A 55,521-nucleotide genomic window follows, 5' to 3' on the forward strand; every position below is an offset into this window, starting at 1 on the left:
CGTCCTGGAGCGTTCCGCGATCGAGGTGGCCGGCCGCCGTCTTCCCGAGGGCGAGGAGGAGCTGGCGCTGCTCTCCGACTCGGTGATCCTCGCCTGTCTGCACCGGGGCACGCGGCTCGAACTCGCGATGAGCGAAGACGCGCTGACCGGTTTCCTCGCGTGGCTCGAGGCAGCCCCGCCCGGTCAGCGGGTGAATGTGGCGTAGCCACATTCACCCGCTGACCGGGGGAATCTCAACGTCGCTCAGGACGTCTCCCCGCAGGGCTACTTCAGCCCGTTGCTGATGGCGGTCGCCAGTTCACCGTTGCTGGTGTCGCCGCTGAACTCCCAGAAGAACGCGCCGCCCAGGCCCTGGTTCTTGGCCCAGGTCATCTTGCCGGCGATGGTCGACGGGGTGTCGTAGGACCACCAGTTGTTGCCGCAGTGCGCGTACGCCGTGCCGGCGATGGTGCCGGTGGTCGGGCAGGAGTTCTTGAGTACCTTGTAGTCCTCGATGCCGGCCTCGTAGGTGCCGGGCGCCGCGCCGGTCGCCGAGCCGCCGGGGGCGGACTGGGTGACGCCGGTCCAGCCGCGGCCGTAGAAGCCGATGCCGAGCAGCAGCTTGGCGGAGGGAACGCCCTTCGACTTCAGCTTGGCGATCGCGTCGGCGGAGTTGAAGCCGGCCGCCGGGATGCCGGGGTACGAGGTGAGCGGCGAGTGCGGGGCGGTCGGGCCGTCCGCGTCGAAGGCGCCGAAGTAGTCGTACGTCATCACGTTGTACCAGTCGAGGTACTGGGCGGCGCCGCCGTAGTCGGCCGCGTCGATCTTGCCGCCGTTCGAGCCGTCGGCGGTGATGGCCGCGGTGACCAGGTAGTTCGAGCCGAACTCGGTGCGCAGCGCGGACATCAGGGTCCTGAACGCCGCCGGGCCGGAGGTGTCGCAGGTCAGGCCGCAGGCGTTCGGGTACTCCCAGTCGATGTCGATGCCGTCGAAGACGTCGGCCCAGCGCGGGTCCTCCACGACGGCCTTGCAGGACCTGGCGAACGCGGCCGCGTTCTGCGCCGCCTGGCCGAATCCGCCGGAGTAGGTCCAGCCGCCGAAGGAGTACAGCACCTTGATGTGCGGGTACTTGGCCTTCAGCTGGCGCAGCTGGTTGAAGTTGCCGCGCAGCGGCTGGTCCCAGGTGTCGGCGGTGCCGCTGACGGACTGGTCGGCGGTGTAGGCCTTGTCGTAGGCGGCGTAGGTGTCGTCGACGGTGCACTGACCGTTCTTGACGTTGCCGAACGCGTAGTTGATGTGGGTGATCTTCGAGGCGGAGCCGGAGGTCACCAGGTTCTTGACGTGGTAGTTGCGGCCGTAGACGCCCCACTCGGTGAAGTAGCCGAGGTTGATCTTCGTGCCGGGCTGCGGGTCGGTGCCGCCGCCGGTGGTGCGCACCGCGCGGGCGCCGGAGACCGGGCCGGTCTGGTCGGCGGTGTCCCGGGCCTGGACGGTGTACGAGTAGTCGGTGCCCGCGGTCAGGCCGGTGTCCGTCCAGCTGGTGCCGGTGACGGTGGCGACCTTGCTGCCGCCGCGCAGGACGTCGTAGTTCTTGATGCCCTTGTCGTCGGTGCCGGCGCTCCAGGACAGCTTCACCGAGGTGTTGGTGATGTCGGAGGCCGAGGGGGTGCCGGGCGCGGAGGGCGGGTTGTCGCCGGGGACCGAGCCGCCGTCGCAGCTGCCGCCGTTGAGCTTGCAGTTGGCGGGGGCGCCGGAGCCGGAGCCGTTGAAGCCGAAGGAGACGGAGGCGCCGGGGGCGAGGGTGCCGTTCCAGGCCTTGTTCTTGGCGGTCCAGTGGGTGCCGGACGAGGTGAAGTCGGCGTCCCAGCCGGAGGTGACCGAGGTACCGGAGGGGAAGTCCCACTCCACGGTCCAGGAGTTGATGGTGGTGGTACCGGTGTTCTTGACGGTCCACTTGCCCTCGAAGCCGGAGCCCCAGTCCTGGGTCTTGGCGTAGGTGGCGGTGGCTTCGGTGGCCGCCTGGGCGGGGGCGGCGAGACCGACCAGGCCGGCGAACGGGAGCAGCAGGGTCGCGAATCCGGCCGCGGCTCTGTGTCTGAAGCGCATGCTGCGCCTCCTTATGGGGGTTGTCGGGGGCCTGACTGAGCCATCAGGCCCTCAGTGCCGCGAGAATAGAAAGGTCTGGACCATAGGTCAATAGGTCTGGACCACTGTCCACGGCCGGCCCCGCACGAGGCCGCTAGATCCCCAACTCCTGCGCCAGAACCGCCGCTTGGACGCGACTGCGCAGCTCCAGCTTGCCCAGCAACCGGCTGACATGTGTCTTCACCGTCGCCTCGGCCATGGCGAGGCGGGCCGCGATCTCGGCGTTGGACATCCCCTCGCCGAGGCAGGACAGCACCTCCCGCTCGCGGCGCGTGAGGCTGTCCAGCACCGAGGGGTCCGCCGTGGGCTCCCGCACCGGCCCGGCGGCGAACTCGGCGATGAGCCGCCGGGTGACCGCCGGGGCGATCAGGCCCTCACCGCGGGCCACGGTGCGCACCGCCTCCAGCAGGTCCCGCGCGTCCGTGTTCTTCAGCAGGAACCCGCAGGCGCCCGCGCGCAGCGCGCCGAACACGTACTCGTCGAGGTCGAAGGTGGTCAGGACGAGGACGTCGGCCAGCCCCTCCGCCACCACCTGCCGGGTCGCCGAGACGCCGTCCAGTCGCGGCATCTGCACGTCCATCAGCACCACGTCCGGGCGCAGCTCACGGGCCATCGCCACCGCCTGCTCGCCGTCGCGGGCCTCGCCGGCCACCTCGATGTCGGGCGCGCTGCCCAGGATGAGCACCAGTCCGGCGCGCACGGCGGACTGGTCCTCGGCGACGAGCACACGGATCACGGGGTCACTCCTTCGACTGCTGTCCACGGCGGCCTCAAGCCGGCTCCTCGTCCTCGCCGGCCGGCAGGGTGGCCCGTACGGCCCAGACCTTGCCCTCGGGGGAGTCCTCGGGACCCGCCTCGAAGGTCCCGTCCAGCAGGGCGGCCCGCTCCCGCATCCCGACCAGTCCGGCGCCGGAGCCCGGTGCCCGCGGCCCGTCGCGGTCGCCGTACGGGCTCGTCACGACGATGTCCAGCGAACCGTCCCGCCGCCGCAGCGCGACCGAGACCCGGCCGGGGCCCGCGTGCTTGAGGGCGTTGGTGAGGGACTCCTGGACGATCCGGTACGCCGCGAGTTCCACCGGCGCGGGCAGCCCCTCGCCGTGCCTGGCGTCGAGCCCGGCGTCGAGGCCGTTGGCGCGGGCGGTGTCGACCAGGGCGCCCAGACCGTCGAGCGTGGGAGCGACGGGGATGCCCCCCTGACCCGAAGCGAAGAGCTCGGGGGAGGACCCCGGGCCGCCGCTCTCGTCGCGCAGGATGCCGATCAGGCGGCGCATCTCCGCGAGCCCCTCGACGCTGTTCTCGCGGATGACGTGCAGGGCCTGGCGGGTGGTGCCCGGGTCGTCGAGCGAGAGCGCGGCCGTGGAGTGGATGGCGATCGCGGAGAGGTGGTTGGCGACGAGGTCGTGCAACTCCCGGGCCATCCGGGCCCGTTCCGCCGTGACGGCCTGCGTGCGGTCCATCTCGGCCAGCAGCGCGGTCTGCTCGGCGCGCAGCCGGGCGGCCTCGGCGGCCTCGCGGTGGTTGCGCACGATCAGTCCGGTGGAGGCGGGCGCGAAGGCGACGACGCCGGTCGCGACACCGATCAGCAGCGCCTCGGGCACCCGCCACACGGCGAACGGCACGACCGTCCCGGCCACCGTCAGCAGACCGGTGACCCGCGGGATCCGCCGGGCCGAGGCGGGGGTGCCGTACAGGACGGCCGCGTACATCACGTCGGTGTACATCAGGACGGTGACCAGGCTGCCCTGGGTGACGGTGTCCATGATCAGCGCGGCGGTGGCGGTCAGCAGGGCGGTGCGCGGGGCGGCCCGGCGCAGCACCTCGCAGCCCGCCATCACGACCAGCGGCACCAGCAGCGGCCCGGCACCGGGCAGCAGCACCATCGCCTCCCCGGCCGGGCGCAGGCCCAGTCCGATGCCCCACAGCAACAGCCCGCCGAGCAGGCCGGCCAGTGCGACGTACACGTCGAAGCGGTGCGGGCGGGGGAGTCGTGCGGCCATGGCACCATCCAACACGGCGGGCAGGCGCCGCGCCTGGTCCCGCGGGACGGTCCGCGGGTACATCGAAGGATGCAGTGGCGGTTCGTCGGCGGTGACGACGAAATCGGCGGATCCCGGCGGGAGCCTTGAGGGGTGACCGAGAGGAGTGAGCCGTGATCGTCACGCTGATCGTCGTCTGCGAGGTCGGCTTCTGGGTGCTGCTGGCCGCCGGACTGTTCTTCCGCTACGTGCTCGGGATGCGCCGTACCGGGCTGGGCCTGCTGCTGCTCGAACCGCTGCTGGAGGTCGTCCTGCTGGTGGCCACCGCGATCGACCTCAAGAACGGTGCCGACCCGAGCTGGAAGCACGGCCTGGCCGCCCTGTACATCGGCTACACCGTCGGACACGGCCACCGCACGGTCACATGGCTCGACGGCCACGCCGCCCACCGCCTCGGCGGCGCCGAACCGCCCGCGAAACCCCCGCGTCACGGCATGGCCCGGGCCCGGCACGAGGGGCGCGTCTGGCTCGGCACGGTCGTCGCCGCCTCCGTGGCCAGCGTGCTCCTGCTGATCGCGCGGTGGTACGTGGACGACCCGAGCCGTTCCGGCGCCCTGGAGAGCTGGATCTTCACTGCCTGGCGCACGGCGGGCATCCACGGCCTGATCGCCCTGTCGTACGCCCTCTGGCCGAAGAAGGCGCCCCGCCCCGAGGGGTCAGCGCTCCCCGCCGGGGACCCACAGGACGTCACCGACGTCCTTGTTGGCCGACCTGGCGAGAATGAAAAGCAGGTCCGATAGCCGGTTGAGGTAGGTCGCGGTGAGGGCGTTCATCGTCTCGCCGTGGGCTTCCAGCGCCGCCCAGGTGGAGCGCTCGGCCCGCCGTACGACGGTGCAGGCCTGGTGCAGCAGGGCGGCGCCCGGCGTGCCGCCCGGCAGGATGAAGGAGCGGAGCTTCTCCAGCTCTTCGAGGAACTGGTCGCAGTCCGCCTCCAGCCTGTCGATGTACGACTGCTCGACCCGCAGGGGCGGGAACTCGGGCTTGTCCACGACCGGCGTGCACAGGTCCGCACCCACGTCGAAGAGGTCGTTCTGGACGCGGGTGAGGACCTTGACGATCCGCGCGTCCAGGCCGCCCAGCGCGACCGCGGTGCCGATCACCGCGTTGGCCTCGTTGGCGTCGGCGTAGGCCGAGATCCGCAGATCGGTCTTGGCGACCCGGCTCATGTCACCGAGGGCGGTGGTGCCCTGGTCGCCGGTGCGGGTGTAGATGCGCGTCAGGTTGACCATGTGGCCAGCCTAGTGCCGCGTGATTCAGGGTTCGCCCGTGTGGAGCGGCCTCCGGTGCGTCCTCTCGGCGGGCCGGCCGGAAGCTCTCGTACGGGGATGTACTGGGGCTTGCGGCCGGTGCGGCGAGAGGGCGTGCCGGGCGTCGCGACGGGGCGAACTGTGGCCGACGCGGCACCAGTGAGGCCCCTGCGAGGTGTCGCGCGCTGCCGGTGCTCCTCGACCGGCCCGGCGCGCCGTTGGGGCAGCGGGTGCTCAACTACGCCGTACGGGGCGCCCTATGAGCCGTGCCGGTGTGATGTCCGTCATGTGAGACGTGACGCGCATTACTTACCGGTCACACGGACCCTCACGAACGCTAGGGTCCGCCGGAGAGGCATACGTAAACAGCGGGTAAGCATCACTAGGGGAGTCGTCAGTGGCACGGAAGCTCGCCGTCATCGGCGCCGGTCTCATGGGTTCCGGCATCGCCCAGGTCTCCGCCCAGGCGGGCTGGGACGTCGTCCTGCGGGACGTCACCGACGAGGCACTGAGGCGTGGCACCGACGGCATCAAGGCCTCGTACGACAGGTTCGTGAGCAAGGGCAAGCTGGAGGCGCGCGACGCCGAGGACGCCCTCGCCCGGATCAGCCCGACCACCGACATGGACGCCGCGGCCGACGCCGACATCGTCGTCGAGGCCGTCTTCGAGAAGCTGGACGTCAAGCACGAGATCTTCCGCGCCCTCGACAAGATCGTGCGCCCGGACGCCGTGCTCGCCTCCAACACCTCCGCCATCCCGATCACCAAGATCGCGGCCGCCACGGAGCACCCGGAGCGGGTCGTCGGCACGCACTTCTTCTCGCCGGTCCCGATGATGCAGCTGTGCGAACTGGTCCGCGGCTACAAGACCAGCGACGAGACGCTCGCCACCGCCCGGGAGTTCGCCGAGTCGGTCGGCAAGACCTGCATCGTCGTCAACCGCGACGTGGCCGGCTTCGTCACCACCCGGCTCATCTCGGCACTCGTCGTCGAGGCCGCCAAGCTGTACGAGTCGGGCGTCGCGTCCGCCGAGGACATCGACCTCGCGTGCAAGCTGGGCTTCGGTCACGCCATGGGTCCGCTGGCCACCGCCGACCTCACCGGTGTCGACATCCTGCTGCACGCCACGAGCAACATCTACACCGAGAGCCAGGACGAGAAGTTCGCTCCGCCGGAGCTGATGCGCCGGATGGTTGACGCCGGTGACATCGGACGCAAGAGCGGGCAGGGCTTCTACAAGCACTGAAACGGTGCACACCCCTGAGACATCACACCTCGGGGTGAATTCGGTATCGGTTCGCTTACAAGCAGCAACCGAGTCGCCACAGAAGCAGTCAGACGTTGCACAGCCACCGTCTTGGAGTACGTCACCGCACTCACGGGAGCGCATATGCACATCAGGGGCGACCACGCCGAGGTGGTCGTCGGGGGCCGCCTCGACGTCCGCACCGCGGCGGACGCCCGTACGGTCCTGCACTCGGCCGTCGACGACGGCGACGGCGACCTCGTCCTCGACCTGTCCGAACTGGACTCGTGGGACGCCACCGGACTCGGGGTCATCATGGGTGCCCACCGGCGGGCCGGCCGCTGCGGCCGGCGGCTGGTGCTGCGCGGCGTACCGCCGCAGATGCAGCGCCTGCTGGTGGCCACCAGGCTGCACCGGATCCTGGCGATCGAGGGCGGCATCGGGGTGGAGTCCCTGCCCCGCGTGTGACCTCCCGACCAGGAGCGTCACCAGGTCCGGAGGAGACCGGGCAGCTCGCGGCGAAACGCCCGACGCGCGCAATCCTCACAAGACCGTGACGTCTCGGACCCGGTGGCACCCCGCCCTGTCGTAGATACTGACCGAAGGTTTAGGGTTCGGTCGCCCGCGTCTGATCCACCCTCGTGCGGGCCCGGACCAGAAGCGACAGCGCGGTGTGCGGCAAGGCCGGGAGGGCTCGACGCACCCGATGCTTTTGGGGGCTTGAACCTATGGACCCGAACAACCGGGGACCCGAGGAGTACGGCCAGGACGGTGACGGCAACGCGCCGCGCCAGCGCCCTCCCCGGGACTCCCTCACATCCGACTTCGGCCAGCACGCGCCCGCACTCGCCCGCACGGTGCAGCTGGTCTCCGGCGACTTCCTGCTCACCGTCAACCCCGTCGACGGCAGCGAGATAGAACTCCGCCCGCCCGGGAGCACCTCCCCGGTCGAGCGAGGCCGGAAGCCCGGCGCGGAGCGCCCCGAAAGACCCGAGAAGCGCACCGCCGCCGAGCGCGCCGAGGTGGCGCGCGCCGCGGCCCCGCCGGTCCCGCCCGGCCCGAGCCGGCCCACCCTGCCGCTCCTGCACCGCCAGGACGAACGCGAGCAGCTGGTACGGCTGCTCGCCCGCGGCCGCTCCGTGCGCCTCACCGGGCCCGGCGGCTCCGGCCGCACCACCCTCCTCGACATCGTCGCCGAGGACTGCGCCGACCTCGCCCCCGACGGGGTCGTGCGCCTCAGCGGCTTCCACCGCACCGCGGCCGATCTGCTGCACGACCTCTTCTACGCCGTCCACCGCGCCCCCCTGTACCGGCCGGAACCGGACGAACTTCTCGCCTGCGTCGGGGAGATCGGCGCGGTCGTCGTCCTCGACGACATCGAGTTCGGCGGCGCGGCCCTCGACGAACTGCTGGACGCCACCCCGGAGTGCGCCTACCTCGTCGCCACCACCCCCGACGTGCCCGCGCCGTCCGCCGAGGCCGCCGTCGAGGAGGTCGTCCTCGGCGGCCTCGACCGCGCCGGCGGTCTGGAACTGCTGGAGCACGCCGTCGGCAGGCCGCTCGGCGAGGACGAGGCCAACTGGGCCGGCGACCTCTGGTTCGAGTCCGAAGGCCTGCCGCTGCGGTTCGTCCAGGCCGGCGCCCTGCTGCGGCAGCGTGACCGGCTGCGCGCCGGCGCCGAGGCGCTCGACGAGTTCGGCGTCTTCCAGGACATCCCCGTCGACGAGCCCTTCGACGCCGTCCCCGGGCCGCCCGTCGGTGAGGACATCCCGCTGCCCTCGCTCGCCGAGGGCGCCGCGCCCGCCGCGCTGCTCGCCTCCCGGCTCAGCGCCTCCGCCCGCGCCGCCCTGCGGTTCTCCGTGGCGCTCGGCGGCGAGGTGCCCCACCAGGCCCATCTGCCCGCCCTGGTCGGCGACACCCACGCGGACGCCGCGCTCGGGGAGTTGCTGGGCTGCGCGCTGGTCTCCCCGGTCGGCGCCCGCTACCGGCTCGCCGCCGGGGTCCAGACCCAGCTGGAGGCCGCCGGATACGCCGACGACCCCGAGGGCGCCGCCCTGACGGCCGCCCAGCACTACGCCTGGTGGGCCGGGCACCCCTCGGTCACCCCGGAGCGGGTGTGCGCCGAGGCGGACGCCGTCCTCACCGCCCTCGCGGCCCTCGTCCCGGTGACCGCGCCGGTGGCCGAGGACGAGGAGAGCGCCACCGTGCGGCTGGCCCGCACCGCCGCGCCCGCCTTCGCCGCGGGCCTGCACTGGAGCGCCTGGGAACGGGCGCTGCGCTCCGGCGTCGAGGCCGCACGGCTCGCCGGGGACGTGACCGAACAGGCCTATTTCCACCACGAACTGGGCGTCTTGGCGCTCTGCGAGGGACGGCTCGACCGGGCGCGCGCCGAACTGGAGGCGTCCATCGGGCTGCGGGGCGCCCTCGCCGACAAGCGCGGAACCGTGGCCGGCCGCCGCGCCCTCGCCCTGGTGACCGACCGGGAGGGCACCCCCGAAGGTGCCCCGGACCCGCTCGCGCTCGGCGCCTTTGCCGCGGAGGAGGTGCCCGAGACCCACCACGAGGAGTCGCCGACGCCGTCCGCCGGAGTCCCCGCCGTCCTCGCGGAGTTCCCGCCGCTGCAACGGCCCGAGCCCACCCCGGACCTCGTCACCCACCGCTCCACACCCGGAGCGGCCTCGGGGCGCGGCAGGGGCGGCGGTCTGCGCGGCCTGGCGCGGCGCAACCTCGTCGCGGCCGGCGCGGGCGCGCTGCTCGTGGCCGTGCTCGGCACGGTCGTGACGCTCGGCGCCACCTCCAGCAACGACGCGGAGAGCCCGTCCGAACAGGTCGGCGTCAACCCGTCCGTCAGCCAGGACCCCGGCGACGACAGCCTGGGCGCGGACGACGCGGGCCAGGACGACGGAGACACCGGCACGGCGACCAGCCGTCCGACGGATCCGGGTCCCGACGGCACGTTCGGCACGACGGACGATCCGACACCCCAGGACCCGGGCACGGGTTCGGGAGCGGGCGAGCCGTCCGACGAGCCGAGCGGCACGGACAACCCCGGCGGGGGTCATGCCCCGGGGACGCCGTCGTCGTCTCCGACGAAGCGGCCGTCCACCTCGCCGTCGACGTCCCCCGGTACGCCGTCCGGTGAGCCGACGCCCTCCGACTCGCCCACGCCGAGCACCAGCCCGTCGCCCTCGTCCAGCCCGTCGCCGTCCGGGTCCACCAGCGCCAGCGGCTCCGCCTCGGCCACCGCCACCGAGTCCACCGCCACGGAGTCCGGCGCACCGGTCGGCGCCGAACCGCTGATCTGAGCCGCGCGGCCACATCGAGGGCCGGGTCCGCGGACACGGCGAGGGCCGGGTCCGCGGACACGGCGAGGGCCGGGTCCGTGCTTCGGACCCGGCCCTCGCCGCCGTACGCCGCCTCAGAACAGCCGCAGCTTGTCGTCCTCGATGCCGCGCATGGCGTCGTAGTCCAGCACCTGGCAGCCGATACCGCGGTCCGTCGCCAGGACGCGCGCCTGCGGCTTGATCTCCTGGGCCGCGAAGACGCCCCGGACCGGCGCCAGATGGGGATCGCGGTTCAGCAGCTCCAGATAGCGCGTGAGCTGCTCCACGCCGTCGATCTCGCCGCGCCGCTTGATCTCCACGGCGACCGTCCGTCCCTCGGCGTCCCGGCACAGGATGTCGACCGGGCCGATGGCCGTCATGTACTCGCGGCGGATCAGCGTCCAGCCCTCGCCGAGGGTCTCGATGCGGTCGGCGAGCAGTTCCTGGAGGTGTGCTTCCACGCCGTCCTTGATCAGGCCGGGGTCGACGCCCAGTTCGTGCGAGGAGTCGTGCAGAACCTCCTCCATCGTGATGATCAGCTTCTCGCCCGCCTTGTTCACGACGGTCCAGACTCCGGCCTCCTCACCGGTGCCCTCCTTCAGCGTGCAGGGCGGCGACATCCAGTTCAGGGGCTTGTAGGCCCGGTCGTCCGCGTGGATCGAGACGCTGCCGTCCGCCTTCACCAGGATCAGACGGGGGGCGGTGGGGAGGTGAGCGGTGAGCCGGCCGGCGTAGTCGACGGAGCACCGGGCAATGACGAGACGCATGGTCGGCAACGCTACTCGACCGGCCGCCGTGGACGCGATTCGCCCACCGGTCACCGCGGTCGGGGCGGGCCTCCGGGGCCACCCCTGTTGTCCTGGATGACCGTGTTCGGCGGTGGCCGATTGTGTGCCCACTGGGATCCGCCTGTGTGTGCATTCTTCTGGTGCGGTCACCGTCCGTTGCCTACCGTATTAAACGGGAGGTCGCGATGTGTGTACACAGCGTGTTCGCTTTCGCGTGCTCCCTCATCTGTCCGGCAACCCCTGCTGGTTGGGGGTGCGAGAGGAGAACCCATGTCGCTCGACGTCTCACCGGCCCTACTCGAACAGGCCGAGCGAGGCGAGGTCGACGAAGCTGAATTCGTCGACTGCGTCCGGACCTCCCTGCCCTACGCATGGGAGATGATCAGCTCCCTGGCGGTCCAGCTGAAGGTGGACGGCGGAGAGTTCGCCGACAACCAGACGCCCCCGCCGGACGAGCAGGCACGCGGTCAGCTGCTGCGTGCGCTCGCGAGTGACGCCATCCGCGGTGCGCTGCAGCGGCACTTCGGAGTGCGCCTGGCCTTCCAGAACTGCCACCGGGTGGCGGTGTTCCCGCTGGATCCCTCGGCGGACGAGAGGCTGGCCCGCTTCACCTCGATCCGTGGCCAGCTGCTGAATCAGTCCCCGGAGCTGCGGGACTGCTGAGGCGGTGAACCGCTTGCTTGCCGCTCCGTACGCGGGAGGTGCGATCTGTACCGGAGCGGCAAGCCTCCCGCGCCACGGGGGTGTTCACGTCAGCTGAGGCAGCACCTCGGCGCCCAGCCGACGTACGTTCTCCTCCGTGGCCGCCAGGTCCCCCGAGCCCTCGACGAGGAGGGCGAAGCGGGAGACGCCGGTGCGCTCGCTGGTCGCCGCCAGCCGGTCGGCGCACAGCCGGGGGGTGCCCACCGGGTGCAGGCCGCAGAGGAGTTCGGTGTACGCCAGCGGATCGCGCATCCGGCGCTCCCTGCCGTCGACCGTGACGTGGGCGTCGAGACCCTGTTTGAGCCATCCCGGCATCGCCTTCATCAGTGTCTCCGTCGCGTCGGTGCGCCGGTCGGCGATCTGGCAGACGCCGGCCGACACATGGGCGGCGGCGCGGATCTCGTCCGCCGGGCGGCCCACCGCGCGCGCGTGCTGCCGCCACAGGGCGACCATCTCGGCCTTTTCCTCGTCGCCGACATGCATGCCCAGCAGCATCGGCAGCCCGCGCTCGGCGGCCATCCGCACACTCGCCGGGGAGGTGCACGCCACGAGCACCTCCGGGCCGCCGCCGGTCTCCGTCAGGCACTCCGACGGCCGTGGCACGACAGGGACTTCACGGAAGTCGAAGCGACCGCCGGACCCGGCCACCGCCGGATCGCGCAGCCAGCGCAGGAGCAGATCGAGTGATTGCGGATACTCCTTCTCGTACGCCTCCAGTCCGGCGCCGAAGACCTCCAGGTCCACCCAGGGGCCTCCGCGCCCGACGCCCAGCGTGAGGCGGCCGCCGCTCGTCACGTGCAGCAGCGCGGCCTGTTCGCCGAGGGCCACCGGGTGGGTGGTGGGCAGCACGCTGACCGCCGTACCGACGCGGATACGGTGGGTGCGGCCCAGCACCAGGGCGGCCAGCGTGATCGCCGACGGGCAGGTGCCGTACGGCACGAAGTGGTGCTCGGCCAGCCACACCGAGTCGAGTCCCGCTTCCTCGGTGATCTCCGCCGAGCGGACCGCGCGGTGCAGCGCCTCCCCCTGGCCCTGACCCGGGAACTGGGCCGCCAACACGAATGTTCCTACGCGCATCGCTCTTCCTGCTTCCTTGGCTCCGACACGGAGCTCCCCCACCCGGCATAACCGTCTGACACGTGCCGAGGACACGGCCTGGCGAAGAGATTTCCGGATTGTCGGCAGAATGCTCGGTCGCGGAGGGGGACTTGTCAGGTTCGTCGCTTTCCGCGTACCCGTCTCCGGGCCGCGTAGGCTGGAGACGACCCGGTTCCTGTATAGCTCCGTGAGGTGTCCCGTGTCCCCGCGTCGCAACCGTCCGAACGGTCCCAAGGCCGCCGGCTCGTCCGCCCGGAGCGCCGAGGAGGACGGTCCGGGCCGCTACGGAGGCTGGCAGACCTCGCAGGACTGGCAGGGCGAGGGCTGGAGCGTGCGCCATGTGGCCGGGGCCAGTTCGGAGGGCAAGACGTACCGCTGTCCGGGCTGCGACCAGCTGATTCCCTCCGCCGTGCCGCACGTGGTGGCATGGCCGGAGCACGCGGGGGTCGACGACCGCCGGCACTGGCACAAGGCGTGCTGGAACGCGCGGGACCGCCGCACCACGCGGGTGCGGCGGTCCCGTAACGCGCCGAAGTTCTAGGGGACTCGGTCCTGTGTTCCAGGAGTAGCCCGCTGCCGTGTGACGTACGGCACGCGCCTCACACGTCGCGCTTCTCCAGCAGGGCGTAGGCGCCGACGTACGCGGCGACGGTGACGCCGAGCATGATCCACAGCGGGTCCCAGCCGGACGGGCCGGACTCGGACAGCGAGTTGGCGTAGAAGATGCTCATCTGGTTCGGGATCGAGTACTCGAACAGGGCATTGCGCACGTCCTCCAGCGAGGAGGCGAACATGAACATCGCGATGACCAGCGGGGCGAGCACCGCCGCGATCATGATGGTGATGGCGCCCGCCGAGTGCCGGACGATCGAGCCGACCACGAGCGAGAGCAGCCCGAGCAGCGCGATGTAGAGCGAGACGCCGACCGTCCCCTTCAGCCACTCCCCGCCGGAGGGCTCCCGGGCGCTGCCCACCATGCCGACCTGGACGAAGGCGACGAAGCCGGAGGCGACCAGCGTGACCACGAAGGCGAGCGAGAAGAAGACGATCGCCTTCGCCGCGAGCACCCGGCCGCGCGGCGGGCAGGCGGTCATCGTCGTCCGGATCATCCCGGTGCCGTACTCGGAGGCCGTGGTCAGCACGCCCAGCGTGATCACGCACATGCTGCCGAGCAGCAGCCCGAAGAAGCCGAGGGAGAGCGCGGACTGGTCGCCGAGATCCGACTCCGAGGAGGTGTTCGCCGCGACCAGCGCCCCGGCGAGCAGCCCGATGCCCACCACGAGCAGGACGAACACGCCCAGCGTCCACATCGTGGAACGCACCGACTTGATCTTCGTCCACTCCGAGGCGAGCGCGTGCCCGAGATGCGTGCGGACCACGGGGATCGGCGAGGTGTAGCCGGCGTACGGCGCGCCGGGCGCGGCCGGCGGCATGGGGGGCTGGGGCGTGCTCATCGGGCGTCCTCGGGCTTGGTCTCGACGGAGGGAGCGGCGGGGGAGGAGGCGGGCGGCTGCGGGACCGGCTGTGCGGCGGGGGCGGCCGGGGGCTGCGCCTGGGCCGCGAGCGGGGCGGCGGGCGGCTGCGGGAGCGGCTGTGCGGCCCCGTGCGGCGCCTGCTGGGCGTACGGGTTCGGCGGGCTCGCCACGGGCCCGCCCGGCCCGGAGGGAGCGCCGTAGGGCCCCTGGGGCGCCGCGCCGGGGCCCTGAGGCATCGCGAACGGCTGCCCCCCCTGCTGGGGCGGCGGCGGGGCGTACCAACCCGGCTGGCCCTGCCCCGGGACCGGCATGGGCACGGCCTGCTGCGCGCCCGGCGGCATCTGCTGCTGGAGGCCCGCCCTCTGGTCCACGGTCGAGCGGTAGTCGACGGCGCCCTGGGTCATCCGCATGTACGCCTCCTCCAGGGAGGCCTGGTGCGGCGACAGCTCCCACAGCCGTACGTCCGTCTCGTGCGCGAGGTCGCTGATGCGCGGCAGCGGCAGACCGGTCACCCGCAGCGCGCCGTCCTGCTCGGGCAGCACATGGGCGCCCGCCTCGGCCAGCGCCGAGGCCAGCTTCTCGCGCAGCTGCGGCTCGGTGTCGGGCGTGCGCACCCGTGCGAAGCCCGCGGAGTTGGCCGCGATGAAGTCCCGCACGCTCATGTCGGCGAGCAACTGGCCGCGCCCGATGACGATCAGATGGTCGGCCGTCAGCGCCATCTCGCTCATCAGGTGCGAGGAGACGAAGACGGTACGGCCCTCCGCCGCGAGCGCCTTCATCAGGTTCCGCACCCAGAGGATGCCCTCGGGGTCGAGGCCGTTGACCGGCTCGTCGAAGAGCAGCACCTGCGGGTCGCCCAGCAGCGCGGCGGCGATGCCGAGCCGCTGGCCCATGCCGAGGGAGAAGCCCTTGGAGCGCCGCTTGGCGACGTCCTGGAGGCCCACCACGCCGAGCACCTCGTCGACGCGCCGGGCCGGGATGCCGGACAGCTGGGCCAGGGACAGCAGGTGGTTGCGGGCCGAGCGGCCGCCGTGCACCGCCTTGGCGTCCAGCAGGGCACCGACGTGGCGGGGCGCGTTCGGCAGCTTGCGGTAGGGGAAGCCGCCGATGGTCACCCGCCCCGCGGTCGGATTGTCCAGCCCCAGGATCATCCGCATCGTCGTGGACTTGCCCGAGCCGTTCGGCCCGAGGAAGCCGGTGACGGCACCGGGCCGCACCTGGAAGGAGAGGTTGTACACCGCGGTCTTGTCGCCGTAGCGCTTGGTCAGGCCGTCTGCCTCGATCATGCTCCGCACCCATCGAATGGTTCAGGACAGCGGGGCACACGCCCCCGTAAGGCTTAGGAGGATAGCGAGGAGCTGACGGTTCCCTCCAAGAGGAGGTAAAAGGTGGGGCGAACCTCCGGGGCCGCTAGGCGTCCCGCCGCTTCAGCAGCACGTAACCGCCGATCAGTGCCGCCACCACCCACAGCGCCATGATCCCCAGCCCGCCCCAGGGGCCGTAGGGGCTGTCGTCCCCCACCGGGGCCACCACCTGCATGATCTTGCTGCCGGCCTGGTCGGGCAGGTACCGGCCGAGCTTCTTCGTCGCGGAGACGTTGCCGAGGATGTTGGAGATCAGGAAGAAGAACGGCATGAGGATGCCCAGCGACAGCATCGGGGAGCGCAGCATCGCCGCGACCCCCATCGAGAACACCGCGATGAGCGTCATGTACAGCCCGGCGCCGATCACCGCGCGGAGCACACCGGGGTCCCCGAGGTCCGCCCCCAGGTCGCCCAGCATGGCCTGCCCGAGGAAGAACGCGGCGAAGCCGGTCGCCATGCCGACCACCAGGGCCAGCAGCGTGGCCACGGCGATCTTGCTGAACAGGAAGGTGGCGCGCTGCGGTACGGCGGCCAGCGAGGTGCGGATCATGCCGGAGCTGTACTCGTTCGAGACGACGAGCACCCCGAACACGATCAGCGCCAGCTGACCGAGGCTCATGCCCGCGAAGCTGATGAAGGTCGGGTCGAAGGAGAGCCGGCCCGCCTCGTCCATGTTCTCGAACTCGCTCTTCGACAGCGCCGAGATCAGCATGCCGAGCGCGATGGTCACGACCACGGCGAGCGACAGTGTCCACACCGTGGACGCGACGGAGCGGATCTTCGTCCACTCGGACCGGATGACCTGGGTCGCCGCCATGTCAGTCCTTCCTCCAGCCGTCGCCCCACCGCTCCGGCCGGCCGGCCGGAGCGTCCGAGTGCGCGTGGTACTCCACCGACTGGGCCGTCAGCCGCATGAACGCCTCCTCCAGCGAAGCCTGCTGGGTGCTCAGCTCGTGCAGCACGATCTGGTGCTGTGCCGCCAGCTCCCCGATCCGCTCCGACGCGCCCCCGTCCACCTCGAAGGCCCCGCTGCCGGTCTCCACCACCGTGAGCCCGGCCCCGTGCAGCACATCGCGCAGCCGCTCCCGCTGCGGGGTGCGGATCCGGACGTAGCTGCGGGAGTTACGCGCGATGAAGTCCGCCATGGACGTGTCCGCCAGCAACCGGCCCTGGCCGATGACGACGAGGTGGTCGGCGGTCAGCGCCATCTCGCTCATGAGATGGGACGAGACGAAGACCGTACGGCCCTGGGCGGCCAGCGTCTTCATCAGGGTGCGGATCCAGTGGATGCCCTCGGGGTCGAGCCCGTTGACCGGCTCGTCGAACATCAGGATCCGAGGATCGCCGAGCAGCGCGCCCGCGATGCCGAGCCGCTGGCCCATGCCGAGGGAGAAGCCCTTGGCCTTCTTCTTCGCGACCGCGGTCAGGCCGACGGTGTCGAGGACCTCGTGCACCCGCCGCGACGGAATGCCGTTGGCCTGGGCGAGACACAGCAGGTGGTTCCAGGCGGAGCGGCCGCCGTGCACGGCCTTGGCGTCGAGCAGGGCGCCGATGTACTTCATCGGATCCCTGAGCTGGTCGTAGTGCTTGCCGTCGATGCGGACATCGCCCGCGGTGGGGTGGTCCAGACCCAGGATCATGCGCATGGTGGTCGACTTGCCGGCGCCGTTGGGACCGAGGAAGCCCGTGACGATGCCCGGTCTGACGCTGAACGTCAGCTGGTTCACCGCCACTTTCTCGCCGTACCGCTTGGTCAGGCCCGCCAGCTCGATCATGCGGCCACGCTAAAACGGCACAAAGCCCTCTGCCACCTCAGTGGCAGAGGGCTCCGCAGGTGTTCAGCAGCTGTACGCCGGGTGGTTACCGGGACTGCTGCGCGGGCACCCCGCGGGAGATCGGCTCGTCCTCGGCCGGCGTACCGGCCGCGGCCACCGCGGCGCCGGTGAGCGTGGCGAGCATCTCGCGCACGTTCGTCAGCTGGGCGTTGATCGAGTCGCGGCGGTTGGTCAGGGCGGCCAGCTCGCGCTCGGATTCCGAACGGATGCGGTCGGCCTTGGCATTGGCGTCGGCCACGATGTCCTCGGCCTGACGCTGAGCGGTCTCCACCGTCTGGCGGGCGCGGCGCTCCGCGTCGGTGCGCAGCTTCTCGGCCTCCAGGCGCAGCTGCTCGGCGCGGTGCTCGATCTCGGCCAGGCGCTTCTCGGCCTTGGCCTGACGGGACGCCAGGTCGCGCTCGGACTGCTCGCGGCGCTTGGCGAGGTTCGTCTCGAAGTCGGCGGCGGCCTGCGCGGCCTTGGCGCGGGTCTCCTCGAAGAGGGCGTCCGCCTCCTCGCGCTTGGACTGCGCGTCCTTCTGCGCCTCGGAGCGCAGCTGGGAGGCGTCGCTCTTGGCCTTCTCGACGATCCGGACGCCCTCGTCCTCAGCCTTGGCCTTGCGCTCGGACGCGAACGACTCGGCGTCGTTGCGTACCTGCTGGGCGGCCGACTCGGCGAGCTCGCGGTGCTGCTCGGCCGCGCGGCGGGCCTCCTCGCGCAGGTCCTTGGCCTCCTCCTCGGCGAGGCGGAGGATCTTCTCGACACGGGCACCGAGACCGGCGTAGGACGGCTCGGCGTCGGTGACCTGGGCCTGGGCGTTCTGCGTCTCGAGGTGGAGCTCCTCGATGCGCTTCTCGAGAGCGGTGATGCGGGCCAGAGCGCTGTCACGGTCGGAGACGAGCTTCGAGATGCGTTCGTCCACCTGAGCGCGGTCGTACCCACGCCGCACAAGCTCGAAGCCGTAGGGGGAAGTGTCGCTCATGGGGTTCCTGTCGAATGAGACCGGTGAGGTGATAGGTGGAATCCTAGGGGCCGAAGCGGTGTGTCATCGAGCGGATGCGTGTTTGATCTGGAGAATGACACCCCTTTTGAGTGGCTAACCCCAGGAGTGCTTGCCAAAGGCCATGGCGAGGACTTGGTCAAAGCACCCGGAACGCACCGGAAACGTACCCCGAGGCTAGCCGTCCGACGACTTCCCACCCGATCGTGGGGCACCGATCGTCGCGCTGGCCTTGACCGTGCCGTCCTTGCCGGCTGACGGGGTCTCAAAGGACTCCAGCGCCTCCAGCACGTCCTGCACCCGCGAGATCTCGGCGTTGATGTCCTCGCGCCGGCGCACCAGGACCTCCAGTTCGCGCTTGCCCTCCTCGACCGTGCGCCTGGCCTCCTGGACGGCCTCCGCCTTGAGCTGCTCGGCCTCCTTGACCAGCGCCGACTTCTTCTGCTCGGCCTCCTTGAGCAGGCCCTCCGCCTTCTTGACGGCGGCGATGCGCACCTTGCCGGCCTCGGAGTTGGCCTCCGACACCAGTTCCTTGGCCTTCGCCTGCGCCTTGGCGAGCTGCTCCTCGGCGGCCTTGATGAGCGCGTCGCAGCGGTCGCCGGTCGACTTCATGGTCTCCGCCGCCTCCCGGCGGGCCCGCTCGTGCAGCTCCTCGATCTCCGCGGTGATCCGCGCCCGCAGCTCCTCCGCCCGCTCCCTGATCGCGGTCGCGTCCCGGCGCGCGCCGACGAGCAGTTCGTCCGCGTCCGTACGGGCCTTCTCCACCCGTCCGTTGCCCTCGACCGTCGCCTCGGACACCAGCCGGTCGGCCTCCTTGCGGGCCGCGCCCACCATCGTGTCGGCCTGCGCCTCGGCGTCCGCGGTCGTCTTCAGCGCCTGCTGCTGCGCCTCGGTGAGCAGCTTGTCGGCCTCGGACGTGGTCTCCGTGATGAGCGTGTCGTCCTGCTCGGCCGCCTCCGACCGCCGCTTGTTGGCGTCCTTGCGGGCCTCGTCCAGGGTCCGCTCGGCCTCCTCGCGCGCGGCCGTGGTGACCCGGTCGGCCTCCTGGGCGGCCTCCGCCTTGACCCGCTGCGCCTCGGTGCGGATCCGCTCCGCGTGCTGCTGCGCCGACCCGACCGTCTCCGCGGCCTCGGCACGCAGCCGCTCCGCCTCGCCGCTCGCGTCCCCGAGCAGCCGCTCGGCGTTGGCGAGCGCTTCGGCGCGCACCCGCTCGGCCTCGGCGACGGTCTCCGACTGGAGCCGCTCCGCCTCGCTGCGCGCCTCGGTGATGAGGGTGTCCACCTGCGTCGCCGCGTCCGACCGGATCCGGTTGGCGTCCTCGCGGGCGTCCGCACGCGTACGTGCCGCCGCCTGGTCGGCCTCGGCGATGGCGTCCGACGCCTCGGTGCGTACCCGCTGGGCGTGCTCGGCCGCCTCGGTGCGCAGCCGCTCGGACTCGGCGATCGCCTCCGACATGGTGCGCTCGGCCAGCGCCTTGGCGGCCTCCGTCTCCTCGTTCGCCTCCCGCCGGAGCCGGCCCGCGTCCTCGGAGGCGCGCTCCCGCTCGGCGTACGCGTCGGCGCGGACCCGGTCCGCCTCCTCCTGCGCCTCCCGGCGGGTGCGCTCCGCGGCGTGCTCGGCGGCGTTGCGCAGTCCGGAGATCTCCTCCTGCGCCTGCTCGTGCAGCCCGGCGACCGAGTCGCGCACCTGCTGGGCGTGGAGCTCGGCCGCCGACACCATCTCGGTGGCGCGCCGGTCGGCCTCCTCCACCAGGCGCACGGCCTCGGCCTGCGCCTCCTCCACGCGCTTGCGCGCCGAGGCCAGCAGCTCCTCGCTCTGCTCGCGGGCCCGCTCGCGCTCCTGGTCGGCCTCCTGACGGGCCGCGCCGAGCAGTTCCTCGGCCTCGCGGCGGCGCCGGGCGGCCTCCTCCTGCGCGGCGGCCAGCGTCTCGGAGGCCTCCTGCGCGAGCCGCTCGGCCGCGGCCTGTGCCTCGGCCCGCACCCGGTCGGCGGTGTCCTGCGCCTCCGACTTCAGCCGCTCGGCCTCCGACGCGGCCTCCGAGCGCAGGCGAACGGCGATGGACTCGCCCTCCGCCCGCGAGGCGGACGCGTCGGACGCGGCCTCGTCGCGCAGCCGTTCGGCCTCCGCCTCGGCCTGTGCCTGGAGGGTGCGGATCCGCTCCGCGGACTCGGCGCGCAGCCGCTCGGTCTCCTCGGCGGCCTCCCGGCGGATCCGCTCGGCCTCCTCACGGGCGTCGGTCAGCGCCTGCTCGGCGGTCGTGAGCCGGGTCTCCGCCTCGGTGTGCAGCCGCGTCAGCTCGTCGGCGGCCTCCGCGTGGCGGGACTCCACCGCCCGCTCGGTCTCCTCGCGCAGTGCCCGGGCGGCCCGCTCGGCCTCGTCGCGGATGCCCTCGGACTGCTCCAGGACCTCCGCGCGGTGCCGCTCGGCCTCCTTGCGGGTGCGCTCCAGCGTCTCCTCGGCCTGCCGGCGCAGCGTGGTCGCGCGCTCGATCGCCTCGGTGCGGACCTTCTCGCTGTCCGTGGTCGCGCTCTGCCGCTGCTCGTCGGCGTCGGCCTTCGCCTTGGCCAGCAGCTCCTCGGCGGTCCTGGCCGCCTCCTCGATCTGCGCCACGGCCTGCTTGCGGGCCTCGGCGCGGATCTTCTCGCCCTCGTCGACCGCCTCGGCGCGCAGCTGCTCGGCCTCGCCGCGCAGCCGCCGTGCCTCCTCCTGGAGCTCGACGGTCTTGGCGCGGTACTCCTTGGTGTCGTCCTTCGCCGCGCCCTTGAGCTGCTCGGCGATGTCGTGCGCCTCGGCGCGCAGCCGGTCCGCCTCGGTCTCCGCCTCACGGCGGATCCGCTCGGCCTCCTCGGTGGCCGCCTTGGTGGTCCTCTTGGCGTCCTCCGACGCCTTGTTGAGTACGTCCTCGGCGGTCCTGGCCGCCTTCGACAGCTGGCTCGCGGTCTCCTCGGCGGTCGCCGAACGGGCCTTCTCGCCGGCCTCCGCCACGATCTTCTCGGCCTCGGCGCGGGCGTCCGCGACGACCTGCTCGGCCTCCGCCTTGGTGGCCTCGGCCTCCTTCGTGGCCTCGCTGACGAGCCGGGCGACCTGCTCCTTGGCGGTGCGCGTACGGGTCTCGTTCGCCGCCTCGGCGCCGGAGAGGGCCTTGGCCGCGGCCTCCTTGGCCTCGGTGACCAGCTTCTCGGCCTCGGACTGGGCCTTGCGCAGCGCCTCCTCGGCCTCGGCCATCCGCTGCTCGGCGGCGCGGCTCAGCTCACCGGCCTGGCGGCGGGCGGCGTCCGACTCCGAGACGGTCGACGTCCGCAGCTGCTCGGCGTGGTCCGTGGCCTCCTGGGCCTGCGTGGAGGCGGCGTTCAGCAGCCGCTCGGCGTCCGTACGGGCCCGGCGCAGCAGCTGCTCGGCCTCGGCGCGGGCGGCCTCCGCCTCGCTCTGCAGACGCTGGCGGGCCTCGGCGGTCACCCGCTCGGCCTCCGCCCGCGCGGCGGCCATGGCCTGCTCGGCCTCGGTGCGGGACTCCTCCAGGAGGCGGCGGGCCTGCTGCTCGGTGCGGGCCCGCAGCTGCTCGGCCCAGGCCACGTTCTCGTTGACGTGCGACTCGACGGTCTGCCGGCGCTCGGCGAGCTCCTGGTCGAGCTGCTGCCGACGGGACACAGCCTCCGCGTGCAGCTCGGCCTGGAGCCGGGCCGCCTGCTCGGCGTGCTCCTGAAGGATCCGCTGGGTCTGCGCCCGCGCCTGGCTCAGCTCACGGTCGGCGTCCGACCGGATCTGGTCCGCCTGCATCTGGGCGTTGCGCAGCAACTGTTCGGCCTGATAGCCGATGTCGGCGCTGTCATAGGCAGGCCGGGTCATGAGCGTGCGCCGCGCCTCGTGCAGCTTGGCGCGCAGCACCTCGACCTGGTAGCCGAGGTCCTCGGCGTGCTGGATGGCCTTTTCCCGCTCGGTCCTCAGCCGTTTCATCTCGGCTTCGAACCGAGTGAGGTGGTCGACGTCAGCCGCCGGCTCTCGCTCCTGGCTCTCGTAGCCCCGCACTGCGCGGTCCCATCCGTCCCCTGGTCGCAAGTCTCTCCAAACGAGCTCCGTCCATCCGCCGAACGGGGCCCCCGGGGAATGGTGTCAGATCAACGACGGAGCATGGGCTGCTGCCCCGACGCTCGTCCCCCGAAACCCGGACCCCGGAATGCGGTCGCCCGTGTGGAAGCGGCGACCGCCCCCCAACCCTACCGGCCCATATGTACGAGCATCAGTGCTCAGGTGACTCAACAGGCGCCGAAGTGACCAGTTCTGTCAGTACTCCGTGGCAATCCTTGGGGTGCAGGAAGGTGATCCGTGACCCCATGGAGCCGCGCCGGGGCTCCTCGTACAGAACGCGTACGCCCTTGTCCTTGATCGTGGCCGCGTCCCCGTCGACATCCGCCGTACCGAAGGCGATGTGGTGCACACCCTCACCGTTCTTGGCGAGCCACTTCGCCACGGTGGAGTCCTCCCGGGTCGGCTCCAGGAGCTGCAGGTACGAGGAGCCGCCGTCGGACGTATCGTTGATCTTGAGCATGGCCTCGCGCACGCCCTGCTCCTCGTTGACCTCGGAGTGGAACACCTCGAAGCCGTACGTGGCCCGGTAGAACTCGACAGTCGCGTCGAGGTCGTGACAGGCGATCCCGATGTGGTCGATTCGCGTCAGCATGGATTCAGTGCAGCGCTCCTCGGGTGGTTACGCAACGTGCGCGCGATCACACCGACAGCCCGATGACGTGGTGGAGTACCGCTCAGTACATTCGAAGTAAACCCTCGTTCACTCCTCGGCCAGTGCAGGCCGGAAGGGGATCGCAGCTCATGTCTTCTGCAAAGAACGGCTCGACTTCCGTCATCGTCGCGGGTGCCCGCACCCCGATGGGACGGCTGCTCGGTTCGCTGAAGTCCTTCTCCGGAGCCGATCTCGGCGGCTTCGCTATCAAGGCAGCCCTCGACCGTGCGGGGATCGGCGGCGACCAGGTGCAGTACGTGATCATGGGCCAGGTGCTCCAGGCCGGGGCCGGGCAGATCCCGGCGCGCCAGGCCGCGGTCAAGGCCGGCATCCCGATGAGCGTCCCGGCGCTGACCATCAACAAGGTGTGCCTCTCCGGCCTCGACGCCATCGCCCTGGCCGACCAGCTGATCCGCGCCGGCGAGTTCGACGTGGTCGTGGCGGGCGGCCAGGAGTCCATGACGAACGCCCCGCACCTGCTGCCGAAGTCCCGCGAGGGCTACAAGTACGGTGCGGTGGAGATGCTCGACGCGATGGCCCACGACGGCCTGACCGACTCCTTCGAGAACATCGCCATGGGCGAGTCCACGGAGAAGCACAACACCCGGCTCGGCATCGCCCGCGCGGACCAGGACGAGATCGCCGCCCTGTCCCACCAGCGCGCCGCCGCCGCGCAGAAGAACGGCGTCTTCGAGGCCGAGATCACCCCGGTCGAGATCCCGCAGCGCAAGGGCGAGCCGGTCGTCTTCAGCAAGGACGAGGGCATCCGCGGCGACACCACCGCCGAGTCGCTGGGCAGGCTGCGCCCGGCGTTCGCCAAGGACGGCACGATCACCGCCGGCTCGTCCTCGCAGATCTCCGACGGCGCGGCCGCGGTCGTGGTGATGAGCAAGGCCAAGGCCGAGGAGCTCGGTCTGGAGTGGATCGCGGAGATCGGCGCGCACGGCAACGTCGCCGGCCCGGACAACTCCCTCCAGTCCCAGCCGTCCAACGCCATCGGGCACGCCCTGAAGAAGGAGGGCCTGGAGGTCTCGGACCTCGACCTGATCGAGATCAACGAGGCCTTCGCCGCCGTCGCCGTGCAGTCAATGAAGGACCTCGGGGTGTCCAGCGAAAGGGTGAACGTCAACGGCGGGGCCATTGCCCTGGGTCACCCGATCGGGATGTCCGGGGCCCGTCTGGTGCTCCACCTGGCGCTGGAGCTGAAGCGGCGGGGCGGCGGTGTCGGCGCGGCGGCGCTGTGCGGTGGCGGTGGCCAGGGTGACGCGCTGATCGTGCGGGTACCGAAGCACTGAGCGGTCGTCAGTCTGTCGAGTCGGTGATCTGAACGGAGCTGTGATGCAGGACGTCTCCACGCTGGTGGCCCAGGCGAGGGAGGGCCGGCCACGCGCCGTGGCCCGGTTGATCTCGCTGGTCGAGGGGGCGTCCCCGCAGCTCAGGGAGGTCATGGCGACGCTGGCCCCGCTGACCGGCGGGGCGTACGTGGTCGGCCTCACCGGCTCCCCGGGCGTCGGGAAGTCCACCACGACCTCGGCGCTCGTGACGGCGTACCGCAAGCAGGGCAAGCGGGTCGGCGTCCTGGCGGTCGACCCGTCGTCCCCCTTCTCCGGCGGGGCCCTGCTGGGTGACCGGGTCCGGATGTCGGACCACGCCTCCGACCCCGGCGTCTACATCCGCTCCATGGCCACCCGGGGCCACCTCGGCGGTCTGGCCTGGGCCGCGCCGCAGGCAATCCGCGTGCTGGACGCGGCGGGCTGCGACGTGATCCTGGTCGAGACGGTCGGCGTCGGACAGTCGGAGGTGGAGATCGCCTCCCAGGCCGACACCTCGGTCGTCCTGCTCGCCCCGGGCATGGGCGACGGCATCCAGGCGGCCAAGGCCGGAATCCTGGAGATCGGCGACGTCTACGTCGTCAACAAGGCGGACCGCGACGGCGCCGACGCCACCGCCCGCGAGCTGAACCACATGCTCGGCCTCGGCGAGTCCCGCGCCCCCGGCGACTGGCGCCCGCCGATCGTCAAGACGGTCGCCGCGCGCGCCGAGGGCGTCGACGAGGTGGTGGAGGCGCTGGAGAAGCACCGCGCCTGGATGGAGGAGCACGGCGTCCTGACCGAGCGCCGGCTGTCCCGGGCCTCCCGCGAGGTCGAGACGATCGCGGTCACCGCCCTGCGGGAACGCATCGCGGACCTCCACGGCGACCGTCGCCTCAGCGCGCTGGCGGAACGGATAGTGGCCGGCGAGCTGGACCCTTACCGTGCGGCGGACGAACTGGTGGCGGGGGTGACGGACGGGGCGTGAGGCCCGGCCCGTAGGGTCCGAAGCCGAAGGCGGGGTCTCCGGAGGCGGCAGCCCCCGGAGACCCCGCCCCGGAACCCGGTCAGTCCTCGCCGCGGTCGTCACCCCGGTCGTCGTCGTCCTTGCCGTTGTCGCCGTCGCTGTCGCTGTCGTCGTCGTGGGCCCGCTGCTGCTTGCCGTGGTCGTCGTCGCGGTCGTCGCCCTGGTCGTCGTCGCGGTCCGCCGTGACCTGGCCCGACTTCAGGTCCACCTTCCAGTGGCCCTCCTGACCGTCCGCGCCGCCGGTCTCGACGTCCCACGCGTTCACCCGGTCGTCGTCGTCGAGGTCCAGCGAGGTGACGAACCCCTTCGCGGCGGCGGCGTGCGCCGCGTCCACCGCGGTGACCTGGGCGCCCCGCAGAGCCTCCCGGTCGTCCCGGTCGTCGTCGCTGCCGTCGTCGTTGTCGTCGTCCTGGTCGGTCGACGTGCCGAGCACCTTCCCCGAGGCCGGGTCCACGTGCACGGTGTACGAGGTCGTGCCCTGGCCGAGCACCTCGACCTCCCAGCCCCGCCGGTCGTCGCCGTCGTCGTCGCCGTCGTCGGTGTCGAGGTCCGCGGACACCGCGGTCCCCGGCTGCGCCTTCAGTGCCGCCTCGACGGCCTCCGCGGCCGTCACCTTCACGCCGCGGGCACCGCTGCGGTCGTCGCTGCGGTCGTCGTCCCGGTCGTCCCGGTCGTCCCGGTCGTCGTCCCCGTCGTCGTCCCGGCGATCCGTGCCCTGCGTGTCGGTGGACGTGGACGCGGCAGGCGTCCCCGGCGAGTCGCCGCCGCTGCCCGCGAACGCCAGCGTCGTGCCCCCGCCGATCACGGCGGTCGCGACCACTGCGGCGATGACGATGTTGCGCTTCATGGTTTTCTCCCCGAATTGGGCTTCTCGTTCCGACGTCCACCACGCTGCCGTCCGACGCCTGAAGCCACGCTGAAGCCGCCTGAAGATCCCTTCAGGTTGGATTTGGGACCCTGAGGGAATGCGGCTGCTGATCGTGGAGGACGAGAAACGCCTCGCGCTGTCCCTGGCCAAGGGCCTGACGGCGGAGGGCTACGCCGTGGACGTCGTCCACGACGGCCTGGAGGGCCTGTACCGGGCGTCCGAGTCGCCGTACGACCTGCTCGTCCTCGACATCATGCTGCCCGGCATGAACGGCTACCGCGTCTGCTCCACCCTGCGCGCCGCCGGCAACGACGTGCCGATCCTGATGCTCACCGCGAAGGACGGCGAGTACGACGAGGCGGAGGGCCTGGACACGGGCGCCGACGACTATCTGACCAAGCCGTTCTCCTACGTCGTGCTGGTCGCCCGCGTCCGTGCCCTGCTGCGCCGCCGCGGTCAGCACGGAGCCTCGCCCGTGCTCACCGTCGGGCCGCTGCGCGTCGACACCGCCGCCCGCCGGATCACCCGTGACGGGGACGAGATCGCCCTGACCGCGAAGGAGTTCTCCGTGCTGGAGCAGCTCGCGGTGCGGGCCGGCGAGGTGGTGTCCAAGGCGGAGATCCTGGAGCACGTCTGGGACTTCGCGTACGAGGGCGATCCGAACATCGTCGAGGTCTACGTCAGCGCGCTGCGCCGCAAGCTGGGTGCGGGACTGATCCGCACGGTCCGGGGTGCCGGCTACCGGCTGGAGGCGCCCCGGTGAGCCGGTTGTTCGGATCCGTGCGGGCCCGGGCCACCCTCGGCGCCACGCTCGTCGTCGCGGTGGCCCTGGTCGCCGCGGGGGCGGCCGTCCTGCTGTCCCTCTACTCCAACCTGACCGAGCAGGCCGGCACCGAGGCGGAGCGCTCCGCGCGGGCGGTCGCGGCCGACCTGGCCGGCGGCAAGCGCGCCGACCAGCTGTCCCTGGACGACGACGACCGTCCCGTCCAGGTCGTCGCCGACGACGGCACGCTGGTCGCGGCCAGCGAGAAGCTGGAGCGCATCAGCGGTACGGGCACGAGCGCCGTCCGGCCGCGGCAGCAGCCGCCGGCCACCGCGGACCCGGGCACCGGCTCCGGCGACGACGACTCCGAGGACTCGGGCGAGTCGGGCGACGACGACTCGGGTGACGACGACTCGGGCCACGGCTCGGGTGACGACTCGGGTGACGACGACTCCGCCGGGGCCACGCTCCAGCCGGGCGAGATCGCCGAGGAGGCGTCCCTGACGGACGGCTCGGCGACCATCGACGGCGACCAGGCGGACTACCGGTTCGCGAAGGTGCAGGTCGAGGTCCCCGGTCAGGGCACCTACACCGTGTACGCGGGCGGTCCGCTGGCCGCCGAGCAGAACGCCGTGAGCACCGCGCAGACCGTCATGCTGATCGGCTTCCCGCTGCTGCTCGGCGTCGTCGCCGGCGTGACCTGGCTGGTCACCGGGCGCGCGCTGCGCCCGGTGGAGGGCATCCGCAGCGAGATGGCGGAGATCACCGCCTCCGAGGACCTCTCCCGGCGGGTCCCCGAACCGGCCACCCACGACGAGGTGGCCCGGCTGGCCCGCACCACCAACGAGACGCTGGCCGCGCTGGAGACCTCGGTGGACCGCCAGCGGCGTTTCGTCGCCGACGCCTCGCACGAGCTGCGCAGCCCGATCGCGTCCCTGCGCACCCAGCTGGAGGTGGCGGCGGCGCATCCGGAGCTGCTGGACCTGGAGGGGGCGGTCGAGGACACCGTACGACTGCAAAGACTCGCCGCCGATCTGCTGCTGCTGGCCCGCCTGGACGCGGGGGAGCGGCCCACCGGCACCCGGGTCGACCTCGCGGAGCTGGCGCGGGAGCAGGCCGCGGGCCGCGCGGGCGTGTCCGTCGACGCGCAGTCGCTCGAAGTGGCCGGATCGCGAGGGCAACTGGGGCGGGTGCTGGCCAATCTGCTCGACAACGCCCAGCGGCACGCGCGCGCGGCGGTCACGGTGGCCGTCCGGCGGGACGGGGACCGTGCGGTCGTCCAGGTCGCGGACGACGGGGACGGCGTGGCGCCGGCGGACCGGGAGCGGATCTTCGAGCGGTTCGTCCGGCTGGACGACGCCCGCAGCCGGGACGAGGGCGGCGCCGGTCTGGGGCTCGCCATCGCCCGTGACGTCGCCGCCCGGCACGGCGGCACCCTCACGGTCCAGGACGCGCCGACAGGCGGAGCCCAGTTCGAACTCCGCCTGCCGCTCGTGCCGGAGGGCCTCTGAACCCGGTGGGTCAGGGCCGGCCGCGCTGCCCCCGCAGGTGGTCCGCGATGGGCTTCAGGGCCTTGTCGAGTTCGGTGAGGGAATCGGAGGGCAGCAGGTCGATGAAGTGCCGCCGCACGGACGAGACGTGGTGGGGCGCGACCTTCTGCATCGTCTCCATGCCGTGCTCGGTCAGCACCGCGTAGAGCCCCCGCCGATCCGACTCGCAGTTCTCGCGCCGCACCAGGTCGGCGTTCTCCATGCGGGTGATCTGGTGCGAGAGGCGGCTCTTGGACTGCATGGTGGCGGAGGCGAGATCGCTCATCCGCATCCGCAAATCGTCCGACTCGGAGAGATTCACGAGGATCTCGTAGTCGTTCATCGTCAGGCCGAACGGCTGCAGGTCCTTTTCGAGCTGGTACGTCAACAGCCTGTTGACCTCCAGGTGGGTGCGCCAGGCACACTGCTCCGCATCGGTCAGCCAGCGCGTGGCCGTCTCGGTCTCCATGAATGAAGTCTACCTAAGAGGTTGAAATGTGAACTACTGAGGGTGGTGTGACAGTGCGCACGCGTTCGACGTCACACTCCGCAGACTACCGCTCACAGCCCGAAGCGACGCTGGAGGTCCCCCAGCTGTCCGGGAAGGCGCGGTGCGCCGGCTTGCCCCCCGTGCCCTCCGGTCACCCCGCCACCACCGGGCACGCCGGCCTGGTGCGGGACCGTCCCCGTGGCCTGCTCGGCCATCAGGGTCTCGGTCGACTGGAGCAGGACCGTACCGGCTCCCACGAACTCGAACTGATGCTCCTCCCCGGAGGCCCCGCCGAGGCCTGTCATCGCACGTAGACCGCCCATTACGCCCGTCATGTAGCCATGGTCGTAGTGGTGGCACGGCGAGGGGCAGTCGGCCCAGCCGACAAGCGCTTGCGGGTCCACCCGGATCGGCGGCTCCATGAACACCACCGGACCGTTAGATGCGGCCACGAACTTTCCGGTTCCGATGAGGGTGAGAAAGCCCGGCACGATCGACTGCTTCAGCGCGAGAGTTGGCTGAAAAGCGAGCAGGTTGCCCGAGCGAATGGTCAGGTTGCCGTCCTCCAGATCGAAGGAATTCACGTCGAAGGCCCGGTCGGCGAGGAGCATCTTGCCCGAGCCCTCCGCCACGACCCAGTCCGCGGCGTGCAGTGGCGAATGGAACGACGTACGGACAAGACGGTCCAATCGCCCGTGCCCGACGCCGTTGAAGTCGATCGAGCCGTAGTAGGCGATCATCTTCCCCTTCTGCAGGAACCACTGGCTCCCCTTCAGCTCCACGCAGAAGGTGTACGCGTTCACGTTGTCGTCGGCGGGCAGCGTCGCCGGGTCGTGCACGACGGGCCCCGCGCCCGGAGTTCCGTAGGTCACAGCTTCTCCTCCGAGGCCTGGACGTACACCGCGCCGTTGCCGCTCAGCTCCAGCTGGAACGCCTCGCCGGAGCCGCGCCCCACCATGTCCCGCCAGCCCAGCGCGGTCGAGAGCTTGTTGCGCACGTCGCCGTGGTGGGCGACGTAGGCCTGGGGGTCGACATGGACCGGACGCTGCGGGCTGATCGGGATCTCGAAGATCCCGCCGTGGGCCATCACGGCCACCGCCCCGTGCCCCTTGAGCGTGGTCGTGAACAGACCCTGCCCGGTGACCTGCCCGCGCACCATCCCCATGACCCCGCCCTGGGAGCCCAGGAACATCGTCCCCTGCTGGAGGCTGCCCTCGAAGGCGAGCAGCCGGTCCGCCTCGACGCAGAGGGTGTCCCCGGCGAGAGTGATCACCTGGACGTGATGCCCGCCGTGCCCGAACAGCACGGTGCCGCTGCCCTCGACGGTCATGAGCGGGGTGTCCTCGTTGGCCACCCGGCGCCCGATCATCGCCATGACGCCGCCCTGGCCGCCGCTCATGTTGGGCGTGAAGGACACCTCGCCCTTGTAGGCGAGCATGGCGCCGCGCTGGCTGAACAGCCGACCGCCCGGCACGACGGTCGCCTCGACCATCTTCGAATTGACCTCGCGGAAGCCCATGTCACACATCCCCCGCGATCGTGTTCCGCTCACTGGGCTGGACGTACACCAGTCCGTCCCCCTCGAACCGCATCTGGAACGCCTCGCCCCCGCCCTCGCCCATCAATGTGCGGAAGGTCACGCCGGACTGGAAGGACTGCCGTAGATCGCCCTGGTGGGCGACGTACGCCCCCGGGTCCACGGTCAGGGGGTACTGCGCGCTCACCCGCAGCACCACCGCCGGCCCGTCCGACATGATCGCCGCCTGTCCGTGCCCCTCGACGGTGGTCGTGAACAGCCCGTTGCCCTGCGAGGCGCCACGCAGCCCCGTGAAGGACGTGCCGGTCCGCAGCCCGCCGTCGGTCGCGAGCAGATTGCTCGACTCCACGTACAGCTTGTCGCCCTGGAGACTCACCAGGTTGATCTCCGAGGCCCGGTCCGCGAACCAGCACGTCCCCTGCCCCTTCACCTCCATCAGGGTCATCTGCTCTCCGGTGATGCGCCGGGTCACCATCCCCCGTATGCCCTCACCGCCGCCGCTCAGCTTCTTGAAGGCCATCTGCCCGTCGTACGCGACCATCGACCCGTTCTTCGCCTTCACGGCGTCCCCGGTCATGTCGACGGCGAGCACTTTGCTGCCTTGAAGTCGGAACATCGCCACGGATGTGAAGGTATCGGCCGATTGGCTCCTCCGACAGGGGCAGTTTCCCGAGAGGAACCCGGAGCGGGCCCCTAGGGGGCCGGAGCGGGACCCCGAGCCCTTCTCGCGCCCGGTCGTTTGCCACAATGGCGGAGCGTTTGTGCCTCCGTTCACAAAGTGGCACGCCTCGTCAGCGAATCTCCCACCGAAGGTGACCCGTGGATCTCAAGACAGCCACCGCCCTCCGCCGCCTCCGCCTGGTCTCGGCCCCGGAGGCCGTGTCCTTCCTGATCCTGCTCGTCTGCTCGGTGCTCAAGCGGACCACGGAGTTCAACGCGGTCCCCGTGATGGGCGCGATCCACGGCGTCCTGTTCGTCCTGTACGTGATCTTCTGGGCGGACGCCTGGAACCGCGCGCGGTGGAGCTTCGGCACGGGCGCCCTGTACTTCGTCCTCTCCGTGCTCCCCACCGGTGGCTTCTTCGCCGAGCGCAGGCTGCGCCGCGAGGCCGAGGACGCGGTGATCGCGGAGCGTGCCCGTAAGGAAGGAGTGGTGAGCGCATGATCGTCGCCTTCTCCGTGACGCCCCTGGGTGTCGGCGAGGACGTGGGGGAGTACGTCGCCGACGCCGTCCGGGTGGTCCGCGAGTCCGGCCTGCCGAACCGCACGGACGCGATGTTCACGTCCGTCGAGGGCGAGTGGGACGAGGTCATGGACGTCGTCCGGCGTGCGGTGGCCGCCGTCGAGGCGCGGGCGCCGCGGGTGTCCCTGGTCCTCAAGGCGGACATCCGCCCCGGTGTGACGGACGCCCTGACGTCCAAGGTCGAGACGGTGGAACGCCACCTGGCGCCGTGACCGCGGCCGCCGAGGACCCCGGCCCGGTGGCCGGGGTCCTCGCGCGCGTACCGAAACGCGAGACGGGGCTGACCACGATATGACCGGCGGGTAAGGTCTGGTGACGTGCCGAAGCCGCTCAGCCTTCCCTTCGACCCCATCGCCCGCGCCGACGAACTCTGGAAGCAGCGCTGGGGCAACGTGCCGTCGATGGCCGCGATCACCTCGATCATGCGAGCGCACCAGATCCTGCTGGCCGAGGTCGACGCGGTGGTCAAGCCGTACGGCCTGACGTTCGCGCGCTACGAGGCGCTGGTGCTGCTCACCTTCTCCAAGGCCGGCGAACTGCCGATGTCCAAGATCGGCGAGCGGCTGATGGTGCACCCCACGTCCGTCACGAACACCGTCGACCGACTGGTGAGGTCCGGCCTCGTGGCCAAGCGCCCCAACCCCAACGACGGCCGCGGCACCCTCGCCGTCATCACCGAGAAGGGCCGCGAGGTGGTCGAGTCGGCCACCCGCGACCTGATGGCGATGGACTTCGGCCTGAGCGCGTACGACGCCGAGGAATGCGCCGAGATCTTCGCCATGCTCCGCCCCTTGCGCGTCTCGGCGAGCGACTTCGAGGAGCAGTGACCCGAAGGAAGATCGCCCGGAACGGGCGGTTACGCTCGATCGCATGAAAAAGAGCGTGCTGACCCGCTACCGCGTCATGGCCTATGTCACGGGTGTGCTCCTGGTCCTGCTGTGCCTGTGCATGATCGCCAAGTACGGCCTGAAGATGGACGGCGCCGCGGACGCGACGCAGGTCGTCTCCATCGCGCACGGCTGGCTGTACGTGGTCTACCTCGTCTTCGCCTTCGACCTGGGCTCCAAGGCGAAGTGGTCGGTGGCCAAGCAGGTGTGGGTGCTGCTGGCGGGAACGATCCCGACGGCCGCGTTCTTCGTCGAGCGGAAGATCTCGCGGGAGCTCGACGCCAAGGTCGCGCAGGGTGTGCCCGCCTCGGTCAAGGTCTAGGCGCCACCACGCTCGGCCGCCGCGCGTCCGCGTGTGCGGCGGCCGTCGTTCACCCGATTGCCCGGGTCGGCCGATAAATCGGCCGTCAGCCGTCGACATTTACTAGGACGTCCTAGTAAATTTGAAGGTATGGACGCTGACGCCATCGAAGAGGGCCGCCGACGCTGGCAGGCACGGTACGACGCGGCGCGGAAGCGCGACGCGGACTTCAGCACGCTTTCCGGCGATCCCGTGGAGCCGGTGTACGGGCCCCGGCCCGGGGACGCGTACGAGGGCTTCGAGCGGATCGGCTGGCCCGGGGAGTACCCCTTCACGCGCGGCCTGTATCCGACCGGATACCGGGGGCGTACCTGGACGATCCGGCAGTTCGCCGGCTTCGGCAACGCCGAGCAGACCAACGAGCGCTACAAGATGATCCTCGCCGCGGGCGGCGGCGGACTCTCGGTGGCGTTCGACATGCCGACCCTGATGGGCCGCGACTCCGACGACCCGCGCTCGCTCGGCGAGGTCGGCCACTGCGGTGTGGCCGTCGACTCGGCCGCCGACATGGACGTCCTCTTCCGCGACATCCCGCTCGGCGACGTCACGACGTCGATGACGATCAGCGGCCCGGCCGTCCCGGTCTTCTGCATGTACCTGGTCGCCGCGGAGCGCCAGGGCGTCGACCCGGCCGTCCTGAACGGCACGCTCCAGACGGACATCTTCAAGGAGTACATCGCCCAGAAGGAGTGGCTCTTCCAGCCCGAGCCGCATCTCCGTCTGATCGGCGACCTGATGGAGTACTGCGCGACGCGCATCCCCGCGTACAAGCCCCTGTCCGTCTCCGGCTACCACATCCGCGAGGCCGGGGCGACGGCCGCGCAGGAGCTTGCGTACACGCTCGCGGACGGCTTCGGATACGTCGAGCTGGGACTCAGCCGCGGCCTGGACGTGGACGTCTTCGCCCCCGGTCTCTCCTTCTTCTTCGACGCGCACCTCGACTTCTTCGAGGAGATCGCCAAGTTCCGCGCCGCGCGCCGCATCTGGGCCCGCTGGATGCGGGACGTGTACGGCGCCACCTCCGACAAGGCCCAGTGGCTGCGCTTCCACACCCAGACCGCCGGTGTCTCGCTGACCGCCCAGCAGCCGTACAACAACGTCGTCCGCACGGCGGTGGAGGCCCTCGCCGCGGTCCTCGGCGGCACCAACTCGCTGCACACCAACGCGCTCGACGAGACCCTGGCGCTGCCGAGCGAGCAGGCTGCCGAGATCGCGCTCCGCACGCAGCAGGTGCTGATGGAGGAGACCGGCGTCGCCAACGTCGCCGACCCGCTGGGCGGTTCGTGGTTCGTCGAGCAGCTGACCGACCGGATCGAGGCCGACGCGGAGAAGATCTTCGACCAGATCAAGGAGCGCGGACTGCGGGCGCACCCCGACGGGAAGCACCCCATCGGCCCGATCACCTCCGGCATCCTGCGCGGTATCGAGGACGGCTGGTTCACCGGCGAGATCGCCGAGTCCGCGTTCCGCTACCAGCAGTCCCTGGAGAAGGGCGACAAGCGGGTCGTCGGCGTCAACGCCCACACCGGCTCCGTCACCGGCGACCTGGAGATCCTGCGGGTCAGCCACGAGGTGGAGCGCGAGCAGGTGCGCGCCCTGTCCGACCGCCGCACGGGTCGTGACGAGGCGGCCGTCCGCGCGGCGCTCGGCGCGATGCTGGAGGCCGCGCGCGACGGCTCCAACATGATCGAGCCGATGCTCACGGCGGTGCGGGCGGAAGCCACCCTCGGGGAGATCTGCGACGCCCTGCGCGACGAGTGGGGTGTGTACACGGAGCCCGCGGGCTTCTAGAACCGGCAGGAGCGAGGGCGGCACCGGTGCCACGGGGGGTCACGTGGCGTCCGTGTCGCCTTCCTCTTTCCCGTCTTCCCCTCCCTGTACGGGGCCTTCGCGCCGCCCCGTCTCGGCGGCCGCCGCGCCCGCCAGCCCCAGCAGCAGCACCCGCGTCAGACCCCGGACCCACTCCTCGTCCACCGGCTCCGCGCTCACCAGCGAGCGGTGCACGACCGAGCCCGCCACCATGTCGAAGATGAGGTCGACCGTGCGGGCGGACTCCGCGGGGTCGGTCTCCGGCGGAAGCTCCCCGCGGCGCTGGGCGCGTGCCCGGCCCTCCACGACCAGCCGCTTCTGGCGTTCCACGATCGACCCGCGGATGCGCTCGCGCAGCGCCTCGTCCCGTGTGGACTCGGCCACCACCGCCATCAGGCCGCTCCTGGCCTCGGGGCGGGCCAGGATGGCGGCGAACTGCGCGACCACGCCCTCGACGTCGCCCGCCAGGGTGCCGCGGTCGGGCAGGCGCAGTTCGTCGAAGAGTTCCGCCACCGCGTCGACGACCAGTTCGTTCTTGCCGACCCAGCGGCGGTAGAGCGTCGTCTTCGCCACCCCCGCCCGGGCCGCCACGTCTCCCAAGGTGAGCTTGGACCAGCCGAGTTCCACCAGGGCCGCCCGGGTCGCGGCCAGGATGGCGGTGTCGGCGGCGGCGCTGCGCGGGCGACCCGTGCGGCCGGCGGGGGTGCGGCTCTGCATCCTTCGACCCTATCCGGGACAGGATCTGGCGAGATTCGCGTGGCAGTGAGGGAGATCACCAAGGCAAGGTGTCCCGGGGTCCCGTCCTGCCGTTACGCTACGACTCGTAGCGAAAGCACGTGACGGACCAGTTCTTCCGTGCGGTACGGAAGTATTTGTCACGTATGCGAGCGACGACCACAGGCGTGGGGTGGGGACCCGGCGCCGAACGCACGCACGGCTTCGAGGGCGCTTTTCACAGACGCCCGGGGAACGGGGGAGGATAGACGCATGCAGCCACGGAACATGTCCATGAGCGGCGTCGTCGACCTCGCCGCGGTCAAGGCGGCCCAGGAGGCCAAGGCGAAGGCCGAGCAGGCGCGCGCCGCAGCGGCGCGTGAGGGCGGCGGCGGTGCCGTCTCCCCGGCCGATCTCGTCATCGACGTCGACGAGGCCGGATTCGAGCACGACGTCCTGCAGCGCTCCATCGAGGTCCCGGTCGTCATCGACTTCTGGGCCGAGTGGTGCGAGCCCTGCAAGCAGCTCAGCCCGGTGCTGGAGCGGCTCGCCGTCGAGTACAACGGTCGCTTCGTCCTCGCCAAGATCGATGTCGACGCCAACCAGATGCTGATGCAGCAGTTCGGGATCCAGGGGATCCCGGCGGTCTTCGCGGTCGTCGCGGGCCAGGCGCTGCCGCTCTTCCAGGGTGCCGCCGCCGAGGCGCAGATCCGGGAGACCCTCGACCAGTTGGTCGCCGTCGCCGAGCAGCGCTTCGGACTGACCGGCCTGACCGTCGACCCGGAGGCCCGGCCGGGCGGCCAGGCGCCGGCGGAGGCACCCGTCGGACCCTACGACGCCGTACTGAACGCGGCCGCGCTGGCGTTGGACGCGGGCGACCTGGCCGGGGCGGTCCAGGCGTACAAGAACGTGCTCGCCGACGACCCCGGCCACCCCGAGGCCAAACTGGGTCTTGCGCAGGCGGAGTTGCTCCAGCGGGTGCAGGGCCTGGACGTCCAGGCGGTGCGCAAGGAGGCGGCCGACCGGCCGGCCGACGCGCAGGCGCAGATCGTGGCCGCCGACCTGGATCTGGTGGGCGGTCATGTCGAGGACGCCTTCGGGCGTCTCATCGACGCCGTGCGCCGCACGGCGGGCGACGACCGGGACGCCGTACGGCGGCGGTTGCTGGAGCTGTTCGAGGTGGTCGGAGCGGACGATCCGCGGGTGACGGCGGCTCGCCGGGCGCTCGCGCGCGCGCTGTTCTGACCGACGTCGGGGCACGCTGCGCGGCCGGTCGCTGAACGTCTGGACGCGTGAGCCCTGAGTGAGGACGTGTCCGACGGGGGCGTCGAGGCGGCCGCGCTTTACCAAATCTTGGTAATCGCGGCCGCTGTTACTGCGAGTAAGTCATGGGCGTTGGTCTGTCGGATTCTGTCCAGCGATCAATAGTTTTGTCCTGCCCCTGGATGGCACCCAGAGTCGCTGACCGAGTCCGGCTGGTCGTTGTTCGGTTATCCGGCCGTTACTAGCGAGTAACGAACCCCCTTGTGCGGGCGGCGAGAATGCACCACGATCGGCGACGCTCGGTCCATTCCCGTACCCCGACATCCAATCGGGCCGCGGGACTTCCTGGGTCCCCACCGAGCAGAGCCGACGCCCCTGGCGCCGGCTCTTGGGCAGGGGGGTCTTCGCCCACCCGGTGAAGCCTGTCCAGCAAGGTTGTGCGTGATGCGTGTCAGGCGCGACCAGTGGTTGTCGCTCGGGGGTGATCGCCGGTGATTCGGGCGCCGTTGTGCGCCACCGAGTGCGGGCGCTCTCCTTCCCGAGGACGTAGCACTTCTCCCATCCCTGTCCGGTACAGCCACCTTCGGGGGCGAGTCGGGCCAGGAGATGTACGTCCGAGAAGGAGGAAATATGGAGTCCCCAGTGCGTGGTGGGACCAGATGGAAGCGGTTCGCTGTGGTCATGGTGCCCAGCGTCGCCGCCGCGGCATGTGTGGGTGTCGGTCTGGCGCAGGGTGCGCTGGCCGCGTCCTTCAGCGTCTCCGGCCAGCAGTTCAAGGTGAAGGCCTCTCACCTGCACGGTGAGGGCTTTGCCCAGTACGGCGGCATAGACGAAGTCTATGAAACGGTCGAGGGCAAGAAGAAGAAGAAGGTCCCGGTCGCGATCTCGTCGTTCGACACGGCGACGATCACCAAGATGTGCCAGTCGGTCAAGACGGACATCCCCTTCGTGGGATCGATCTACCTCCGTCTCGAGGCCGGCAACAACCCGCAGAAGCCGGTCAAGGCCGAGAACCTCTACATCGACGTCGCGCAGCTGGACGCCGATGCGGAGTTCAAGAACATCGACATCGGTGTTGCGGTCAAGGACAAGACGCGCGGGCCCGCCAACAAGGATGGAGCCACCACCCTGCCGGGCGGCTTCGCCCAGCAGGCGGAGTCGGCCGACCTCTACGGCGTCGAGCAGACGGCGTGGGCGACCTCGGCCGGCACGTTCAAGCTCAGCGGTCTGTCGATGCGTCTCGGCGCGGACCCCAAGATGGAGTGCTACTGACGGCTCCCGTCACCGGGGTGTATCGGGGTAGTTGAACTGCCCCCGGGGGCGGGGGAGCCGTCGCTTCTCCGCCCCGCCGGCCCGGCCCGTCCGAGCGTCGGCACCCTCACCGACCCACACTTCCGGCTTCTTCACGCCTACGGCCGAGCCGGTACGAACTTCCACCGGACCCAGGGAGCTGTTTTCCATGAGTGCCGAGACTCCGGACCAGAGCGCCGGGACATTCGCCCGGTTGCGTCTGCGATTCCGTGACTGGCGGGGCACCCGGCCGTTCTGGGCGGGACTGTTCACCCTGCTCGGCGGGGTGCCGATCGCCTATTTCCCGTACGCCACGCTCAAGTTGGGCACCATGTCGCTCGCGATGGCGACCACCGCGGGTGCCGGCTCACTGATCATCGGCGTGCTGCTCATCACGCTGGGCCTGACCATGTGGTTCCAGCAGGCCACCCGCTTCTTCGCCGGAGTCGCGGCGATCCTCCTGGCGCTGGTGTCCCTGGTGGTCTCCAACATCGGCGGCTTCCTGATCGGTTTCCTGCTGGCCATGCTCGGCGGCGCGCTCGCGCTGTCCTGGGCGCCGGGCAAGCCGGAGGCCGAGGACGCCGCCCGCCGGGACGCCGACCAGGCCCCGGACGGCGACGGCGGCGACGACGTCCCCGGCTCCGCCCCGGACGCCACGGGGGGCACCCCCGTCGAGCCGGTCGAGCCGCACCCTCCGTACGGCACCGCCGACGGCTTCCGGGCAGAGGAGCCGAAGGGGGCGCACCGTGTCGGCTGACGAGGGCCGGGGCGAAAGCTCTGCGGCCCCGCAACCGGCGAGGACGGGGCCGCGTCACGCCGCCCCCAGGAAGCCGCTGTTCACCAGATTCCAGGTCCCGGCCGGACGTGCGATAGCCGTGGCGGCGATGCCCACCGCGATCCTCCTGGGCATGGGCCTCACGCCGAAGCTGGCGCTCGCCGACGACCGGCCGACTCCGCAGAGCCTGACGGCCGAGGAGTACGAGGACTGCGTCGAGCTCCTCAAGGAGACCGACGGCGCCTCGCCGTCGCCGTCCGCCTCGGCGAGCGAGAGCGAGTCCGAGGAGCCGAGCCCGTCGGCCTCGGCGACCGCATCGCCGCAGTCGCCGCAGACTTCGGACACCTCGGGTGACGAGGCCACGGACAACGACGGGTCGGGCGACGACTCTTCGTCGGATTCAGGTTCCGACGACGAGGCCGAGCCCGCGCCGTCCCCGTCGGCCTCGGCGGACAAGGACGCGCAGCCGCAGGACGCGGAGCCGGCGCCGAGCGTGTCCCAGAGCGGCGACGGCGGTGTGCTGGGCGCCATCGGCGACACGATCACGGGCGTCGTCGACGGCATCACCGGGCTGGGCAAGGGCGAGGAGGGGGAGACCACTCCCACGCCGACGCCGACGCCGACGCCGTCCTCGGGTGCCGAGGACGGCACGTCCGAGGAGGACGGCACCTCCGGCGACTCCAGCAGCGCGGACGACTCCGGCAAGGACACCGGCGACTCGGGCAAGGACGCCGACACGGCCGGGGACAGCGCCGACGAGCCCACCGACGCGGCGTCGGACGCGGCGGAGGATGCCGAGGAGGCTGCGGACGAGGCCACCGCCTCACCGACCCCCAGCCCCTCCGCGACCGCCACCGTCGACCCGGACGACTGCCCGCTCGCCACGGATGTCGAGGGCGGGATAGACAACGAGATCCTGCTGCCCGACGACCCCTGGTTCCTGGACGCCAGTTCGCTGAAGCTCAAGGGCGCCGACTACCAGGGCATCGTGAAGGTCAAGACCGCGTCCGGCAACGTCAAGGAAGTCCTGAAGTACGTCATATCCGACGGCACGGACATCGGCGACCTGCACCAGACGGTGAAGGACGAGCAGTCGGGCAAGACGTACCACGTCCAGGCCGACAAGGGCTCCATGTCCACCATCACCGACGGGGACACGGTGATGTACACCGAGAAGATCTCCGGCAACCTCTTCGGCCTGATCCCGATCACCTTCAGCCCGGACAACCCGCCGCCGCTGAACATCCCGCTGATCTACTTCACCGACGTGAAGGTCCAGCAGGCCGGCCAGTTCGGCGGCACCCTGCACGTGCCAGGCCTCTCGTCGTACATCACCGACTGAGCCGGCCGGCCCACGAACCCTTCCGGGAGCCGCAAAAGAACTGTGGCCCGGTACCCGCCTCGCGGGTACCGGGCCACAGTCCGGTGCGGACTCAGTCGGTCGCGCCGCCCAGGTGGTGGACCCGGACCATGTTCGTCGTGCCCGGGACGCCGGGGGGCGAACCCGCCGTGATGATGACGATGTCGCCGGGGTTGAAGCGGCTGAGCTTCGCGATCTCCTGGTCGACCAGGTCGACCATCTCGTCCGTGCTGTTCACGAACGGCACCACGTGGGACTCCACGCCCCAGCTGAGCGACAGCTGGTTGCGGGTGGACTCGTCCGTCGTGTACGCGATGATCGGCTGGCTCGCGCGGTAGCGGCTCAGACGGCGGGCCGTGTCACCGGACTTGGTGAAGGCCACCAGACCCTTGCCGCCGAGGAAGTCGGCGATCTCGGCGGCCGCGCGGGCCACCGAACCGCCCTGCGTGCGCGGCTTCTTGCCGGGCACCAGCGGCTGGAGGCCCTTGGAGAGCAGCTCCCCCTCGGCCGCCTGGACGATCTTCGACATCGTCTTGACGGTCTCGATGGGGTAGGCGCCGACGGAGGACTCCGCCGAGAGCATGACCGCGTCCGCGCCGTCCAGGATCGCGTTGGCCACGTCGGAGGCCTCGGCGCGGGTCGGGCGGGAGTTGGTGATCATCGACTCCATCATCTGGGTCGCCACGATCACCGGCTTGGCGTTGCGCCGGCACAGCTCGATCAGGCGCTTCTGCACCATCGGGACCTTCTCGAGCGGGTACTCGACGGCCAGGTCGCCACGGGCGACCATGACACCGTCGAACGCCATCACGACGTCCTCCATGTTGGCCACCGCCTGCGGCTTCTCCACCTTGGCGATGACCGGGACGCGCCGGCCCTCCTCGTCCATGATCTTGTGGACGTCGTTGATGTCCTTGGCGTCCCGGACGAAGGAGAGGGCGACCAGGTCGCAGCCCATGCGCAGCGCGAAGCGGAGGTCCTCGACGTCCTTCTCGGACAGGGCCGGGACGTTCACCGCCGCGCCGGGCAGGTTGATGCCCTTGTGGTCGGAGATGACGCCGCCCTCGATGACGATCGTCCGCACCCGCGGGCCCTCGACGTCCAGCACCTTCAGTTCGACGTTGCCGTCGTTGATGAGGATCTGGTCGCCGCGCGAGACGTCGCCGGGCAGGCCCTTGTAGGTCGTGCCGCAGATCGCCTTGTCGCCGGGGACGTCCTCGGTGGTGATGACGAACTCGTCACCGCGCACCAGCTCCACCGGTCCCTCGGCGAAGGTCTCGAGGCGGATCTTCGGGCCCTGGAGGTCGGCGAGGACACCGATGGCCCGGCCGGTCTCCTTGGCGGCGGCACGGACGCGGTCGTACCGCCCCTGGTGCTCGGCGTGCGTGCCGTGGCTGAAGTTGAAACGGGCCACGTTCATGCCCGCCTCGATCAGCGCGACGAGTTGCTCGTGGGAGTCGACCGCGGGGCCGAGAGTACAGACGATTTTCGAACGGCGCATGGGGCGATCCTATCGGTTTGTTTCGTCGCGGAATATTCCGTCTGGTGGAAGATACAAATGGGCGCGCTGATGCTCAGGTGTTCTTTCCGACCAGTGCGTAGGTCTGTGTCGCGATCTCCAGTTCCTCGTCCGTGGGTACCACGGCCACCGCCACGCGCGCGGAATCCGGCGAGATCAGCCGCGCGTGGTCGCCGCGCACGGCGTTGCGCTCCGGGTCGACCGCCAGGCCGAGCCCCTCCAGGCCCTCGATCGCCGCCTCGCGCACCGGTGCCGCGTTCTCTCCGACACCCGCGGTGAAGGCGACCGCGTCCACCGTGCCGAGCACCGCGTAATAGGCGCCGATGTACTTCTTCAGCCGGTGAATGTAAATGTCGAAGGCGAGTGCCGCCTCTTCGTCGCCCTCGTCGATCCGGCGCCGGATCTCCCGCATGTCGTTGTCCCCGCACAGGCCGAACAGACCGCTCCTCTTGTTGAGGAGATTGTCTATCTCGTCCATGTCCATTCCGCCGACACGCGCCAAATGGAAGATGACGGCCGGGTCCAGGTCTCCCGAGCGGGTACCCATCACGAGCCCCTCCAAAGGCGTCAGCCCCATGGAGGTGTCCACGCACCGGCCCTTGCGGACCGCCGAGGCGGAGGCGCCGTTGCCCAGGTGCAGCACGATGACGTCGACCTCGGACGGGTCCTTGCCCAGCAGGCGCGCGGTCTCGCGGGAGACGTAGGCGTGCGAGGTGCCGTGGAAGCCGTAGCGGCGGATCCGGTGCCGGTCGGCGATCTTCGGGTCGATGGCGTAACGCGCCGCCGCCTCCGGCATCGTCGTGTGGAAGGCGGTGTCGAAGACGGCGACCTGGGGCAGGTCGGGCCGCAGCGCCCGGGCGGTGCGCAGACCCGTGAGGTTGGCCGGGTTGTGCAGCGGGGCGACCGGGATCAGCCGCTCGATCTCGGTGAGCACCTCGTCGTCGACGACGGTGGGCTCGGTGAAGAACAGCCCGCCGTGCACCACCCGGTGCCCGATCGCGGCGAGTTCGGGGGAGTCGAGGCCCATGCCGTCCCGGCCGAGTTCCTCGGCGACCGCCTTGAGCGCGGCCTCGTGGTCGGCGATGGGCCCGCTCCTTTCGCGGGTGTCGCCGGTGGTCAGGCAGGTGTGCTGGAGCCGGGAGGTCTGCTCGCCGATCCGCTCGACGAGGCCCGCCGCCAGCCGGCTGCTGTCGCTCATGTCGAGCAACTGGTACTTCACGGACGAGGAACCGGAGTTGAGGACGAGGACGCGGGTCGCGCTCACAGCTGGGACGCCTTCTGGGAGGTCGGGGACTGGGCCTGGATCGCCGTGATGGCGACGGTGTTGACGATGTCCTGGACGAGCGCGCCGCGGGACAGGTCGTTGACCGGCTTGCGCAGCCCCTGGAGCACCGGCCCGACGGCGATCGCGCCGGCCGAGCGCTGCACGGCCTTGTAGGTGTTGTTGCCGGTGTTGAGGTCGGGGAAGATCAGCACGCTGGCCTGCCCGGCCACCTCGGAGTCCGGCATCTTCGTGGCGGCGACGCTCGGTTCGACGGCGGCGTCGTACTGGATCGGCCCCTCGATCTTGAGGTCGGGCCGCCGCTGCCGTACGAGTTCGGTGGCCTCGCGCACCTTGTCGACGTCGGCGCCCGAGCCCGAGGTACCGGTGGAGTACGAGAGCATCGCGATCCGCGGCTCCACGCCGAACTGGGCGGCGGTGGCCGCCGACTGCGCGGCGATGTCGGCGAGCTGCTCGGCGTCCGGGTCGGGGTTGACCGCGCAGTCGCCGTAGACGAGCACCTTGTCGGCGAGGCACATGAAGAAGACGGACGAGACGATCGAGGCTCCCCCGGAGGGGGGACCCCCAGGCCTGGTCTTGATGATCTCGAAGGCCGGGCGGATGGTGGCCGCCGTGGAGTGCACGGAACCCGAGACCATGCCGTCGGCGTGGCCCTCCTGGACCATCAGCGTGCCGAAGTAGTTGACGTCGGAGACGACGTCGTACGCGAGCTCCACGGTGACGCCCTTGTGGGCGCGCAGGGCGGCGTACTTCTCGGCGAAGGTGTCGCGCAACTCGCTGGTGGCGGGGTCGACGATCCGGCACCCGCCGAGGTCGATGCCGAGGTCGGCGGCCTTCTTGCGGATCCGGTCGACGGGTCCGAGCAGGGTCAGATCGCACACGTCCCGGCGCAGCAGGACCTCGGCGGCGTGCAGCACCCGCTCCTCGGTGCCCTCCGGCAGCACCACCCGCCGGCGCTCGGAGCGAGCCTGCTCCAGCAGCTTGTGCTCGAACATCATCGGCGTCACACGGTCGCTGCTGGGCGCGCTCACCCGCTTGAGCAGGTCGCCGGTCTCCACGAAGCGCTCGAACAGGCCGAGCGCGGTCTCCGCCTTGCGCGGGGTGGCCGCGTTGAGCTTGCCCTCCAGGGAGAACAGCTGTTCGGCGGTGGGGAAGCTGTTGCCGGACACCGAGAGCACCGGGGTGCCGGGTGCGAGCCGGGCGGCGAGGGTGAGGACGTCGTCGCTCGGCACCTCGTTCAGGGTGAGCAGGACGCCGGCTATCGGCGGGGTGCCCGCGCTGTGCGCGGCGAGCGAGCCGACGACCAGGTCGGCGCGGTCCCCGGGGGTGACGACCAGGCAGCCCGGGGTCAGGGCGGCCAGGAAGTTCGGCAGCATGGCTCCGCCGAAGACGAACCCGAGCGCGTCGCGCGCCAGCCCCGACTCGTCGCCGAGCAGCACCTTGGCGCCGAGGGCGTGGGCGATCTGCGCGACCGTCGGGGCGGACAGGGCGGGCTCGTCGGGCAGGACGTAGCAGGGCACGGGCAGGCGGGTGGCGAGCCGGTCGGCGATCCGGTCGCGGTCCTCCCGGGTGACCCGGTTGGTGACCATGGCCAGGACGTCGCAGCCGAGCCCCTCGTAGGCCCGGTAGGCGTTGCGGGTCTCGGCGAGCACGGACTCGGCGGTCTGCCCCCGGCCGCCCACCACCGGGATCACGGACGCGCCGAACTCGTTGGCGAGCCGGGCGTTGAGGGCCAGCTCGTCCGGGAACTGGGTGTCGGCGTAGTCGGTGCCGAGGACGAGGACGACGTCGTAGTCGCGCGCGACGAGGTGGAAGCGGTCGACGAGCGTGGAGACCAGCTCGTCGGTGCCGCGTTCGGCCTGCAGCGTGGAGGCCTCCTGGTGGTCCATGCCGTAGACCGTGGCCGGGTCCTGCGCGAGCCGGTAGCGGGCGCGCAGCAGCTCGAAGAGGCGGTCGGGCCCGTCGTGGACGAGGGGGCGGAAGACGCCCACGCGGTCGACCTGCCGGGTCAGGAGCTCCATGACCCCCAGTTCGACGACCTGGCGGCCGTCGCCGCGGTCGATACCGGTCACGTACACGCTGCGCGTCACGCGTGCTCTCCGTTTCGTCTGCGTCGGGTTCGTCTGCGTTCGGGGTTGGTCTGCGTCGGTTCTGTCGCGCCCGGTCGGTCTGCGTCCGGCTCGCCCGTGCCGGTCCCCCCGGTAGCGGGTTCCGTCGGAATCGGGGGTGATGCGGCCGGACAGGTGATGAATCCGAGGCCGTGGCCCCCCGGGACCGTAAAAATCGCCCGCCGGGGCGAGCAGAACCCTCTTGACAATACCCCTCGACATGGATAAGGCGCCCGTCAAGGTGTCGTCGTGCTGGGCGCCTGAGGGACGTGAAACAATCGGCAGTGGCTCACCGGCCTCGACAGCGAGCAGGAGACACAGCACGATGCGCATCGGAGTTCTCACCGCAGGCGGCGACTGCCCCGGCCTGAACGCCGTGATCCGGTCGGTCGTGCACCGAGCGGTCGCGCAGTACGACGACGAGGTGATCGGTTTCGAGGACGGCTACGCGGGTCTGCTGGACGGTCGCTATCGCGGCCTCGACCTCGACTCGGTCAGCGGCATCCTCGCCCGCGGCGGCACGATCCTCGGCTCCTCCCGGCTGGAGCGCGACCGGCTGCGCGAGGCCTGCGAGAACGCGTCCGACATGATCCACGAGTTCGGCATCGACGCCCTGATCCCGATCGGCGGCGAGGGCACCCTGACGGCGGCCCGCATGCTCTCCGACGCGGGTCTGCCGGTGGTCGGCGTGCCGAAGACCATCGACAACGACATCTCCTCGACGGACCGGACGTTCGGCTTCGACACCGCGGTCGGGGTCGCCACGGAGGCGATGGACCGCCTGAAGACCACGGCCGAGTCCCACCAGCGGGTCATGGTCGTCGAGGTCATGGGCCGCCACGCCGGCTGGATCGCGCTGGAGTCCGGCATGGCCGCCGGCGCGCACGGCATCTGCCTGCCGGAGCGCCCCTTCGACCCCGTCGACCTGGTCAAGATGGTCGAGGAGCGGTTCTCGCGCGGCAAGAAGTTCGCCGTCATCTGCGTCGCCGAGGGTGCCCACCCGGTCGAGGGCAGCATGGACTACGGCAAGGGCGAGATCGACATGTACGGCCACGAGCGCTTCCAGGGCATCGGTACGGCACTGGCGTACGAACTGGAGCGCCGCCTCGGCAAGGAGGCCAAGCCGGTCATCCTCGGCCACGTCCAGCGTGGCGGCACCCCGACGGCGTACGACCGGGTGCTCGCCACGCGCTTCGGTTGGCACGCGGTGGAGGCGGCGCACCGCGGTCAGTTCGGCCGTATGACCGCGCTGCGGGGGACGGACATCGTGATGGTCCCGCTCGCGGAGGCCGTCACCGAGCTGAAGACGGTGCCGAAGGACCGGATGGACGAGGCCGAGTCGGTCTTCTAGGCCGGTTCGGTACACGGAGGCAGCGTCCGGTTCAGTACCGTGGCGGCTTGCCGCGCTCGACGACCGTCCAGAAGTGGTCGACGATCCGGTCGAGGAACTCGCGGCCGTTGGCGCCGGTCTCCTGGTTGCCGCCGCCCCAGCTGAGGGTGGCGACCATCTGCCCCTGGTACTCGCCGTGCAACTCCTGGAGCACGGCCTCCAGGACGGCGCGCTCCAGCGGCACCGTCCTGCCCACGGGGCGGAGGTAGGCCTGCCAGCGGGTGGTCACGGCGCTGCGCAGCAGGTCGGCGAGCTTGTCCTCGCGGCCGGTGACGGCGACGAAGTCGGGCAGGTCGAGATCGAGGACGTCGGCGAGGGCGGCGGACTGCCGCTCGTTGCCGCGCCAGGTGTCGCTCTCCTCCATCCGCTGGTACGCGGCGAGTTCGAGGCCCACGCCGCGGGCGACGTCCTCCGGCGCGAGCGCGCGCGAGATGCGGTGCTCGCGCAGGGTGCGGGGCCGTCCGATGAGTTCGCCGGGGGAGCACCACAACACGCCCGCGAGGGCGGTCAGTTCGGGGCTGTTGGGGTGGGTGACCCCGCGTTCCCAGGCGATGACGAGGTCCGGGGTGACGTACGGCAGTCCGTACGAGGAGCGCAGGCTGTAGGCCACGTGCTCGGGCCCCATGCCGAGGGCGGCACGCAGGCGTCGGGCGGCGGGGGCGTTGAACGGCGGAGTGGGCGGGGTGGACTGGTTCGGTCCGGCTGGGGGTTGGCGCACGGGGCACAAGCTAGGGGTGCGGCGGGGTTCTGACTACGGTCTGTTCGGCCAGGAACACGGATTGTAGGAACATACGGTGCTCTCGTACGTCCTCACCCCTTGACCGCGCCGCTCAGCGCGAACCCTCCGCCCATCCGCCGCGCCACCAGCACGTACAGCAGGATCACCGGGGTCGAGTAGATGATCGAGAAGGCGGCCAGCTGGCCGTAGACGACGGTCCCGCGGTTGCCGAAGAAGTCGTTGATGCTGACCGCCGCCGGCATCTGGTCCGGCGTGAGCAGCAGCATGAAGGGGACGAAGAAGTTTCCCCACATCATCACGAACGAGAAGACCGTCACGACCGCCACGCCCGGACCCATCAGCGGCAGCACGATCCGCAGCAGGGACTGGAACGACGAGGCCCCGTCGGTCCAGGCCGCCTCCTCCAGCTCCTTCGGTACGCCGTCCATGAAGTTCTTCATCAGCCAGATGGCGAAGGGGAGTTGGGAGGCGGCGAAGAAGAAGATCGTCCCCTGCATCGTGTCGATCAGGTTCACCTGTACGAACAGGGCGTACACCGGAACCATGATCGCCGTGATCGGCAGGCTCGTCGCGAACAGGATCGTCAGCAGGAACGGGCGGTTGAGGCGGGAGCGGAAGCGGGACAGCGGGTAGGCGGCGAGGGCCGCGCAGGCCACGGTCAGCAGGGTGCCGCCGCCGCACAGGAGCAGGCTGTTCAGGAGCGGGGTGAAGGTGATGTCCGGCGTCAGGACGGCGTCGAAGTTGTCCAGCGTCACGCCGTCCGGCACCTTCACCCGGAGGCTGGCGCCGGTGTCCAGTGAGGACAGGACCACCCACAGCAGGGGCAGGGAGAACGCGGCGGCCACCACCAGGAGGCCGGCGTCCGCGGCCACGCGGTGCGCGGTCCTGCGGGAGGAGGGGGTTCGGGACATGGCGTTTCAGACCTCCGTCCGCAGCAGGCGCAGATAGATCACCGAGAACAGGGAGCCCACCACGAGGAGCAGCAGAGCGACCGCCGTGCCGTATCCGATCATGCTCTTCTGGAACGCCTCCTCGTACATGAAGAGCGGGAGCGTCTGGCTCTTGCCGCCCGGGCCGCCCCTCGTCATCACCCAGATCAGGCCGAAGACGGACAGGGTCTGAAGGGTGATCAGCATCAGGTTCGTGCCGATGGACCGCCGGATCATCGGCAGGGTGATGTGCCACAGGCGGCGCCAGCCACCCGCGCCGTCGACCTCGGCGGCCTCCGTGATCTCCTTGGGGATCTCGTTCAGGGCCGCCGAGTAGACGAGCATCGAGAACGCCGTGCCCCGCCACACGTTCGCGAACGACACCGCCAGGATCGGGAGCGTGAACAGCCAGTTCTGGGAGGGGAGGTGGAGCCAGTCCAGGATGGCGTTCAGGGTGCCCTCGCGGCGGAAGAAGGCGTAGAGCAGGAAGCCGGCGACGACCTCCGGCAGCACCCACGCCGTGATGACGATGCCGCCGGTGAGGGTGCGCAGGGGCTTCGACGCGCGCTGCATCAGTGCCGCGAGCCCCAGTCCGAGGGTGTTCTGGCCTATCAGCGCCGAGACGACCGTGAAGACCAGGGTCAGCCACACCGCGTTCAGGAACGCCTCGTCCCCGAACGCCGTACGGAAGTTCTCGAAGCCTACGAACGAGTCCTGTGCCTGGCCCGTCAGTTGCAGGTCGGTGAACGCGATGTAGGCGCAGTAACCGATCGGGCCGGCCAGGAAGAGCACCAGCAGGACCACTGCGGGGGCGAGGGGGAGGGCCCGCAGCAGGGGGAGGGAGCGGGGGCCCTGCGTCGGCGTGCGGTCCGGGCCGGCCGGTCCCGGCCTCTTGGCGAGGCCGGGACCGGTTCCGGAGCCCGTGGCGGGGGCTGTCGTCATGAACGGCGGCTCACTTCTCGATCACCTGGTTGTCCGTCGCCGATTTCAGGTCCTCGTCGTACGTCTTCGCCGCCTCCTCGACCGACATGTCCCCCGTCGTGACGCTCTCCATGGCCTCCTGGATCGCGGTGGAGACCTTCGGGTACGCCGGGTAGGCGGGCCGGTAGTGGGTGCTGGCGACCAGGTCGGTGAAGAACTTGATGCCGGGCTGGGCTTCGACGTACGCCGGGTCGGCGGCGACGTCCTCACGGACCGCGATGCCGGAGTTGGCGATGTACCACTTCTGGGCGTTCGCCTTCGTCTGCATCGTCTTGATGAACTCGAAGGCGAGGTCCGGGTTGCCCGCCTTGGCGGGGATCGCCCAGGTCCAGCCGCCGGACATGCTCACCTTGCCGGGTGCCTGGCCGTTCTGGGTGGGCATCGCGGCGAGACCCAGCTTGTCCGACCACTCGGGCCACTCGTGGCCGCTGCCCGCCAGCCAGTCCTGCGGGAGCCAGGAGCCGTCGAGGTTGATGCCGAGCTTGCCCTCGGGCAGGAGTTCGCCGCGGACACGGGTGCCGATGTTGGGGTCGAGGGCGTCGGCGACGTCCGGACCGAGCTTCTCCTGGTAGACCGTCTCGACGAAGCCGAGGGCGTCCTTGAAGCCCTTGCCGCCGGCGATCCACTTCTTGGACTGCTCGTCGTACAGCGGATCGGCGGTGCCGTCGTTCGTGCCGTAGAGCAGCATCTGGAAGCCCTGCATGGTGGCGGCCTCGCCGACGGGCTTGCCGGTGTAGACGTTGAGCGGGGTGACGCCGGGTACCTTCCGCTTGATCGTGCGGGCGGCCTCCAGGACGTCGTCCCAGGTCTTCGGCTGCCAGTCGGCGGGCAGACCGGCCTTGGCGAAGATCGCCTTGTCGAACCAGAGACCCCGGGTGTCCGTGCCGTCCGGCACGCCGTACGTCTTGCCGTCCTCGCCCTTGGCCGCGGTCTTGGCCGTGTCGATGAACTGGTCCCAGTCCCGCCACTTGGCGAGGTACGGGTCGAGCGGCTTGAGGTAGCCGCTGGTGATGTCGGAGTTGATGAGGAAGGTGTCCTCGTAGACCAGGTCCGGGGCGGTCTTGGGGGAGCGGAGCATCTGCTGGAGCTTGGTGTAGTACTCCGAGTCCGGGGCCTTGATCGGGACGAGCTCGACCTTCTTGCCCGGGTTGGCCTTCTCGAACTGCTTCTTGATGTCCGCGAGGTAGGTGTCCATCACCTTCACGGAGTTGTCCGTGGACTGTTTGAAGGAGACCTTCACGGTGTCCGGATCACTGCCGGCTCCGCCGCCACAGGCCGTGAGGGTGCCCGCGGCGGCGAGGGTCAGGGCGAGGAGAGCGGGCAGGGAGGCGTTGGGGCGCACGAACATGACCTCCTGGGGCCTACGTCGTTGTGGCCTGCGGGTTGTTGCCCGGTGAACGTATGAGGAGTGGTCTAGTCAGGTCAATGAGTCTGCGGAGGATTGACCTGACAAACTGCCGTCACCCGCGTTGCACGGGCACCCATCGGTAGACCAGTTCCGGCCGTCCCACCTGTCCGTACAGCGGGCTCCTGCCCGCCCTCCCGGCGTCCACCAGGTGTTCCAGGTAACGGCGGGCCGTGATACGGGAGATGCCGACCGCTTCGGCCAGCCCGGCCGCGGTCAGGCCCTCCTCCACCTCCCGCAGCGCCGAGGTCACGCGTTCCAGCGTCGGTGCGCTCAGGCCCTTGGGCAGTGCCGCCGGGCCGGGTGCCCGCAGGGTCGCCAGGGCGCGGTCGACCTCGTCCTGGCCGCTGGCCTCGCCCGCCGCGCCCCGGAACTGCGCGTAGCGGACCAGACGGTCCCGGAGCGTCGCGAAAGTGAACGGTTTGAGCACGTACTGGACGACTCCCAGCGACACCCCCTCCCGCACCACCGCCAGGTCCCGGGCCGAGGTCACCGCTATCACGTCGGCGTGATGTCCCGCCGCCCGCAGGGAGCGCGCCAGTTGCAGGCCGTGCACGTCCGGCAGGTGCAGGTCGAGCAGGAGCAGGTCGACCGGCGTCCGCTCCAGCGCCCGCCGCGCCTCCGCGCCCGTGTGCACCTTTCCGACCGCGACGAAACCGGGGACGCGACCCACGTACATCACATGCGCGTCCGCGGCGACGGGATCGTCCTCGACCACCAGCACCCGGATCCGTGCCTCGTGCGTCATGCGTGGCCTCCCACTTCCGTGGCGGCACCGGACCGACCGGCCGCCCCGGCTTCCTTCGACAGCGGCAACCGCACCTCGAACTCCGCTCCTCCCTCACCGGCCCCGGAGACCGACAGCGTCCCGCGGTGCCGGTGCGCCGTCTGCCGGACCAGGGCGAGGCCGAGACCGCGCCCGCCGGGGCCGGACGGCTTGGTCGAGAAGCCCCGCTGGAAGACCCGTTCGGTGTGCTCGGGATCCACCCCGTCCCCGGTGTCCGCCACCCGCAGGACCAGTTGGCCGCCCGCCGTGTACGCCGTCACGACCACCCGCGCCCGTACGCTGCCCTGCGCGGCGTCCACCGCGTTGTCGATCAGGTTGCCCAGGATGGTCACCAGGTCCCGCGCGGGCAACGACGGCGGCAGCAGCCCGTCGTCGAGGCCGCTGTCCTGCGACACCACCAACTCGACACCCCGCTCGTTCGCCTGGGCGGTCTTGCCGAGCAGCAGGGCCGCCAGCACCGGCTCGCTCACCGCCGCGACGACCTGGTCGGTCAGGGCCTGGGCCAGTTCCAGCTCCGCCGTCGCGAAGTCGACGGCCTCCTCCGCCCGGCCCAGTTCGATCAGGGACACCACCGTGTGCAGGCGGTTCGCCGCCTCGTGCGCCTGCGACCGGAGCGCCTGCGTGAACCCCCGCTCCGAGTCCAGTTCCCCCATCAGCGACTGAAGTTCGGTCACGTCCCGCAGCGTGACGACCGTACCGCGCCGCTCACCGCCCGAGACCGGTGACGTGTTCAGCACCAGCACCCGGTCCGCCGTCAGATGGACCTCGTCCACCCGCGGCTGTGAGGACAGCAGCGCGCCGGTCAGCGGGGCCGGCAGGCCCAGGTCGGCCACCGAGCGGCCGACCACGTCGCCGGACATGCCGAGCAGTTCCCGCCCGCCGTCGTTGATCAGCGCCACCCGGTACTGGCCGTCGAGCATCAGCAGCCCCTCGCGCACGGCGTGCAGGGCGGCCTGGTGGTAGTCGTGCATCCGGCTCAGCTCGGTGGCGTTCATGCCGTGGGTGTGGCGGCGGAGGCGGGCGTTGACCACGTACGTGCCGACGCCGCCCAGCAGGAGGGCACCGCCCGCGGCGCCGATCAGGGCGGTGAGCTGGCCCCGTACCCGCTCGCTGATCGCCTCGACCCGGATGCCGGCGCTGACCAGGCCCACGATGCGCGGGCCGTCGTGGACCGGGGTGACCGCGCGCACGGACGGGCCGAGCGTGCCGGTGTAGGTCTCGGTGAAGGACTCGCCCCGCAGGGCGGGGTCGATGTGACCCAGGAACCGGCCGCCGATCTGCTCCGGATCGGGGTGGGTCCAGCGGATGCCCTCCGGATCCATGATCGTGACGAAGTCGACGTCCGTGTCGCGCATCACGCGCAGGGCGTACGGCTGGAGCGGGCCCGTCGGGTCGGAGGTGCGGATCGCCTCCCGTACCGAGGGGGAGTCGGCGATCGAGCGGGCGACCGCCATCGCCTGGCGGCCCGCGGCGTCCTCGGCCTGGTTGCGATCGCTCACATAGGTGAACAGTGCGTAACCGGCGACGAGCACCGCGATCAGCACGGCCTGCATGGCGAACAGCTGGCCGGCCAGACTGCGGGCTCTGGGGACCGGGATGCGCATGCCGTCAGTGTGCCTCCCCGGTTAAGCGTGAACTAAATGAACGGAAGGGTGACCGCCCTCACAGCACGGGAGATAGTCACGGCATTCCTTCGTCCGCGGGCAGCGCCCCGGGCGATTCCCCCGGACGTGAGCCGCACGCCGGTGATGCCGATGACGTCGTCAAGGAGGGCAGTCGTGACCAGCGCAGCCGACACGGCACCTGCCACACCCCGCGCCAAGCGGGACCGCACCCACTATCTCTACATCGCGGTGATCGTCGCGGTCGCGCTCGGCATCGCCGTGGGCCTGGCCGCTCCCGACTTCGCCGTGGAGCTGAAGCCCATCGGCACGGGCTTCGTGAACCTGATCAAGATGATGATCTCGCCGATCATCTTCTGCACGATCGTGCTGGGCATCGGTTCCGTACGCAAGGCCACCAAGGTGGGCGCGGTCGGCGGTATCGCCCTCGTCTACTTCCTGGTCATGTCGCTGGTGGCCCTCGCCATCGGCCTGGTCGTCGGCAACATCCTCGACCCGGGCACCGGTCTCGCCGTCACCGACGCCGTCCGCGAGACCGGACACGCGCAGGTCGACGCGGAGGCCAAGGACACCACGGAGTTCCTGCTCGGCATCATCCCGACCACCATCGTCTCCGCCTTCACCGAGGGCGAGGTGCTCCAGGCCCTGCTGATCGCGCTGCTCGCCGGCTTCGCGCTGCAGGCGATGGGCTCCGCCGGACAGCCGATCCTGCGCGGCATCGAGCACATCCAGCGGCTCGTCTTCCGCATCCTCGCGATGATCATGTGGGCCGCCCCGATCGGTGCCTTCGGCGCCATCGCGGCCGTCACCGGGTCCGCCGGCATCGACGCGCTCAAGAGCCTGGCCGTGCTGATGCTCGGCTTCTACGTCACCTGCGTCCTGTTCGTCTTCCTCGTGCTCGGCGCGCTGCTGCGGCTGGTCTCGGGCCTGAACATCCTCACGTTCTTCAAGTACCTCGGCCGTGAGTTCCTGCTGATCCTGTCCACCTCCTCCTCCGAGTCCGCGCTGCCGCGGCTCATCGCGAAGATGGAGCACCTGGGCGTCAGCAAGCCGGTCGTCGGCATCACCGTCCCGACCGGCTACTCCTTCAACCTCGACGGCACCATGATCTACATGACCATGGCGTCCCTGTTCATCGCCGACGCCATGGGGACGCCGATGGGCATCGGCGAGCAGATCCCGCTGCTGCTCTTCCTGCTGGTCGCCTCCAAGGGCGCGGCCGGTGTGACGGGGGCGGGCCTGGCCACCCTCGCGGGCGGCCTGCAGTCCCACAAGCCGGCCCTCGTGGACGGCATCGGCCTCATCGTCGGCATCGACCGCTTCATGAGCGAGGCCCGCGCCCTGACCAACTTCGCGGGCAACGCCGTTGCCACCGTGCTGATCGGTACCTGGACCAAGGAGATCGACCGGGAGCGGGTGGACGAGGTGCTCGCGGGCCGACTGCCCTTCGACGAGAAGACGCTGCTGGACGACGGCCACGGCGGCGGCGAGGCCGACGACGCCGGGATGCCGGAGCAGCGTGGCGACCAGGAGGGCGAGAAGGAACTGGCCAAGGCCTGAGCCCCGTTCCCCCTTTCGCTTTCGCCCCTGAATTCCCGTTCCACCCCGGGTAGAGACCACCCTCCCACGCCCGGGCGGCTGAGATGCTCCCCCCGTCCCTCAGCCGCCCGGGCTCACCCTTTGCCCTGACGCCGACGTCAGGGCTTACGTTCGTGGCATGCGAATCGGCGAGCTGGCCGAACGGGCCGGGACCACCCCGCGCACGCTCCGGTACTACGAGGCACGGGGCCTGCTGCCCGCACGACGGGACGCGAACGGCCACCGGGACTACGACGAGCGGGACCTGAGACTGCTGCGGCAGATCAGAACACTGCAGGACTTCGGTTTCGGCCTGGAGGAGACCCGGCCCTTCGTGGAGTGTCTGCGGGCCGGTCACCCCGAGGGCGATGCCTGCCCCGCCTCGCTCGCGGTCTACCGGCGCAAGCTGGACGAGCTCGACGCCCTGATCGGCGATCTGCGTGCCGTGCGGGCGCAGGTGGGCGCGCAGCTGGCGAGGGCCGAGCGGGCACGGGACGAGTTGGCCGCCGAAGCGGGGGCTCCGGGAGGTCCGGAGCCGGTGTGCGAACTGGGAGGGCAGTCATGAGCAGGGCGGCGGGCGTGGCAGAGGTGACGGACGAGGACTTCGCGGCGGAGGTGATCGGGTCCGAGCTGCCGGTGCTGGTGGAGTTCACGGCCGACTGGTGCCCGCCGTGCCGGCAGATGGCGCCGGTGCTCAGCGCGCTGGCGGCGGAGGAGGGGGAGCGGCTGAAGGTGGTGCAGCTGGACGTGGACCGCAACCCGGGGACGACCAACGCCTACCAAGTGCTGTCGATGCCGACCTTCATGGTCTTCCGTGCCGGTGAGCCGGTGAGGTCCATGGTGGGGGCCCGGCCCAAGCGGCGGCTCCTGGAGGAGATCGAGGCGGCGCTGTGAACGGGACCAGCTCCTGAGAAGACGTAAAGAAATCCCCCGGGCAATTGCGCCCGGGGGATTTCTCTGCGTATATTCAATGATTCGCGACTTGAGAAAAAGAGGTCGCG

General features: G+C 70.9%; 52 protein-coding genes (1 of these 52 only partly in view). 24 read left to right on the forward strand and 28 right to left on the reverse strand.

From position 1 onward, the window contains the following. A protein-coding gene (locus ACZ7LV_RS25115; protein WP_189701486.1) for a DUF2550 domain-containing protein crosses the window boundary here: on the forward strand, positions 1-205 show its final stretch. 242 nt of this gene lie to the left of the window's left edge; 205 of the gene's 447 nt are visible here — the last part of the coding sequence; its start codon lies off the left edge, out of view; its stop codon occupies positions 203-205. A 59-nt stretch (positions 206-264) separates the two neighbouring features. On the opposite strand, the gene ACZ7LV_RS25120 is transcribed toward ACZ7LV_RS25115, so the two are convergent. From ACZ7LV_RS25120 to ACZ7LV_RS25130, 3 genes are all read right to left on the reverse strand, one after another. Beyond that, positions 265-2,085: a glycosyl hydrolase family 18 protein gene (locus ACZ7LV_RS25120; RefSeq protein ID WP_471942354.1), complete on the reverse strand. Its 1,821-nt coding sequence runs from the start codon at positions 2,083-2,085 to the stop codon at positions 265-267. A gap of 133 nt (positions 2,086-2,218) precedes the next feature. Further along, positions 2,219-2,860, reverse strand: a complete 642-nt coding sequence (locus ACZ7LV_RS25125) for a response regulator (protein ID WP_471942356.1) — start codon at positions 2,858-2,860, stop codon at positions 2,219-2,221. Between the two features lie 34 nt (positions 2,861-2,894). After that, entirely contained in the window at positions 2,895-4,121 is a 1,227-nt protein-coding gene (locus ACZ7LV_RS25130) for a sensor histidine kinase (protein ID WP_471942358.1), read from the reverse strand. Positions 4,122-4,273: 152 nt separating this feature from the next. Here ACZ7LV_RS25130 and ACZ7LV_RS25135 point away from each other — a divergent pair, with 152 nt between their 5' ends. Beyond that, positions 4,274-4,900, forward strand: coding sequence for a hypothetical protein (locus tag ACZ7LV_RS25135; RefSeq protein WP_471942360.1), 627 nt, complete (start codon positions 4,274-4,276; stop codon positions 4,898-4,900). Here the strand turns inward: ACZ7LV_RS25135 and ACZ7LV_RS25140 are convergent. Then, positions 4,817-5,389: a cob(I)yrinic acid a,c-diamide adenosyltransferase gene (locus ACZ7LV_RS25140; RefSeq protein ID WP_471942362.1), complete on the reverse strand. Its 573-nt coding sequence runs from the start codon at positions 5,387-5,389 to the stop codon at positions 4,817-4,819. The two genes, ACZ7LV_RS25135 and ACZ7LV_RS25140, sit on opposite strands and share 84 nt — an antisense overlap. 415 nt (positions 5,390-5,804) lie before the next feature. Here ACZ7LV_RS25140 and ACZ7LV_RS25145 point away from each other — a divergent pair, with 415 nt between their 5' ends. The 3 genes from ACZ7LV_RS25145 to ACZ7LV_RS25155 all read left to right on the forward strand — a co-directional run bounded on the left by ACZ7LV_RS25145 (position 5,805) and on the right by ACZ7LV_RS25155 (position 9,958). Continuing rightward, complete coding sequence (locus tag ACZ7LV_RS25145; RefSeq protein WP_401673403.1) at positions 5,805-6,653, forward strand: 3-hydroxyacyl-CoA dehydrogenase family protein; 849 nt, start codon at positions 5,805-5,807, stop codon at positions 6,651-6,653. A 144-nt stretch (positions 6,654-6,797) separates the two neighbouring features. Next, on the forward strand, positions 6,798-7,121 hold the full coding sequence (locus ACZ7LV_RS25150; protein WP_365452203.1) for an STAS domain-containing protein: 324 nt from the start codon (positions 6,798-6,800) through the stop codon (positions 7,119-7,121). A 260-nt stretch (positions 7,122-7,381) separates the two neighbouring features. After that, positions 7,382-9,958, forward strand: a complete 2,577-nt coding sequence (locus tag ACZ7LV_RS25155; RefSeq protein WP_471942364.1) for an ATP-binding protein — start codon at positions 7,382-7,384, stop codon at positions 9,956-9,958. Between the two features lie 113 nt (positions 9,959-10,071). On the opposite strand, the gene nucS is transcribed toward ACZ7LV_RS25155, so the two are convergent. After that, positions 10,072-10,743 (reverse strand): endonuclease NucS, encoded by a 672-nt coding sequence (gene nucS / locus ACZ7LV_RS25160; RefSeq protein WP_401673409.1) that lies wholly within the window; start codon positions 10,741-10,743, stop codon positions 10,072-10,074. Positions 10,744-11,034: 291 nt separating this feature from the next. Here nucS and ACZ7LV_RS25165 point away from each other — a divergent pair, with 291 nt between their 5' ends. Further along, positions 11,035-11,427, forward strand: coding sequence for an SCO5389 family protein (locus ACZ7LV_RS25165; RefSeq protein ID WP_365452197.1), 393 nt, complete (start codon positions 11,035-11,037; stop codon positions 11,425-11,427). An 84-nt stretch (positions 11,428-11,511) separates the two neighbouring features. Here ACZ7LV_RS25165 and ACZ7LV_RS25170 read toward each other — a convergent pair whose 3' ends face one another. Continuing rightward, complete coding sequence (locus ACZ7LV_RS25170) at positions 11,512-12,543, reverse strand: LLM class flavin-dependent oxidoreductase (protein WP_471942366.1); 1,032 nt, start codon at positions 12,541-12,543, stop codon at positions 11,512-11,514. Between the two features lie 220 nt (positions 12,544-12,763). Between ACZ7LV_RS25170 and ACZ7LV_RS25175 the strand changes: the two genes are divergently transcribed. After that, positions 12,764-13,105 (forward strand): ATP/GTP-binding protein, encoded by a 342-nt coding sequence (locus ACZ7LV_RS25175; RefSeq protein ID WP_471942368.1) that lies wholly within the window; start codon positions 12,764-12,766, stop codon positions 13,103-13,105. Positions 13,106-13,163: 58 nt separating this feature from the next. Here ACZ7LV_RS25175 and ACZ7LV_RS25180 read toward each other — a convergent pair whose 3' ends face one another. From ACZ7LV_RS25180 to mce, 7 genes are all read right to left on the reverse strand, one after another. After that, positions 13,164-14,018, reverse strand: a complete 855-nt coding sequence (locus tag ACZ7LV_RS25180; protein ID WP_471942370.1) for an ABC transporter permease — start codon at positions 14,016-14,018, stop codon at positions 13,164-13,166. Next, a complete protein-coding gene (locus ACZ7LV_RS25185) occupies positions 14,015-15,325 on the reverse strand; it encodes an ABC transporter ATP-binding protein (RefSeq protein WP_471942372.1) in 1,311 nt (436 codons plus the stop codon). Before ACZ7LV_RS25185 ends, ACZ7LV_RS25180 begins: the two co-directional genes overlap by 4 nt. Positions 15,326-15,449: 124 nt before the next feature. Beyond that, positions 15,450-16,220 (reverse strand): ABC transporter permease, encoded by a 771-nt coding sequence (locus ACZ7LV_RS25190; RefSeq protein ID WP_471942374.1) that lies wholly within the window; start codon positions 16,218-16,220, stop codon positions 15,450-15,452. Between the two features lies 1 nt (position 16,221). Then, a complete protein-coding gene (locus ACZ7LV_RS25195) occupies positions 16,222-17,178 on the reverse strand; it encodes an ABC transporter ATP-binding protein (protein ID WP_471942375.1) in 957 nt (318 codons plus the stop codon). Between the two features lie 85 nt (positions 17,179-17,263). Beyond that, a complete protein-coding gene (locus ACZ7LV_RS25200) occupies positions 17,264-18,199 on the reverse strand; it encodes a coiled-coil domain-containing protein (protein WP_401673426.1) in 936 nt (311 codons plus the stop codon). Positions 18,200-18,394: 195 nt separating this feature from the next. Then, entirely contained in the window at positions 18,395-22,243 is a 3,849-nt protein-coding gene (scy, locus tag ACZ7LV_RS25205; protein ID WP_471942377.1) for a polarized growth protein Scy, read from the reverse strand. A 211-nt stretch (positions 22,244-22,454) separates the two neighbouring features. Next, positions 22,455-22,895, reverse strand: coding sequence for a methylmalonyl-CoA epimerase (mce, locus tag ACZ7LV_RS25210; protein WP_401673432.1), 441 nt, complete (start codon positions 22,893-22,895; stop codon positions 22,455-22,457). A gap of 149 nt (positions 22,896-23,044) precedes the next feature. Here mce and ACZ7LV_RS25215 point away from each other — a divergent pair, with 149 nt between their 5' ends. Beyond that, the gene (locus tag ACZ7LV_RS25215) at positions 23,045-24,250 is read left to right on the forward strand and encodes an acetyl-CoA C-acetyltransferase (protein ID WP_471942379.1); all 1,206 of its coding nucleotides are present in this window, start codon (positions 23,045-23,047) and stop codon (positions 24,248-24,250) included. 43 nt (positions 24,251-24,293) lie between these two features. After that, the gene (gene meaB / locus ACZ7LV_RS25220; RefSeq protein ID WP_471942381.1) at positions 24,294-25,253 is read left to right on the forward strand and encodes a methylmalonyl Co-A mutase-associated GTPase MeaB; all 960 of its coding nucleotides are present in this window, start codon (positions 24,294-24,296) and stop codon (positions 25,251-25,253) included. Positions 25,254-25,332: 79 nt separating this feature from the next. On the opposite strand, the gene ACZ7LV_RS25225 is transcribed toward meaB, so the two are convergent. Then, on the reverse strand, positions 25,333-26,139 hold the full coding sequence (locus tag ACZ7LV_RS25225; protein WP_471942382.1) for a PepSY domain-containing protein: 807 nt from the start codon (positions 26,137-26,139) through the stop codon (positions 25,333-25,335). A 118-nt stretch (positions 26,140-26,257) separates the two neighbouring features. On the opposite strand from ACZ7LV_RS25225, the gene ACZ7LV_RS25230 reads away from it, so the two are divergent. Both ACZ7LV_RS25230 and ACZ7LV_RS25235 read left to right on the forward strand, forming a co-directional pair. After that, complete coding sequence (locus ACZ7LV_RS25230; protein WP_471942384.1) at positions 26,258-26,923, forward strand: response regulator transcription factor; 666 nt, start codon at positions 26,258-26,260, stop codon at positions 26,921-26,923. Then, positions 26,920-28,434 (forward strand): sensor histidine kinase, encoded by a 1,515-nt coding sequence (locus ACZ7LV_RS25235; protein ID WP_471942386.1) that lies wholly within the window; start codon positions 26,920-26,922, stop codon positions 28,432-28,434. Before ACZ7LV_RS25230 ends, ACZ7LV_RS25235 begins: the two co-directional genes overlap by 4 nt. A gap of 10 nt (positions 28,435-28,444) precedes the next feature. Here ACZ7LV_RS25235 and ACZ7LV_RS25240 read toward each other — a convergent pair whose 3' ends face one another. From ACZ7LV_RS25240 to ACZ7LV_RS25255, 4 genes are all read right to left on the reverse strand, one after another. Next, positions 28,445-28,921, reverse strand: coding sequence for a MarR family winged helix-turn-helix transcriptional regulator (locus tag ACZ7LV_RS25240; RefSeq protein ID WP_401673447.1), 477 nt, complete (start codon positions 28,919-28,921; stop codon positions 28,445-28,447). Between the two features lie 92 nt (positions 28,922-29,013). After that, entirely contained in the window at positions 29,014-29,814 is an 801-nt protein-coding gene (locus tag ACZ7LV_RS25245) for an AIM24 family protein (RefSeq protein WP_471942388.1), read from the reverse strand. After that, positions 29,811-30,461 (reverse strand): AIM24 family protein, encoded by a 651-nt coding sequence (locus tag ACZ7LV_RS25250; RefSeq protein ID WP_471942390.1) that lies wholly within the window; start codon positions 30,459-30,461, stop codon positions 29,811-29,813. The genes ACZ7LV_RS25245 and ACZ7LV_RS25250 overlap by 4 nt, the downstream gene beginning before the upstream one ends. Before the next feature lies 1 nt (position 30,462). Beyond that, complete coding sequence (locus ACZ7LV_RS25255) at positions 30,463-31,095, reverse strand: AIM24 family protein (protein ID WP_471942456.1); 633 nt, start codon at positions 31,093-31,095, stop codon at positions 30,463-30,465. Positions 31,096-31,298: 203 nt separating this feature from the next. On the opposite strand from ACZ7LV_RS25255, the gene ACZ7LV_RS25260 reads away from it, so the two are divergent. The 5 genes from ACZ7LV_RS25260 to ACZ7LV_RS25280 all read left to right on the forward strand — a co-directional run bounded on the left by ACZ7LV_RS25260 (position 31,299) and on the right by ACZ7LV_RS25280 (position 34,760). Beyond that, on the forward strand, positions 31,299-31,643 hold the full coding sequence (locus tag ACZ7LV_RS25260) for a DUF3817 domain-containing protein (RefSeq protein WP_471942392.1): 345 nt from the start codon (positions 31,299-31,301) through the stop codon (positions 31,641-31,643). Next, positions 31,640-31,933 carry an MTH1187 family thiamine-binding protein gene (locus ACZ7LV_RS25265; RefSeq protein ID WP_401673458.1) on the forward strand — a complete coding sequence of 98 codons (294 nt, stop codon included), beginning with the start codon at positions 31,640-31,642 and terminating at the stop codon, positions 31,931-31,933. Before ACZ7LV_RS25260 ends, ACZ7LV_RS25265 begins: the two co-directional genes overlap by 4 nt. 105 nt (positions 31,934-32,038) lie before the next feature. After that, positions 32,039-32,548: a MarR family winged helix-turn-helix transcriptional regulator gene (locus ACZ7LV_RS25270; RefSeq protein ID WP_471942393.1), complete on the forward strand. Its 510-nt coding sequence runs from the start codon at positions 32,039-32,041 to the stop codon at positions 32,546-32,548. Positions 32,549-32,591: 43 nt separating this feature from the next. Continuing rightward, positions 32,592-32,930, forward strand: coding sequence for a DUF3817 domain-containing protein (locus ACZ7LV_RS25275; protein ID WP_471942395.1), 339 nt, complete (start codon positions 32,592-32,594; stop codon positions 32,928-32,930). A gap of 129 nt (positions 32,931-33,059) precedes the next feature. Continuing rightward, the gene (locus ACZ7LV_RS25280; RefSeq protein ID WP_471942397.1) at positions 33,060-34,760 is read left to right on the forward strand and encodes an acyl-CoA mutase large subunit family protein; all 1,701 of its coding nucleotides are present in this window, start codon (positions 33,060-33,062) and stop codon (positions 34,758-34,760) included. Positions 34,761-34,799: 39 nt separating this feature from the next. On the opposite strand, the gene ACZ7LV_RS25285 is transcribed toward ACZ7LV_RS25280, so the two are convergent. After that, complete coding sequence (locus ACZ7LV_RS25285) at positions 34,800-35,495, reverse strand: TetR/AcrR family transcriptional regulator (RefSeq protein ID WP_471942399.1); 696 nt, start codon at positions 35,493-35,495, stop codon at positions 34,800-34,802. A 270-nt stretch (positions 35,496-35,765) separates the two neighbouring features. On the opposite strand from ACZ7LV_RS25285, the gene ACZ7LV_RS25290 reads away from it, so the two are divergent. From ACZ7LV_RS25290 to ACZ7LV_RS25305, 4 genes are all read left to right on the forward strand, one after another. Further along, a complete protein-coding gene (locus ACZ7LV_RS25290; protein ID WP_471942401.1) occupies positions 35,766-36,737 on the forward strand; it encodes a tetratricopeptide repeat protein in 972 nt (323 codons plus the stop codon). 648 nt (positions 36,738-37,385) lie between these two features. After that, entirely contained in the window at positions 37,386-38,027 is a 642-nt protein-coding gene (locus tag ACZ7LV_RS25295; RefSeq protein WP_471942402.1) for a DUF6230 family protein, read from the forward strand. Between the two features lie 187 nt (positions 38,028-38,214). Beyond that, complete coding sequence (locus tag ACZ7LV_RS25300) at positions 38,215-38,802, forward strand: DUF6114 domain-containing protein (RefSeq protein WP_471942404.1); 588 nt, start codon at positions 38,215-38,217, stop codon at positions 38,800-38,802. Beyond that, positions 38,792-40,162, forward strand: coding sequence for a hypothetical protein (locus ACZ7LV_RS25305; protein ID WP_471942405.1), 1,371 nt, complete (start codon positions 38,792-38,794; stop codon positions 40,160-40,162). Before ACZ7LV_RS25300 ends, ACZ7LV_RS25305 begins: the two co-directional genes overlap by 11 nt. A 91-nt stretch (positions 40,163-40,253) precedes the next feature. Here ACZ7LV_RS25305 and pyk read toward each other — a convergent pair whose 3' ends face one another. The 3 genes from pyk to pta all read right to left on the reverse strand — a co-directional run bounded on the left by pyk (position 40,254) and on the right by pta (position 45,071). Further along, positions 40,254-41,681, reverse strand: a complete 1,428-nt coding sequence (gene pyk, locus ACZ7LV_RS25310; RefSeq protein ID WP_471942407.1) for a pyruvate kinase — start codon at positions 41,679-41,681, stop codon at positions 40,254-40,256. A 73-nt stretch (positions 41,682-41,754) separates the two neighbouring features. Then, entirely contained in the window at positions 41,755-42,963 is a 1,209-nt protein-coding gene (locus ACZ7LV_RS25315) for an acetate kinase (RefSeq protein WP_471942408.1), read from the reverse strand. Continuing rightward, a complete protein-coding gene (gene pta / locus ACZ7LV_RS25320; protein ID WP_471942409.1) occupies positions 42,960-45,071 on the reverse strand; it encodes a phosphate acetyltransferase in 2,112 nt (703 codons plus the stop codon). Before pta ends, ACZ7LV_RS25315 begins: the two co-directional genes overlap by 4 nt. Positions 45,072-45,414: 343 nt before the next feature. On the opposite strand from pta, the gene ACZ7LV_RS25325 reads away from it, so the two are divergent. Then, positions 45,415-46,440 carry an ATP-dependent 6-phosphofructokinase gene (locus ACZ7LV_RS25325; RefSeq protein ID WP_401673488.1) on the forward strand — a complete coding sequence of 342 codons (1,026 nt, stop codon included), beginning with the start codon at positions 45,415-45,417 and terminating at the stop codon, positions 46,438-46,440. Positions 46,441-46,471: 31 nt separating this feature from the next. Here ACZ7LV_RS25325 and ACZ7LV_RS25330 read toward each other — a convergent pair whose 3' ends face one another. The 6 genes from ACZ7LV_RS25330 to ACZ7LV_RS25355 form a co-directional block, all read right to left on the reverse strand. Beyond that, positions 46,472-47,197, reverse strand: coding sequence for a helix-turn-helix domain-containing protein (locus ACZ7LV_RS25330; RefSeq protein ID WP_471942411.1), 726 nt, complete (start codon positions 47,195-47,197; stop codon positions 46,472-46,474). A gap of 92 nt (positions 47,198-47,289) precedes the next feature. Then, entirely contained in the window at positions 47,290-48,129 is an 840-nt protein-coding gene (locus ACZ7LV_RS25335; protein ID WP_471942413.1) for a carbohydrate ABC transporter permease, read from the reverse strand. 6 nt (positions 48,130-48,135) lie between these two features. After that, on the reverse strand, positions 48,136-49,089 hold the full coding sequence (locus tag ACZ7LV_RS25340) for a carbohydrate ABC transporter permease (protein WP_471942414.1): 954 nt from the start codon (positions 49,087-49,089) through the stop codon (positions 48,136-48,138). 10 nt (positions 49,090-49,099) lie between these two features. Then, entirely contained in the window at positions 49,100-50,476 is a 1,377-nt protein-coding gene (locus ACZ7LV_RS25345; RefSeq protein ID WP_471942416.1) for an extracellular solute-binding protein, read from the reverse strand. Positions 50,477-50,588: 112 nt separating this feature from the next. Further along, positions 50,589-51,281 carry a response regulator gene (locus tag ACZ7LV_RS25350; RefSeq protein ID WP_471942418.1) on the reverse strand — a complete coding sequence of 231 codons (693 nt, stop codon included), beginning with the start codon at positions 51,279-51,281 and terminating at the stop codon, positions 50,589-50,591. Then, positions 51,278-52,924, reverse strand: a complete 1,647-nt coding sequence (locus ACZ7LV_RS25355) for a sensor histidine kinase (protein ID WP_471942420.1) — start codon at positions 52,922-52,924, stop codon at positions 51,278-51,280. Before ACZ7LV_RS25355 ends, ACZ7LV_RS25350 begins: the two co-directional genes overlap by 4 nt. Before the next feature lie 174 nt (positions 52,925-53,098). Here ACZ7LV_RS25355 and ACZ7LV_RS25360 point away from each other — a divergent pair, with 174 nt between their 5' ends. The 3 genes from ACZ7LV_RS25360 (at position 53,099) to ACZ7LV_RS25370 (ending at position 55,414) form a co-directional block, all read left to right on the forward strand. Further along, positions 53,099-54,502 carry a cation:dicarboxylate symporter family transporter gene (locus ACZ7LV_RS25360; RefSeq protein ID WP_471942421.1) on the forward strand — a complete coding sequence of 468 codons (1,404 nt, stop codon included), beginning with the start codon at positions 53,099-53,101 and terminating at the stop codon, positions 54,500-54,502. Between the two features lie 157 nt (positions 54,503-54,659). Further along, a complete protein-coding gene (locus ACZ7LV_RS25365; RefSeq protein ID WP_471942423.1) occupies positions 54,660-55,085 on the forward strand; it encodes a MerR family transcriptional regulator in 426 nt (141 codons plus the stop codon). Then, positions 55,082-55,414, forward strand: a complete 333-nt coding sequence (locus ACZ7LV_RS25370) for a thioredoxin family protein (RefSeq protein WP_471942425.1) — start codon at positions 55,082-55,084, stop codon at positions 55,412-55,414. The genes ACZ7LV_RS25365 and ACZ7LV_RS25370 overlap by 4 nt, the downstream gene beginning before the upstream one ends. Positions 55,415-55,521 lie beyond the last annotated feature (107 nt).

The sequence above is a fragment of the Streptomyces sp. NPDC107562 genome (assembly GCF_055657325.1).

What these genes read in the sequence shown, in the direction of transcription:
- ACZ7LV_RS25120 (WP_471942354.1), bottom strand. Translation starts at nt 2,085, where the DNA reads ATGCGCTTCAGACACAGAGCCGCGGCCGGATTCGCGACCCTGCTGCTC.
- ACZ7LV_RS25130 (WP_471942358.1), bottom strand. Translation starts at nt 4,121, where the DNA reads ATGGCCGCACGACTCCCCCGCCCGCACCGCTTCGACGTGTACGTCGCA.
- ACZ7LV_RS25140 (WP_471942362.1), bottom strand. Translation starts at nt 5,389, where the DNA reads ATGGTCAACCTGACGCGCATCTACACCCGCACCGGCGACCAGGGCACC.
- ACZ7LV_RS25150 (WP_365452203.1), top strand. Translation starts at nt 6,798, where the DNA reads ATGCACATCAGGGGCGACCACGCCGAGGTGGTCGTCGGGGGCCGCCTC.
- ACZ7LV_RS25155 (WP_471942364.1), top strand. Translation starts at nt 7,382, where the DNA reads ATGGACCCGAACAACCGGGGACCCGAGGAGTACGGCCAGGACGGTGAC.
- nucS (WP_401673409.1), bottom strand. Translation starts at nt 10,743, where the DNA reads ATGCGTCTCGTCATTGCCCGGTGCTCCGTCGACTACGCCGGCCGGCTC.
- ACZ7LV_RS25165 (WP_365452197.1), top strand. Translation starts at nt 11,035, where the DNA reads ATGTCGCTCGACGTCTCACCGGCCCTACTCGAACAGGCCGAGCGAGGC.
- ACZ7LV_RS25170 (WP_471942366.1), bottom strand. Translation starts at nt 12,543, where the DNA reads ATGCGCGTAGGAACATTCGTGTTGGCGGCCCAGTTCCCGGGTCAGGGC.
- ACZ7LV_RS25180 (WP_471942370.1), bottom strand. Translation starts at nt 14,018, where the DNA reads ATGAGCACGCCCCAGCCCCCCATGCCGCCGGCCGCGCCCGGCGCGCCG.
- ACZ7LV_RS25185 (WP_471942372.1), bottom strand. Translation starts at nt 15,325, where the DNA reads ATGATCGAGGCAGACGGCCTGACCAAGCGCTACGGCGACAAGACCGCG.
- ACZ7LV_RS25190 (WP_471942374.1), bottom strand. Translation starts at nt 16,220, where the DNA reads ATGGCGGCGACCCAGGTCATCCGGTCCGAGTGGACGAAGATCCGCTCC.
- ACZ7LV_RS25195 (WP_471942375.1), bottom strand. Translation starts at nt 17,178, where the DNA reads ATGATCGAGCTGGCGGGCCTGACCAAGCGGTACGGCGAGAAAGTGGCG.
- ACZ7LV_RS25200 (WP_401673426.1), bottom strand. Translation starts at nt 18,199, where the DNA reads ATGAGCGACACTTCCCCCTACGGCTTCGAGCTTGTGCGGCGTGGGTAC.
- mce (WP_401673432.1), bottom strand. Translation starts at nt 22,895, where the DNA reads ATGCTGACGCGAATCGACCACATCGGGATCGCCTGTCACGACCTCGAC.
- ACZ7LV_RS25215 (WP_471942379.1), top strand. Translation starts at nt 23,045, where the DNA reads ATGTCTTCTGCAAAGAACGGCTCGACTTCCGTCATCGTCGCGGGTGCC.
- meaB (WP_471942381.1), top strand. Translation starts at nt 24,294, where the DNA reads ATGCAGGACGTCTCCACGCTGGTGGCCCAGGCGAGGGAGGGCCGGCCA.
- ACZ7LV_RS25225 (WP_471942382.1), bottom strand. Translation starts at nt 26,139, where the DNA reads ATGAAGCGCAACATCGTCATCGCCGCAGTGGTCGCGACCGCCGTGATC.
- ACZ7LV_RS25230 (WP_471942384.1), top strand. Translation starts at nt 26,258, where the DNA reads ATGCGGCTGCTGATCGTGGAGGACGAGAAACGCCTCGCGCTGTCCCTG.
- ACZ7LV_RS25240 (WP_401673447.1), bottom strand. Translation starts at nt 28,921, where the DNA reads ATGGAGACCGAGACGGCCACGCGCTGGCTGACCGATGCGGAGCAGTGT.
- ACZ7LV_RS25250 (WP_471942390.1), bottom strand. Translation starts at nt 30,461, where the DNA reads ATGGGCTTCCGCGAGGTCAATTCGAAGATGGTCGAGGCGACCGTCGTG.
- ACZ7LV_RS25255 (WP_471942456.1), bottom strand. Translation starts at nt 31,095, where the DNA reads ATGTTCCGACTTCAAGGCAGCAAAGTGCTCGCCGTCGACATGACCGGG.
- ACZ7LV_RS25265 (WP_401673458.1), top strand. Translation starts at nt 31,640, where the DNA reads ATGATCGTCGCCTTCTCCGTGACGCCCCTGGGTGTCGGCGAGGACGTG.
- ACZ7LV_RS25275 (WP_471942395.1), top strand. Translation starts at nt 32,592, where the DNA reads ATGAAAAAGAGCGTGCTGACCCGCTACCGCGTCATGGCCTATGTCACG.
- ACZ7LV_RS25280 (WP_471942397.1), top strand. Translation starts at nt 33,060, where the DNA reads ATGGACGCTGACGCCATCGAAGAGGGCCGCCGACGCTGGCAGGCACGG.
- ACZ7LV_RS25285 (WP_471942399.1), bottom strand. Translation starts at nt 35,495, where the DNA reads ATGCAGAGCCGCACCCCCGCCGGCCGCACGGGTCGCCCGCGCAGCGCC.
- ACZ7LV_RS25290 (WP_471942401.1), top strand. Translation starts at nt 35,766, where the DNA reads ATGCAGCCACGGAACATGTCCATGAGCGGCGTCGTCGACCTCGCCGCG.
- ACZ7LV_RS25295 (WP_471942402.1), top strand. Translation starts at nt 37,386, where the DNA reads ATGGAGTCCCCAGTGCGTGGTGGGACCAGATGGAAGCGGTTCGCTGTG.
- ACZ7LV_RS25300 (WP_471942404.1), top strand. Translation starts at nt 38,215, where the DNA reads ATGAGTGCCGAGACTCCGGACCAGAGCGCCGGGACATTCGCCCGGTTG.
- pyk (WP_471942407.1), bottom strand. Translation starts at nt 41,681, where the DNA reads ATGCGCCGTTCGAAAATCGTCTGTACTCTCGGCCCCGCGGTCGACTCC.
- ACZ7LV_RS25325 (WP_401673488.1), top strand. Translation starts at nt 45,415, where the DNA reads ATGCGCATCGGAGTTCTCACCGCAGGCGGCGACTGCCCCGGCCTGAAC.
- ACZ7LV_RS25335 (WP_471942413.1), bottom strand. Translation starts at nt 48,129, where the DNA reads ATGTCCCGAACCCCCTCCTCCCGCAGGACCGCGCACCGCGTGGCCGCG.
- ACZ7LV_RS25340 (WP_471942414.1), bottom strand. Translation starts at nt 49,089, where the DNA reads ATGACGACAGCCCCCGCCACGGGCTCCGGAACCGGTCCCGGCCTCGCC.
- ACZ7LV_RS25345 (WP_471942416.1), bottom strand. Translation starts at nt 50,476, where the DNA reads ATGTTCGTGCGCCCCAACGCCTCCCTGCCCGCTCTCCTCGCCCTGACC.
- ACZ7LV_RS25350 (WP_471942418.1), bottom strand. Translation starts at nt 51,281, where the DNA reads ATGACGCACGAGGCACGGATCCGGGTGCTGGTGGTCGAGGACGATCCC.
- ACZ7LV_RS25355 (WP_471942420.1), bottom strand. Translation starts at nt 52,924, where the DNA reads ATGCGCATCCCGGTCCCCAGAGCCCGCAGTCTGGCCGGCCAGCTGTTC.
- ACZ7LV_RS25365 (WP_471942423.1), top strand. Translation starts at nt 54,660, where the DNA reads ATGCGAATCGGCGAGCTGGCCGAACGGGCCGGGACCACCCCGCGCACG.
- ACZ7LV_RS25370 (WP_471942425.1), top strand. Translation starts at nt 55,082, where the DNA reads ATGAGCAGGGCGGCGGGCGTGGCAGAGGTGACGGACGAGGACTTCGCG.